This window comes from Shewanella marisflavi, from assembly GCF_002215585.1.
Taxonomy (GTDB): domain Bacteria; phylum Pseudomonadota; class Gammaproteobacteria; order Enterobacterales; family Shewanellaceae; genus Shewanella; species Shewanella marisflavi.
Map to the genome: position 1 here is coordinate 1,843,213 of NZ_CP022272.1, position 57,671 is coordinate 1,900,883.

General features: G+C 49.8%; 44 protein-coding genes and 1 other annotated feature (1 of these 45 running past the window's edge). Of the genes, 23 read left to right on the top strand and 21 right to left on the bottom strand.

Features of this window, described 5'->3' with window-relative positions:
• The 4 genes from CFF01_RS08070 to CFF01_RS08085 form a co-directional block, all read left to right on the top strand.
• Positions 1-90: the final stretch of a co-chaperone YbbN gene (locus tag CFF01_RS08070; protein WP_088904449.1), read on the top strand. The gene continues 750 nt to the left of window position 1, outside the view; 90 of the gene's 840 nt are visible here — the last part of the coding sequence; the start codon falls outside the window, past its left edge; it ends in the stop codon at positions 88-90.
• Between the two features lie 196 nt (positions 91-286).
• Positions 287-931 (top strand): adenylate kinase, encoded by a 645-nt coding sequence (gene adk, locus CFF01_RS08075; protein ID WP_033539229.1) that lies wholly within the window; start codon positions 287-289, stop codon positions 929-931.
• A gap of 137 nt (positions 932-1,068) precedes the next feature.
• Positions 1,069-2,082: a ferrochelatase gene (gene hemH / locus CFF01_RS08080; RefSeq protein ID WP_088904450.1), complete on the top strand. Its 1,014-nt coding sequence runs from the start codon at positions 1,069-1,071 to the stop codon at positions 2,080-2,082.
• Between the two features lie 200 nt (positions 2,083-2,282).
• The gene (locus tag CFF01_RS08085) at positions 2,283-3,587 is read left to right on the top strand and encodes an inosine/guanosine kinase (protein ID WP_088904451.1); all 1,305 of its coding nucleotides are present in this window, start codon (positions 2,283-2,285) and stop codon (positions 3,585-3,587) included.
• Positions 3,588-3,664: 77 nt separating this feature from the next.
• On the opposite strand, the gene CFF01_RS08090 is transcribed toward CFF01_RS08085, so the two are convergent.
• Positions 3,665-4,984: a dicarboxylate/amino acid:cation symporter gene (locus CFF01_RS08090; protein WP_088904452.1), complete on the bottom strand. Its 1,320-nt coding sequence runs from the start codon at positions 4,982-4,984 to the stop codon at positions 3,665-3,667.
• Positions 4,985-5,200: 216 nt separating this feature from the next.
• Here CFF01_RS08090 and CFF01_RS08095 point away from each other — a divergent pair, with 216 nt between their 5' ends.
• Positions 5,201-7,660, top strand: a complete 2,460-nt coding sequence (locus CFF01_RS08095; protein ID WP_088904453.1) for an invasin domain 3-containing protein — start codon at positions 5,201-5,203, stop codon at positions 7,658-7,660.
• Between the two features lie 270 nt (positions 7,661-7,930).
• Here the strand turns inward: CFF01_RS08095 and astB are convergent, their stop codons facing one another.
• Positions 7,931-9,268, bottom strand: coding sequence for an N-succinylarginine dihydrolase (astB, locus tag CFF01_RS08100; RefSeq protein ID WP_088904454.1), 1,338 nt, complete (start codon positions 9,266-9,268; stop codon positions 7,931-7,933).
• Between the two features lie 359 nt (positions 9,269-9,627).
• Between astB and topA the strand changes: the two genes are divergently transcribed.
• The 6 genes from topA (at position 9,628) to CFF01_RS08130 (ending at position 15,223) form a co-directional block, all read left to right on the top strand.
• Positions 9,628-12,282 carry a type I DNA topoisomerase gene (gene topA / locus CFF01_RS08105; RefSeq protein ID WP_088904455.1) on the top strand — a complete coding sequence of 885 codons (2,655 nt, stop codon included), beginning with the start codon at positions 9,628-9,630 and terminating at the stop codon, positions 12,280-12,282.
• A gap of 178 nt (positions 12,283-12,460) precedes the next feature.
• Positions 12,461-13,036 carry a YceI family protein gene (locus tag CFF01_RS08110; RefSeq protein WP_232479524.1) on the top strand — a complete coding sequence of 192 codons (576 nt, stop codon included), beginning with the start codon at positions 12,461-12,463 and terminating at the stop codon, positions 13,034-13,036.
• 117 nt (positions 13,037-13,153) lie between these two features.
• Entirely contained in the window at positions 13,154-13,507 is a 354-nt protein-coding gene (locus CFF01_RS08115) for a DUF3802 family protein (protein ID WP_033539237.1), read from the top strand.
• A 98-nt stretch (positions 13,508-13,605) separates the two neighbouring features.
• Positions 13,606-13,893, top strand: a complete 288-nt coding sequence (locus tag CFF01_RS08120) for a hypothetical protein (protein WP_232479525.1) — start codon at positions 13,606-13,608, stop codon at positions 13,891-13,893.
• Positions 13,894-13,916: 23 nt separating this feature from the next.
• Positions 13,917-14,279 carry a SpoIIAA family protein gene (locus CFF01_RS08125; protein WP_088904458.1) on the top strand — a complete coding sequence of 121 codons (363 nt, stop codon included), beginning with the start codon at positions 13,917-13,919 and terminating at the stop codon, positions 14,277-14,279.
• Between the two features lie 83 nt (positions 14,280-14,362).
• Positions 14,363-15,223 (top strand): putative ATP-dependent zinc protease, encoded by an 861-nt coding sequence (locus CFF01_RS08130; RefSeq protein WP_408640514.1) that lies wholly within the window; start codon positions 14,363-14,365, stop codon positions 15,221-15,223.
• Positions 15,224-15,287: 64 nt separating this feature from the next.
• Here the strand turns inward: CFF01_RS08130 and CFF01_RS08135 are convergent, their stop codons facing one another.
• Together CFF01_RS08135 and CFF01_RS08140 are read right to left on the bottom strand one after the other, a co-directional pair.
• Positions 15,288-17,885, bottom strand: a complete 2,598-nt coding sequence (locus CFF01_RS08135) for a PAS domain-containing protein (protein ID WP_198387143.1) — start codon at positions 17,883-17,885, stop codon at positions 15,288-15,290.
• 121 nt (positions 17,886-18,006) lie between these two features.
• Entirely contained in the window at positions 18,007-19,509 is a 1,503-nt protein-coding gene (locus tag CFF01_RS08140; RefSeq protein WP_088904461.1) for a methyl-accepting chemotaxis protein, read from the bottom strand.
• Between the two features lie 395 nt (positions 19,510-19,904).
• On the opposite strand from CFF01_RS08140, the gene pheS reads away from it, so the two are divergent.
• The 4 genes from pheS to lpxM all read left to right on the top strand — a co-directional run bounded on the left by pheS (position 19,905) and on the right by lpxM (position 24,680).
• On the top strand, positions 19,905-20,888 hold the full coding sequence (pheS, locus tag CFF01_RS08145) for a phenylalanine--tRNA ligase subunit alpha (RefSeq protein ID WP_088904462.1): 984 nt from the start codon (positions 19,905-19,907) through the stop codon (positions 20,886-20,888).
• Positions 20,889-20,902: 14 nt separating this feature from the next.
• On the top strand, positions 20,903-23,290 hold the full coding sequence (gene pheT / locus CFF01_RS08150) for a phenylalanine--tRNA ligase subunit beta (RefSeq protein ID WP_088904463.1): 2,388 nt from the start codon (positions 20,903-20,905) through the stop codon (positions 23,288-23,290).
• Positions 23,291-23,294: 4 nt separating this feature from the next.
• Positions 23,295-23,591, top strand: coding sequence for an integration host factor subunit alpha (gene ihfA, locus CFF01_RS08155; RefSeq protein ID WP_011866012.1), 297 nt, complete (start codon positions 23,295-23,297; stop codon positions 23,589-23,591).
• A 153-nt stretch (positions 23,592-23,744) separates the two neighbouring features.
• Positions 23,745-24,680, top strand: a complete 936-nt coding sequence (gene lpxM, locus CFF01_RS08160; protein WP_088904464.1) for a lauroyl-Kdo(2)-lipid IV(A) myristoyltransferase — start codon at positions 23,745-23,747, stop codon at positions 24,678-24,680.
• Positions 24,681-24,784: 104 nt separating this feature from the next.
• Here the strand turns inward: lpxM and CFF01_RS08165 are convergent, their stop codons facing one another.
• The 15 genes from CFF01_RS08165 to hisG form a co-directional block, all read right to left on the bottom strand.
• On the bottom strand, positions 24,785-25,891 hold the full coding sequence (locus CFF01_RS08165; RefSeq protein ID WP_088904465.1) for a phosphoribosylaminoimidazolesuccinocarboxamide synthase: 1,107 nt from the start codon (positions 25,889-25,891) through the stop codon (positions 24,785-24,787).
• A gap of 157 nt (positions 25,892-26,048) precedes the next feature.
• Positions 26,049-27,098: a proprotein convertase P-domain-containing protein gene (locus tag CFF01_RS08170; protein WP_088904466.1), complete on the bottom strand. Its 1,050-nt coding sequence runs from the start codon at positions 27,096-27,098 to the stop codon at positions 26,049-26,051.
• A 78-nt stretch (positions 27,099-27,176) separates the two neighbouring features.
• Entirely contained in the window at positions 27,177-30,665 is a 3,489-nt protein-coding gene (locus tag CFF01_RS08175; RefSeq protein WP_088904467.1) for a S8 family serine peptidase, read from the bottom strand.
• A 454-nt stretch (positions 30,666-31,119) separates the two neighbouring features.
• A complete protein-coding gene (locus tag CFF01_RS08180) occupies positions 31,120-32,937 on the bottom strand; it encodes a S8 family serine peptidase (protein ID WP_088904468.1) in 1,818 nt (605 codons plus the stop codon).
• A 574-nt stretch (positions 32,938-33,511) separates the two neighbouring features.
• Positions 33,512-35,776: a tetratricopeptide repeat protein gene (locus CFF01_RS08185; RefSeq protein WP_088904469.1), complete on the bottom strand. Its 2,265-nt coding sequence runs from the start codon at positions 35,774-35,776 to the stop codon at positions 33,512-33,514.
• Positions 35,777-35,782: 6 nt separating this feature from the next.
• Positions 35,783-36,523, bottom strand: a complete 741-nt coding sequence (locus CFF01_RS08190; protein WP_088904470.1) for a response regulator transcription factor — start codon at positions 36,521-36,523, stop codon at positions 35,783-35,785.
• Positions 36,524-36,744: 221 nt separating this feature from the next.
• Positions 36,745-37,755 (bottom strand): GGDEF domain-containing protein, encoded by a 1,011-nt coding sequence (locus CFF01_RS08195; RefSeq protein WP_157704969.1) that lies wholly within the window; start codon positions 37,753-37,755, stop codon positions 36,745-36,747.
• A gap of 618 nt (positions 37,756-38,373) precedes the next feature.
• Complete coding sequence (hisIE, locus tag CFF01_RS08200; RefSeq protein ID WP_088904472.1) at positions 38,374-38,994, bottom strand: bifunctional phosphoribosyl-AMP cyclohydrolase/phosphoribosyl-ATP diphosphatase HisIE; 621 nt, start codon at positions 38,992-38,994, stop codon at positions 38,374-38,376.
• Positions 38,995-39,021: 27 nt separating this feature from the next.
• Positions 39,022-39,795, bottom strand: coding sequence for an imidazole glycerol phosphate synthase subunit HisF (hisF, locus tag CFF01_RS08205; RefSeq protein ID WP_088904473.1), 774 nt, complete (start codon positions 39,793-39,795; stop codon positions 39,022-39,024).
• Positions 39,777-40,514 carry a 1-(5-phosphoribosyl)-5-[(5-phosphoribosylamino)methylideneamino]imidazole-4-carboxamide isomerase gene (gene hisA, locus CFF01_RS08210; RefSeq protein WP_088904474.1) on the bottom strand — a complete coding sequence of 246 codons (738 nt, stop codon included), beginning with the start codon at positions 40,512-40,514 and terminating at the stop codon, positions 39,777-39,779. The genes hisF and hisA overlap by 19 nt, the downstream gene beginning before the upstream one ends.
• Positions 40,511-41,191: an imidazole glycerol phosphate synthase subunit HisH gene (hisH, locus tag CFF01_RS08215; RefSeq protein ID WP_088904475.1), complete on the bottom strand. Its 681-nt coding sequence runs from the start codon at positions 41,189-41,191 to the stop codon at positions 40,511-40,513. Before hisH ends, hisA begins: the two co-directional genes overlap by 4 nt.
• A gap of 2 nt (positions 41,192-41,193) precedes the next feature.
• Complete coding sequence (hisB, locus tag CFF01_RS08220) at positions 41,194-42,261, bottom strand: bifunctional histidinol-phosphatase/imidazoleglycerol-phosphate dehydratase HisB (protein ID WP_088904476.1); 1,068 nt, start codon at positions 42,259-42,261, stop codon at positions 41,194-41,196.
• Between the two features lie 37 nt (positions 42,262-42,298).
• Complete coding sequence (gene hisC, locus CFF01_RS08225) at positions 42,299-43,381, bottom strand: histidinol-phosphate transaminase (RefSeq protein ID WP_232479526.1); 1,083 nt, start codon at positions 43,379-43,381, stop codon at positions 42,299-42,301.
• A 1-nt stretch (position 43,382) separates the two neighbouring features.
• Positions 43,383-44,684 (bottom strand): histidinol dehydrogenase, encoded by a 1,302-nt coding sequence (gene hisD / locus CFF01_RS08230; protein WP_088904478.1) that lies wholly within the window; start codon positions 44,682-44,684, stop codon positions 43,383-43,385.
• Positions 44,685-44,706: 22 nt separating this feature from the next.
• Positions 44,707-45,606 (bottom strand): ATP phosphoribosyltransferase, encoded by a 900-nt coding sequence (gene hisG / locus CFF01_RS08235; protein WP_033539254.1) that lies wholly within the window; start codon positions 45,604-45,606, stop codon positions 44,707-44,709.
• 68 nt (positions 45,607-45,674) lie between these two features.
• Positions 45,675-45,795 (bottom strand) — a sequence feature (His leader region).
• A gap of 261 nt (positions 45,796-46,056) precedes the next feature.
• Between hisG and CFF01_RS08240 the strand changes: the two genes are divergently transcribed.
• On the top strand, positions 46,057-47,982 hold the full coding sequence (locus tag CFF01_RS08240; protein WP_088904479.1) for an ATP-dependent DNA helicase: 1,926 nt from the start codon (positions 46,057-46,059) through the stop codon (positions 47,980-47,982).
• A gap of 35 nt (positions 47,983-48,017) precedes the next feature.
• On the opposite strand, the gene CFF01_RS08245 is transcribed toward CFF01_RS08240, so the two are convergent.
• Together CFF01_RS08245 and CFF01_RS08250 are read right to left on the bottom strand one after the other, a co-directional pair.
• On the bottom strand, positions 48,018-49,319 hold the full coding sequence (locus tag CFF01_RS08245; protein WP_088904480.1) for an NAD(P)/FAD-dependent oxidoreductase: 1,302 nt from the start codon (positions 49,317-49,319) through the stop codon (positions 48,018-48,020).
• Positions 49,316-50,308 (bottom strand): DMT family transporter, encoded by a 993-nt coding sequence (locus CFF01_RS08250; RefSeq protein WP_232479527.1) that lies wholly within the window; start codon positions 50,306-50,308, stop codon positions 49,316-49,318. Before CFF01_RS08250 ends, CFF01_RS08245 begins: the two co-directional genes overlap by 4 nt.
• A 438-nt stretch (positions 50,309-50,746) precedes the next feature.
• Here CFF01_RS08250 and tsaB point away from each other — a divergent pair, with 438 nt between their 5' ends.
• The 7 genes from tsaB (at position 50,747) to rnd (ending at position 57,588) form a co-directional block, all read left to right on the top strand.
• Positions 50,747-51,460 (top strand): tRNA (adenosine(37)-N6)-threonylcarbamoyltransferase complex dimerization subunit type 1 TsaB, encoded by a 714-nt coding sequence (gene tsaB / locus CFF01_RS08255; RefSeq protein WP_088904481.1) that lies wholly within the window; start codon positions 50,747-50,749, stop codon positions 51,458-51,460.
• A gap of 63 nt (positions 51,461-51,523) precedes the next feature.
• Positions 51,524-51,895 (top strand): hypothetical protein, encoded by a 372-nt coding sequence (locus tag CFF01_RS08260; protein WP_088904482.1) that lies wholly within the window; start codon positions 51,524-51,526, stop codon positions 51,893-51,895.
• Between the two features lie 93 nt (positions 51,896-51,988).
• Positions 51,989-52,690, top strand: coding sequence for a M50 family metallopeptidase (locus tag CFF01_RS08265; protein WP_088904483.1), 702 nt, complete (start codon positions 51,989-51,991; stop codon positions 52,688-52,690).
• A gap of 82 nt (positions 52,691-52,772) precedes the next feature.
• Positions 52,773-53,633 (top strand): class I SAM-dependent methyltransferase, encoded by an 861-nt coding sequence (locus tag CFF01_RS08270; RefSeq protein WP_088904484.1) that lies wholly within the window; start codon positions 52,773-52,775, stop codon positions 53,631-53,633.
• Positions 53,633-54,520, top strand: a complete 888-nt coding sequence (locus CFF01_RS08275; RefSeq protein WP_088904485.1) for an alpha/beta fold hydrolase — start codon at positions 53,633-53,635, stop codon at positions 54,518-54,520. Before CFF01_RS08270 ends, CFF01_RS08275 begins: the two co-directional genes overlap by 1 nt.
• Positions 54,521-54,718: 198 nt before the next feature.
• On the top strand, positions 54,719-56,392 hold the full coding sequence (fadD, locus tag CFF01_RS08280; RefSeq protein ID WP_033539259.1) for a long-chain-fatty-acid--CoA ligase FadD: 1,674 nt from the start codon (positions 54,719-54,721) through the stop codon (positions 56,390-56,392).
• Between the two features lie 89 nt (positions 56,393-56,481).
• Complete coding sequence (gene rnd, locus CFF01_RS08285) at positions 56,482-57,588, top strand: ribonuclease D (protein WP_088904486.1); 1,107 nt, start codon at positions 56,482-56,484, stop codon at positions 57,586-57,588.
• Positions 57,589-57,671 lie beyond the last annotated feature (83 nt).

A 57,671-nucleotide genomic window follows, 5' to 3' on the forward strand; every position in this document is an offset into this window, starting at 1 on the left:
CAACTTTATATGGAGATCCTTACCGCTTTAGGTCAAGGACATACGCTGGCTAATCAATATCGTCGCAAATTATACACCTTGCTCTATTAAGCAGGAATGTCATTAGGCTGATGGCGCAGTTGTTCATGCTGGCATTTAAATTTGCTGTAGTGGATTGTGTGGTATCAGCCTAAAGTCGAATTAAAACTGGCGCTACAGCCCTTCAAATGGGCGGTCTTTTATGCGAAGATCGCCGCCCAATGATAAAACTAATAATCAAATCTATGCGAAATAAGAGGACTCTCAGATGCGCATTATGCTATTAGGTGCCCCTGGTGCCGGTAAAGGTACTCAAGCCCAATTCATCATGGAAAAATACGGTGTGCCACAAATTTCTACGGGCGATATGCTCCGTGCAGCCGTTAAAGCGGGTACGCCTCTTGGATTAGAAGCAAAGAAAGTGATGGATGCAGGACAGCTGGTTTCTGATGAGCTGATTATTGGCTTGGTCAAAGAGCGCGTCGCACAAGATGATTGTGCTAAAGGTTTCCTACTTGATGGTTTCCCCCGTACTATTCCACAGGCCGATGCGATGGCGGCTAGCGGCATCGAGATCGATCATGTAATTGAAATCGATGTGCCTGACGAAGAGATCGTTAAGCGCATGAGCGGACGTCGTGTACACCCTGGTTCAGGTCGTGTTTATCATATCGTTTACAACCCACCAAAAGTGGAAGGTAAAGATGATGTGACGGGTGAAGATCTGGCTATTCGTCCTGATGACGAAGAGAGCACAGTGCGTAAGCGTCTGGGGATCTACCATGAGCAGACTAAGCCGCTGGTTGAGTATTACGGTAAAGTGGCTGCCCAGGGCAAGCTTACCTACAACAAGTTCGACGGTACTCAAAGTGTTGGTGATGTAAGTGCAGCAATCGTTAAGACGATTGGGTAATTTAAGCGCTTTAAACTTAAGCACTTTATGAACTGCTTCTCATATTTAAAAAAGCCCACCTAGGTGGGCTTTTTTTATGGTAGGGCCGATGCTAGCCTATCGCTATCCTTGCCAGACGAATATGAGCAGAGTCACTCTTGAACAACGTCGACAACTTATCTCCCGCTAAGCTTGGTGTCTTGTTGGTTAACCTCGGCACGCCCGATACACCAACCCCTAAAGACGTTAAGCAGTTCTTAAAACAGTTTCTTAGCGACCCTCGTGTGGTCGATCTGAATCCCTGGATTTGGAAACCGATACTCAATGGCATCATTCTCAATACCCGTCCCAAGGCGGTAGCCAAGCTATATGAGTCTATCTGGTGGCCTGAAGGCTCACCCTTGATGGTGATCAGCGAGCGTCAGCGTAGCGCCTTGAGTGAGCTGCTAAGCGTAAGACACGGGGTTGATATCCCAGTTGAGTTGGGCATGAGTTATGGCAATCCTTCACTGTCAGCAGGTATTGATAACTTGCTGGCCAAGGGGGTTGAACGCCTTGTGGTATTACCCCTGTATCCCCAATATTCCTGCTCGACGGTAGCGCCCGTGTTTGATGCGATTGCCAGCGACTACAAGGGTAGACGTAACTATCCAGAAACCCGTTTTAGTAAAGAATACTATCAACATCCCGCTTATATAGCGGCGCTGGCCGATTCGGTGCGTCGTCATTGGCAAGCTAACGGGCAGGGTGATTGTCTGTTAATGTCCTTTCATGGGGTTCCGCTGCGCTACGTGACTGAGGGCGATCCTTATCAGGCGCAATGCCAGCAAACCGCCGAACTGCTAGCCGAGGCATTAGGCCTGTCTGCATCCCAGTGGCGCCTCTGTTTTCAGTCTAAGTTTGGCAAGGAGGAGTGGTTGACGCCTGCCACCGATACACTGCTGGAAAGCTTGCCTGAGCAAGGTGTGAAGCGGATTGATATTCTCTGCCCTGCGTTTGCGGTGGATTGTCTCGAAACCCTGGAAGAGATATCGATAGGGGGGAAAGAGAGCTTTATGGAGGCAGGCGGCGAGGCTTATCATTTTATTCCCTGTTTGAACGATGATAAGGCTCATATTCACCTGCTTGCGGAGTTGGTTGCCGAACAGGCGGCTGGTTGGCTTAAATCTTAAGCAGTGATGCGCAATAGAAAGGCATAAATCACTGCCCAATGCTATTTTATATGGTACGATCTGCCGCCGATTTTTGAAGGCGATGGTGCCCGCGTCAATTTGTTCAATTAACGCGGCATGGTAAGCAGTGCGCTAAGGGGGTCTAGCGTGCTGTTTATGCGAATTTGATTTTGCATGGATGCGATAAGAGTGAGTTCTGTATGAAATTTCCTGGTCAGCGTAAGTCGAAACATTACTTTCCAGTTAAGAATCGTGATCCATTAATGGCTCAGTTAACGCTGCAGCCACAGCATGTTTCCACTCACATCAGTGGGATAGACCAGACGTTGGTCGATATAGAGGCGAAAGTTGGCGATGAACTACTAAGCCGTTATGCCTTGCCTAAGGGCAATTCCACACTGATAGATGACGAGAAAGCACATCAGCTCTACAACGAGCTTAAAGCCTCTGATCTGATCAGCGATGAGTTTGCTGGCGGCACCATAGGTAATACAGTGCACAACTACTCGATATTAGCAGATGACCGCTCAGTGCTGTTTGGCGTGATGAGCAATCATATAGAAGTCGGCAGCTATGCCTATCGTTATCTGTGCAACACCTCTTCTAAGGTGGATCTCAACTATCTACAACCGGTTGATGGGCCTATTGGCCGTTGTTTTACGCTGATTTCAGAGTGCGGCGAGCGCACTTTCGCTATCAGTAAGGGCTCGATGGATAAGCTCACGCCTGAATATATCGATCAAGAGATTGTGCAGTCATCGTCTGCATTGGTTTTAACCGCGTACCTGATGCGCGCCAGCGGTGGCGATAAGATCACCGATGCGGCGATGAAAGCAATTGAGTATGCCAAGGCGGCGGATGTTCCTGTGGTGTTGACCTTAGGCACACGCTTTTTGATCGAGGAAGACCCTAAGTGGTGGATAGAGTTTATCAAAGAAAATGTCACCATATTGGCGATGAACGAAGATGAAGGCGAAGCCCTGACAGGTTTTAGAGACCCGCTAAGTGCTAGCAATGCCGCACTTGAGTGGTGTGATATGGTGCTAAGTACTGCCGGACCACTGGGACTTTATACTGCAGGTTATACCGAAGATTCAGAAAAGCGTGAAACCAGCCATACACTGCTACCAGGTGCGATACCTGAATTCAATCGTTATGAGTTTTCACGGCCTAAGTTAAAGAGTGATTGTCAGACGCCAATCAAGGTGTTTGCACATATCTCTCCTTATATGGGCGGGCCAGAGATCATTCGCAACACTAATGGCGCTGGCGATGGTGCCTTGGCTGCCTTATTGCACGATCTTGCCTCTAATACATATCACAAGGCGAATGTACCCGGTTCGAGCAAACATAAGCGTGATGGCTTGTGTTACTCCTCTTTCTCGCAAATTTGTAAGTACGCGAATCGCGTGGCTTATGAGGTGTTGGCTCAGCATAGCCCAAGGTTATCTCGCGGTCTGCCTGAGCGTGAAGATAGCCTAGAAGAAGCTTACTGGGAAAGATAAGTTAGCGTTTTAATCAGTGCTGATTAAATACAAAAAAGGCGTCCAATGGACGCCTTTTTAATGGGAAATATTCGGCCTTACTCTTTAAGTTCGGCGTTAACCTGATCGATGAAGCTACCGGCAGTTTTACCTGCTTGAGGGTCATCAAAGGTCTCTTGATTAAAGGCATTTTCCGATTTGGCAATGATAAGCGTTGCAACCGAGTCACCGGTGACGTTGACTGCGGTGCGAACCATATCCAGCAGTCGGTCAACACCCATGATAAGCGCGATACCTTCGACCGGAAGTCCAACTTGGTTAAGTACCATAGCTAGCATGATAAGGCCTACTCCAGGGACACCCGCGGTGCCGATAGAGGCGAGGGTAGCTGTTACCACGACCATAGCATAATCGGTAATAGTCAGATCGATACCAAATACCTGGGCGATAAAGACAGTCGCGACACCTTGCATAATGGCGGTACCGTCCATATTAATGGTGGCGCCCAGAGGCAAGGTGAATGAAGCCACCTTATTGTCGACCCCCAGACGATGCTCAGACGTTTCTAAGGTGACCGGTAGGGTAGCGTTAGAGCTGGCGGTGCTAAAAGCAAACAGCTGCACATCACGCATCTTGCGAATAAAGGTAAATGGGCTTAACCCTGAGAAGAGTTTTAATAGCACTGGATAGCTGACAAAGGCGTGTACTAATAAAACCGCTAGCACCACCATGAAATATTTCACTACGCTTTCAAAAGTCTCAAGACCTAAGGTTAAGGCCAGTTTACCCATAAGGGCAAATATACCGTAAGGTGCCAGTTGCATGATTAGGGTGACCACGCGCATGATCACTTCATTTAAATCGTTAAATAGTGCCGCAACGCGTTTACCGCGCTCACCAATATGGGAGATAGCGAAACCGAAAATCACCGCAAAAATGATGATCTGCAGCATATTCCCTTCTGTCATCGCCTGTATTGGGTTACGGGGAACGAGATTGATCAATACATTCGATAGGCTAGGGGCTTCTTTGACGCTGTATTGCATGTTTTCGGCGGCCAGAGAGGCATTGCCTGGATGAACTAAGAGGGCGACCAAAATGGCCATAGAGAGAGCAATCGCTGTGGTAAATAGATAAAAAGCGATGGTTTTTCCGCCTAGTCTACCTAAGGATGAGGGGTCACTGAGTGAACAGGTACCACATACCAAGGAGATAAAGACCAGAGGGACGACCAACATCTGTAAACTGGAGATAAAAATACTGCCGACCACGTTTAACAGGCCGTTAGTAATATACTCTTCGATAAACTCGCTACCGGGAAAGAAACTGCGAAGAAGCAGCCCGGTTAAAATGCCTCCACCCATACCAATGAGTATTTTTCCGGTGAGGCCAATCTTCTTGTTTTGCGTGCCAGACATAGTGCTTCCTGTATTATTTTTATGCTTTTCAATTTGCCCCTAAAGCCTAGCAAGAAACCTAAGGTGATGAAATGGGAAAATAGTTAAAGTTTTTACCGCTTTTACGTCTTTAATCGCGATTAGTGATGGAAAAGTTATGGGAAAATTGTGTAATGTTAGCCTATAAGTAATAAGCAGATGCTTTTAATGATAATCTGAGTAACAGGGAGTCTGACAATGAAGTCAGCGTTTAAAGTTTTTACCTCATATTTATTTTTACTTTTTATTGTTGCCTGTAGTGGCGGGGGAAGTGTCACAGATGATGGTTCTGGAGGATCTCCGACACCAGGCGAGGATGTTTATACTCTAACGCTTGCATTGGTGAATGGAAGTGGTGAGCCCACTACAGACATATCTAATGCTCAACCGGGAAAATTGCATGCAACACTCACCAAAAACAGTTCTCCTTTACCAGGAGCTCGTATTGTGTTTGCTCTGGAAGGTGAAGGGGGACTGACCCCTGACAGTGGTGTTACTGATTCAGCGGGTAAGGTGGTTATTGATGTTCTGCCTGGTGATAAGCTAGGATCGGGAAAGATAACCGCCTCTGTTGAAATTGAAAGTGGTAAGTCGGTAGAAGCATCAATTTCTTTCAATACTCAGGGAGATGGTGGAGCGCCTACAGGTGGTGCGCAAGTTGCTCTGATTTTGGTTGATGATTTAACTTCAATGACGCCAATCAGTACTATTTCGTCTTTATCTCCGGGTTATTTGGTCGCTACAGTTTCTGGTATTACAAAAGCGACTATCGTAAAGTTTTCGAGTGACATTGGCGAATTGCCGATTGAGACTGCCGCTACTGAAGATGGTAAAGCTTATGTGCAAATATTAGCAGGAACTCAGCCAGGAGCTGGTATTGCAACAGCGACACTAGTGACAGGCGAAAAGGCAGAATTAGTCTTTAAAGTGGGTGCCACGAATGTATTGATGGGGAGTGGCGATCCTTTCCAATCAGAAATCGCCGCTGTTTCGCCATCAGTAGTTTCCGCAGGTGGTACAGCTAGCATATCTGTTACACTTCAAGATGATGCTGGTAATTCTTTTACCGAGCCCGTCGAAGTCAAGTTTTCGTCTGTTTGTGCCAACAAAACACCTGCTGAAGCTGAGATAAGTACGCCGGTCGTTGCTGTTAATGGTGTTGCAACCACGACTTACCTTGCTAAAGGTTGTGTGGGTGATGACGCTATAAATGTCAATGCAGTCGTTGGCAGTAAATCATTATCAGCTAAGGCAACAGTCAATGTTTTGCCTGCAAGTGTTGGCAGTATCAAGTTTGTTGAAGCTGTACCTGAACTTATTCGTTTGAAAGGAACCGGCGGTGCGGAATCATCAACCGTTAAGTTCCAGGTGATGGACAACAATGGTAATCCCGTAAGTAACCAAAGGGTTAACTTTTCGCTAAACTCTGATACGGGAGATATTGTCTTAGATCCTCTGACTGCAACGACTAACAGCCAAGGTATAGTACAAACTGTTGTTAACTCTGGCACTGTTGCGACTTCTGTTCGAGTGACAGCGGTTGTTGACGGCAGTTCTCCAGAAATTTCCAGTCAATCAAATTTGCTGGTTATTTCGACCGGCTTACCTGATCAGGATAGTTTTTCTCTTTCTGCAAATATTCTTAACCCTGAAGGTTGGGATTATGATGGCGTAGCAGTGAGCATTACGGCACGTTTGGCTGATGCATTTAATAACCCTGTACCGGATGGCACGGCAGTTTCCTTTACAACAGAAGGTGGCGTTATCGATTCATCTTGTACAACGCAAGGAGGCGTCTGTTCGGTGACGTGGTCAAGTCAGAACCCAAGGCCTACCGGTAAGACATTGTTTGATCTTGGCCAAGAACCCTCGTTAGGAGCCGATATCGGGCAGCCATATGGTGGACGAGTGACTATTCTGGCAAGGGCTATCGGTGAAGAGTCTTTTCCTGATCTCAATGGTAATGGACGTTTCGATTTAGCAGAGTTTGAAGATTTTAAAACTAAGCAAGATGTATCGGGAAACCCTTATGATTTAGACGAAGCCTTTGTAGATCACAATGAAGATGGATTATTTAATCCAAAGGACGATGGTGAAGCAGGTGGTGATGCCGAAACCTTTGTAGATTTTAACAATAATAAGGAATTTGATGTCGCTGATGGTGTATATAATGGCAGTCTTTGCTCTTTAGACGCTAATAACACGCCACATGCAGGTTGTTCAGCAGCGAATAAATCATTGGATGTAAGAGCCTCTTTGGTACTTGTTATGTCAGGAAGCAGTGCGGTTGCTTCGACGCCAGTCATTGTTGATAGTTGTATTGAAGATGGCACAGATACGGATCCATGTAAGGGACTTAATGGTAATCAAACACTTGATATTCTAGGAAAGTCTACTGGTGGCGTATCAATTATAATCGGAGACTTGCATAATCAACCATTGCCTGCGGGAACTGTGATCACATTTACTCCATCGGCAGGTAGTTTAGCGAGTAAGGGAAGCTACACTGTTGAGTCGACTAACGTTAACAGCTCTATTCCCTATAGTGTTACTATTAAAGGTGCAGAACAACCAGATGCAGGAACACTCATTATCGAAGCGACAACTCCTAAAGGTGATGTTACCGAGTTAGCTAAGATACCTATTGTTATTCAATAGGTTGATGTTGGAATGTATAGAAAGCGCACTGAAAACAGTGCGCTTTTTTTGGGGTGAAAGAAATGGCTATGATAGGGGACTCCTGAATTTATCTACTATTAATTCACTGAGTAATAATAGTAATCCTTCCGTATTAGAGGTGATCACGTAGAGTAAAGATCGTTACTAGTTTAATGAAACTAGCGAAAGATGATGACTTTAAGTTGACAGTTGTTAAGTACAAAAAAGCCATCTTAAAGATGGCTTTTGCTTTTGTAACTCGTATACCGTTTATTTCTGGAACTGATAGACGCTGCCTAGCTTCATGATCTGCGTCAGCTCATCGAGTGCCGTGCGTGACTCAATGATGAGCTGTGGATCGGCGAGGTCATTGATGGCGAGCTCATCACGGTAATGCTTGTCCACCCAAAGGTTGAGCCTGTTAAACAATTCATCATTCATCAGCGTATTAGGGTTAACCGCTGCGAGTTCTGTTTCATTCATGGCGACACGTAGGCGCAGACAGGCTGGTCCGCCACCGTTTTGCATACTCTGCTTCACATCGAAATAGTGTACCTGCTTAATTGGCGTACCAAAGGTCACTAACTCGTTAAGGTAGGCATAGACGGCTTCATTTTCCTGACAGTTAGTTGGTGCAATAATTGCCATCTCACCGTTTGGTAGGGTGACGATCTGGGTGTTGAACAGATAGCTCTTCACCGCATCTTGGATGCCCACTTTCGCGGTCGGCACTTCAATGAAATGCAGCGCTTTACCGTTAAATTTATCTTGGATCTCGGCCAGCTTCTTTTGGGTGTCAACAAATGCTTGCTCATGATAGAAAAGCACATTCTGGTTACCCACGGCGATCACATCGTTATGGAACACGCCTTGGTCGATGACATCGGGATTTTGCTGGATAAAGACACTGCTCTCGTCATCGAGCTGATGAAGACGAGCGATAGCTTGTGAGGCTTCTAGCGTCTGTCTTGCCGGATATTTCTTTGGTTTGGGCGCACTTGGATTGGTTGCTTCCTGGCCATAGACAAATAGCTCGATACCGGCATGGCCATATTCACTGCATAGACGAGTGTGGTTGGCCGCGCCTTCATCGCCGAAGCTCACGTGCTCTGGCAGGTGCTGATGATGGTGGAAGTAGCGAGAGTTGTTAAAGGTGGCCGCTAAAATATTGCCAGTGGTAACAGGTTCGATACTGCGATGGAGCTTGTCTACTAGGTTTGCCGGCGTGAAATGAATTTTACCGTCATGGGTATCGGCGCTTGGAGATACCGTTGCGGCATTGGCGGTCCACATGCTCGATGCGCTACAACAGGCTCTAAGGAGCGCAGGCGCCTGCTTAGCGGCTTTATTGAGTACTTCGGCATCTGTGCCTGAAAAACCAATTCGACGCAAGGTGTGGAGGTCTGGGCGCTCCTGAGGCGCAAGCATCCCTTGGGCTAAGCCTAAGTCAGCTAATGCTTTAGCTTTTTTAAGTCCTTGCTTCGCGGCTGCCTTAGGGCTGGAGACAGCGGCAGCATTATTTAAAGAAGCCACATTGCCATAAGACAGTCCCGCATAATTATGTGTCGGTCCGACGAGTCCATCAAAATTTGCTTCGTAATGCTTCATTGCACATCCTTCAAGTTATTATTGCTTTAATTTTCCATCTCAACACAGCTGGAGATGGCGGAGTAATTCGTTGAATTTGTGGACCAGTATACTTGAGCTTTAGGGCTTAACAAGCTAGGGGAAATCGGCCTTATCTGTGATATCGGCTCAGAAATGCATAAGTATTGCTTGCTAGATAGGGAATAATGAAATATTAGTTTTTAATTACGCAATATTATTTTTCACATTTTTTTCAAAAACGGTTAAAAATTGGCTCGCCGTAACAAATAAAGTAGGGATTAGCTTGAAACTATTGATACAACCCTCTATATATGGAGCCAATTTACAGAATTTTGAGACTTTTTGGCGCAGATCATTCTATGGGTAAATCGCTAGTTATTGTCGAATCACCGGCCAAAGCCAAGACTATTAATAAATATCTCGGCAAAGATTACATCGTAAAATCGAGTGTAGGTCACATCCGTGATCTCCCTACATCTTCGAGCAGTGACGCGAGTTCGGCAACGAAAACGCCCGCTGAAGTGCGCAAGATGTCCCCCGAAGAAAAGGCAAAATATAAGGCAGACAAAGCGAAAAAAGCACTGGTCGCGCGTATGGGTGTCGACCCAGAGCGAGGTTGGAAGGCAAAGTATCAAACCTTGCCGGGTAAAGAAAAAGTCGTTAAAGAATTACAGTCACTTGCTGAAAATGCAGATCATATCTTTCTCGCAACCGATTTGGATAGAGAGGGGGAGGCAATTGCATGGCATCTTCAAGAAGTGATTGGTGGGGATCCAGAGCGCTATCAGCGCGTGGTCTTTAACGAGATCACTAAGAGTGCGATTCAAGAAGCCTTTAGTCATCCGTCGCAGCTTAATACCAATATGGTCAATGCGCAGCAGGCGAGGCGTTTTCTCGATCGTGTGGTGGGCTTCATGGTATCACCGCTGCTGTGGAAAAAGGTGGCACGCGGCCTTTCAGCGGGTCGTGTGCAGTCGGTGGCGACTCGTCTGGTGGTTGAGCGTGAAGGTGAAATTAAGGCCTTTGTGCCCGAAGAGTTTTGGGATATTCATGCCCAGCTAACCACCTTAGGTAATGAACCGCTTAAGATGCAGGTGGCTAAGTTCCAAGGTGAGAGCTTTAATCCGGTTAACCAAGCCCAGGCTATGGTGGCCGTCGAGGCGTTAACTGATAGCCAGTATCAGGTGACCAGTCGTGAGGTCAAAGGGACCTCAAGCAAGCCTTCGGCACCTTTTATTACGTCGACGCTTCAGCAGGCGGCCAGTACGCGTCTTGGTTTTGGTGTGAAGAAAACCATGATGATGGCGCAGCGGCTGTATGAAGCGGGTCACATCACCTATATGCGTACCGACTCGACCAACTTAAGTCAGGAAGCGCTCGATAGTGTGCGTGAGATGATAGGCAAAGAGTTTGGTGATAAGTATCTACCCGATGCGCCAATTCGATATGGTAGCAAAGAGGGCGCTCAAGAGGCTCACGAAGCGATTCGTCCTTCTAATGTGAGTGTGACCGCCAGCAGTCTGACCGATATGGAGCGTGATGCTCAGCGCCTTTATGAGCTGATTTGGCGTCAATTCGTGGCCTGTCAGATGACGCCTGCGAAATATGATGCAACACGCCTTACGGTGACGGCTGGAGATTATGAGCTTAAAGCCAGCGGACGAACGCTTAAGTTTGACGGTTGGACGCGCGTACAGACCGCGATTAAGAAGAAAAACGAAGAAGATAGCACTTTACCTCTAGTCGCAGAAGGTGATGTGTTGGCTTTGAACGAGCTTCTGCCTAAACAGCACTTTACTAAGCCGCCAGCACGTTATAGTGAAGCGTCTTTGGTCAAAGAGCTTGAAAAGCGAGGAATTGGGCGACCTTCGACCTATGCCACCATCATCTCAACGATTCAAGATCGCGGTTATGTGAAAGTGGAGAATCGTCGCTTCTATGCCGAGAAGATGGGCGAAATCGTCAGTGAAAGTCTCATTGGTAGCTTTGAAGATCTGATGAGCTACGACTTTACCGCTGGCATGGAGCAAACACTGGATAACGTTGCCCAGGGCCAGCTCGAATGGAAGAAGGTACTCGACAACTTCTATAAAGATCTCACCGCTCAGCTTGAGAAAGCCGAATTGCCGCCGGAAGAAGGTGGCATGCGTCCTAACGAGATGGTGCTGACGGATATTGCTTGCCCGACTTGCGGACGTCCTATGGGGATTCGTACCGGTACCACAGGCGTATTCCTTGGGTGTTCGGGTTATGCTTTGCCGCCGAAAGAGCGTTGTAAGACAACCATGAACCTGACGCCGGGTGAAGAAGCGGTCAGTGAAAACAGCGAAGATGCCGAAACCGATGCGCTGCGTGCAAAACACAGATGTGGCGTGTGTGGCACGGCTATGGACAGTTATCTCATCGATGAAAAGCGTAAGCTGCACGTTTGTGGTAACAACCCTATGTGTGGTGGCTATGAGGTTGAGCAGGGTCAGTTTAAGATCAAAGGCTATGAAGGCCCAATCATTGAATGTGATCGCTGCGGCAATGATATGGAGCTGAAGAACGGTCGCTTTGGTAAGTATTTCGGTTGTACCAATAGTGAGTGTAAAAATACTCGCAAGCTGTTAAAAAATGGCGAAGTTGCACCACCGAAGGAAGATCCTATCCATCTACCTGAGCTCAACTGCACCAAGTCAGACGGTTATTTCGTCTTACGTGATGGGGCGGCTGGCATCTTTATGGCGGCCAGTACTTTCCCTAAATCTCGTGAAACCCGAGCACCTCTGGTACAGGAGTTGGTCAAATACCGAGATCTGCTTTGGCCGAAATACCAGTATTTAGCCGATGCACCAGTGACCGATGATGAAGGTAACAAGGCCTTTGTGCGCTTTAGCCGCAAGACCAAGGAGCAGTATGTTGCCACTGAGGTCGATGGCAAGGCGACAGGTTGGATAGCCAAATATATTGATGGAAAGTGGGTCAGCGAGACGAAAACCAAGGCCAAGCCTAAGGCGAAGAAGAAAGCCTAATCCACAAATAAATAAAAGCCCTAACATTGTTAGGGCTTTTTAGTTGCGACTAATTTAGTGATTCATAATCTGTTGTATTAGGCTAATATAGTTAAGATCATCTTGTTAATCATTAAACTAGGTGATTTTTTATTCACGCGAGTTTCAATGGACACTTGTCAATCAGATGGAGAGAAAAATGAAGACATTAATCATGGCAGTCGGTTTGGGGATGTTAAGCTTAAATGCCTATTCGGCTAGTTGGCAGGTGAGTAATGAGGGATCACGGGTTAATTTCATTTCGATAAAGAAAGGTGATATTGCTGAAGTGCATCATTTTTCCGAAGTCTCGGGTGAGCTAAGTGATGCGGGGGCTTTCTCTTTGTCTATTCCGCTGAGCAGTGTAGTGACCAATGTCGATATCCGCGACCAACGTATGAAAGAGATCTTATTTGAGACGGCGCAGTATCCGGCATTGAAATTGAGTGCAAAAGTTGATGGCAGCCAGATAGAGCAGGCCAGCGTGGGAAGCATAATGTCGATGACCATTGAGGCAAGCATTAGTCTGCATGGAGAAAGCCAGACAATACCTGTGATGGTTAGCGTTGCCAAGTTGGCTAAGGATAAGCTGATGGTGGCCAGTGAAGCCCCTCTGGTGGTGAATGCCGCCGACTTTGGTTTTACATCCGGGGTTGAAAAGCTGAGAGAACTGGCAGGCTTATCTTCTATTAGTCTGGCCGTGCCTGTTTCATTTGTATTAACACTAAAGCGTTAAAAACGTGCACTGACAACAAGATTAGCAACAGGATTTATACCATAATGGCGGTATAAACTGGATATTGAGCATGGGCTATACCATGCTCTTAGTTAAGTCGTGTGTTTAGGGCTAAAAATGGTTACTGATAAAGACGGGTACATACATTTAATACAATATCTTACTGAGCATTTAGGACTTTTCGAAGCCTCTGAAGCCGGCGAGATGGGTGGTGAGACTGTGATGGAGTTGTTTGAAGAACAACTTGCGGCGCAGATCATCATGGTGTGTGGTCAAAATCCCTCTTTAACGTTTGCTGAACGTAATATGGTGATCAGAGAGGTCGATGCTATCGTCTATGATTTAGAAGAGATTTTAGCTAAGGTCGCTAACCATAACGCCACGACAGACCAAACTCTGTTTATCACAGAATTTTCTGGCTTGATCAAAAACTTATTCGATCAGGAAATCGCCAAGATGCAGCAAGCGTAAATTTGTAATCAGTAACAGGTGTTTACAACTCATCGCTTGAGAAGATCTCGCTTTATACCTACTGTTAGATTAAATGCCGGGTTCGGAAAATTTTGTTGATGTCAGCAGCCTCAATCAGTAAACAACATTTTATTATTTACGCTATTCTCGTGCTGTTTTGGTTCGCGTTTCAACTTTTCAGTGCCAATGCGTTAGCCTTTGGCTGGGGCTTTATTCCTTTTGTTGTCTCTTTGCCTTTTGTGCCCTTTATCTTGGTTTGGCTTGGGGTACAATTTATGCGTCATTACAGATATGTCAGAGTAGGCCCTAATATCAGCGAGCACCTGACCCATTGCATCTGTACCAGTACTCTATTTTGTCTGTTTGTTTATCATTTTGTCTATTAGCGGCATTGAGTGGGGAGAGGACGATGATCCAATTATTATCAGGATTTAATGACGATATCGTTGCGGTTAAAGCACAAGGAGTGCTGACCCGAGCCGATTATCAAGATAAATTGGTGCCAGCTATTGAGACTAAGTTACAAGATCACTCAAGCATTAAGCTCTGGTATGAATTTAGTGAAGCATTTGAAGGCTTTTCTGTTGAGACGCTGTGGGATGACGCCAAATTAGGATTCTTTCATTTGACGGATTTTACTCGAGTCGCCATCATCACAGACAAAGAATGGGTTGCTAATACCGCCAAAGTCATGGCCTATATGGCGCCTTGTCCTGTAAAGGTTTTTGCCCGCCAAGATGTCACAGAGGCAATGCAGTGGATAACGGCTTGATTTTCAAGCTTTAGGATTACCAATTAAGCCGACGCAGAGTCGGCTTTTGTTTCATCGAATTTAGGAACTTGTATATGTTGAGAATGTTGACCTTAATTGCGCTACTCATGTTGGCGCCGGCTCATGCAGAGCAAAAAGCTGTGATTGGACAAACAGCCAAGATGACGGTTAATGAAGCCGGGCTTGTTTATCAAGCGCGGATCGACACTGGTGCAGGTAACACCTCTTTGCATGCCTATGATCTTGAGATCCAAGGCGGTAGCGCTAAGAAGATGAAAGATAATGTCGGCAAACTGATCTGGTTTACGACTGAAAATGCTGCCGGAGAGCGTAAACGCCTGAGCGCCAAGATAGTGAAAACCTCGACGGTCAGTAATTCGCAAGGCACTGAAACCCGCTATATGGTGGAGATGCATATTGGCTTTGGCGGCGATATTCGCAAGGTTAAGGTTAACCTTAGAGATCGCGGCCACATGGATTATAAACTGCTGATCGGCCGGAACTGGTTAAAAGGTAAATATGTGGTTGATGTGGCTGAGAAGCGCGTAATTGGCGCCATGGCTCCCATTAGTATTCTAGAGACGGGCTTAATCTTTGATACGCGAATCGATACCGGCGCCGTTGAAAACTCACTCCATGCGGTCGACCTTAAGGTAGAGAATGGCGTTGAGGATATGGAGCAGAATGTTGGTAAGATGCTCTATTTTACGACTGCGAATGAGAAAGGCGAGTCTAAACGACTTCATGCTCGCATCGTTGAAACCTCGCTTATTCGTAATGCCCAAGGTAGCGAGGTGCGTTACATGGTCGAATTAAATGTGGGTGAGCCGGGCCGAGAGTATAAGGTTAAAGTTAACCTCAGGGATCGCTCTAAGATGACGAATAAGCTACTCATTGGCCGTAACTGGTTGCAGGGCCACTACCTGGTTGATGTCGCCTTGTAGGGCAATTTAATTAAGCGAAAATTCCCGATGAGTTTTATTGTCTCATCGGGGATTTTTTATTTTCCTAAAGGCGTAAGCGGCAGGTGATCTCTGTGAACTGCTCAGCCTGAGCCTGTATCGTGAGGTCGCCGGAAAAGTGAGCCTTCAGCCAGCGATTGATATTCTCTAAGGTGCCATGCCCTTGGCCTTGATTGGTAAGGGCATGGGTTAATTTTTCAAGTTCAATGGGGCTGATACCCACACCATTGTCCCTCAAAATGAGAGTGAGCCTTCCTTCTTGGTAGCAGACACGAATAGATAACTGCTTAGGTCTTTGTATCGATTGATGCTCGGGAAAAGCATGCTGAAGGCTGTTATTGATTAATTGATGGCAAAGCACCAAAAAATGCCAGGGTGAAATGGGCACTGTCAGATGATGGGGGCAATCAATAAGTACCTCTACCTCCAGAGACTGTAGCTGAGGCTGCAGCATGGCGATGAGATCGTGTAAGAAGAGATCGGCCACCGTTGAGCGGATATCGGTAATATCGGCGCTAATCAAAGATTGCCCGTGACGTATGATATCTATTTGGGTTGTTAACACTTCGGCAAATTGTGCTAGGTGAGCTTCATCAGCGGCATTGCTATCTAATTGGCGCAGCATGATGAAGATTTGCTCGAGTGCCTGTAGCTCCTGACGCAGTAGTTGATGCAATACTCGAGGTAAGATCTTCTGCTGGGCCAACTCGATCTGTTTTAGCTGCGCTAAGTCTTGGCGCTCCAATCCTTCCGGCACTGCTGTGTGCAGTTTTGCATCTAGCGCCTGTTTCAATTGGGCATTTTGGGATGCTTGCGCCTTAATGGTATCTTCCATCTCCTGTTGTTTGGCTTTTAGGCTGCTGATGTCGACCGCCATGGCGCCCAGCGCAATGACATTACTGTCTTGATCTTTTATCGGATATTTGGTGAGTAGGAAGATGCGCTCACCCTGTACCGTTGGCATAGGTTGTTCAAAGCATTGGGCCTGATCGCTTTCTAAAATAATACGGTCATGGTTGCCGATGATGGCTGCAATATCCTGGGGGTAAAGATCGCTATCGCGGGCACCAATGACCCGGCTGCGCTCTATGCCCATCACTTCACAAAACTTATCATTGACCAGTGAGTAACAGCCGTTGGTGTCCTTGATGCAGATGAGATTTTGCGAGGCGTTGAGCAGGGAGTTGATCAACTCCTTCTTGTTTTCCAGCTCTTGCTGCGCCAGTTGTTGCATGGCTAGTTGTTGCTCAAGTGCGAGATTACTGGCATCGAGACTAGCGTATGCGATCTCCAGCTGATTGCTGCGGGCAATGAAGGCTTTTGCCAGTTGACTGAGCTCATCCCGACGTTTGTTGGCGTCTAGCTCCAGGCGTCCCAAATCGCCGCTTTTCAGCGCCGAAACGATCTGAAAGATGGGACGGATGAAGAGTTTGTGTTGGAAAATGAAGAGGATTAATAGCGCAAGTAGCTGCGACAGTAACAAAAATGCACCTATCTTAAGCGCGATGGCATTGGCTTGAGAAGAGAGACTTGATAGTGGGGTGACCAAGATGATCTTCCACTGAGTTTGAGCCATGGTCAGAATTGACACCAGCACAGGCTCGTTAAACAGGGGATCGCTGTCAAGCTCCAAGGTGACGATTGGCTCCTTATTGTGATTAGCCTGTATCGCGCCATTGATCAGGGTGCTCAGGCGTGTTCTTTCCTCCCTTGGGGTAAGGGCCAGTAATTTTTCCAGCTGATCGGGTCGGTAGGCCGGATTGTCCTTCATCTGCGTGGCAAAGGCTTGATCCATCTGTTCAATGCTTGTCTGTACAGCCTTTAGCTGAGGATATCGCTGCACGAGTTTGCTGAGGGGCTGTCCCAGCATGTCTCCTTGATTATCCGCACTGTCATCGAATGGATCGGCCAGGAGATTGTTATAACTGTCTAAAGCGAGAATGTAGCCCTTAGAGAGGGGATTCTGATCAGAAAAATGAAAACGTTTGTCTAAACCGCTCAAGGCGATATCCACAGTGGCGACACCGATAAAGCTATGAGCTGCTCGCATTGGCACGGAAGCTGTGAGCATGACTTCTTGGGTATAGGGGTCTACATAGGATTTTGACCAGTGGATATGTTCATCTTGAAAATATTTGGCAGGTAAGTACCAGAAGGCTTGATGGTAACCAGGATCCTCGTCATTGTTGTAACTGTCCAGAAATTGAAATTCATTGTGTTCATTTCTCGCCCAGAAGAAGCTATTGCGCGCTTGCTCTTTGCCAAACATACCTGGCTCTGGCCAGATCCCTCCACCGGCGATCAGTTGATGACGCTGGCCAATATCCAGCAGTGAGGGAACAATCTGCCTGATGATCTCATCTTGTCCACGGTAGGTTTCGCCGACAATGGCAATAGAGTTGGCCAGGGTCTCAATTTTCGAGGTAACTTGCTGCAGCTGTTCTATGACTGCCAGGCCATAGTTTTGACTTAAGGAGAGTTGAGTATCCATATGGTGTTTCTTCTCAGTAGAGAAGATTAACCAGATGCTGGATATGATGATCAGCGCTGCGACCACAAATTGGATGATGGTGAATTTAAAGGTAAGGCTATTTTTCCATTGGGTATTTAATGAGCTGGCCTTGTCTTTGTTATTGTCGACCATATGGTGGCGCGATCCGTTCATTAACGAGTGATAGCTCAAGATTAAATCAAAACAAGGCAGGTTTAAACTCTTGTGAGTGCTGCTTAGGGCAGATAACTACTACCCTAAGCAGTTAAGACGACTAGATTTTTAATCCAACGAGCAGTTGGTCGAGCTGTTCCGCCGTGGCGTGCAGTTCATCACAGCCAGAGACTGACTGATTCGCTGACTGCTCGACGTCGTGAGACTGGTTGCGGATCTCCATCAGATTTGTCGCTATCTCGTTGGCGACCGCCGATTGCTCTTCGGCTGAGGTGGCGATGAGTACGCTCATCTCGTAGACCCGTTCGCTGTGATGGGCGATGGCTTTAAGATCTTCTCCTGTCTCAAGTACGTGTTGTTTACCATCTTGCGCCTTTTCAACCGTGCGCTTCATCACTTGGGTAAGGGCTTGAGAACCGCTTTGCAGCGCTTCAATCATGGCTTTAATCTCGACGGTAGCGGCCTGGGTACGACCCGCTAAGGTTCTCACTTCATCTGCGACTACGGCAAAGCCACGGCCTTGCTCGCCCGCGCGGGCTGCCTCGATAGCGGCGTTGAGGGCCAAAAGGTTAGTTTGCTCAGAGATGGCATTGATGGTGGTCACCACCTCATCGATCTTGGCGGCGTTGTCGTTAAGGGTGTTGACCGCTGATGATGCCTCACCAATCTCGTGGGTGAGATCGCCAATCGCTTCTACCGTGGTGGCGATATCTTTCGAGCCTGCCTCGACCTGTTGATTGGCTTCTAGGGTCTCGCTAGAAGATTGCTCGGCGTTGCGGGCCACCTCTTTCACCGCGGCGGTCATCTCTTCCATAGCCGTGGCTAAGGAGTCCAGATGTTGACGTTGCTCGGCTGCCAGACTCTGTCCCTCTTGGGCTGTTTGCCTAAATGCCTGTACAACGGTGCGTATTTGACTGCTGGCCTGAGTCATGCGGGTCACCAGCTGATGTTGGCGCTCGACTAAGGTATCTATGCTTACCGCCAAAATACTGAACTCGTCTTTAACCTCGAAGAAATTTAGCCGACCGGTGAGATCGCCATCGGCAGCGCGCTTTAATGCCATCACATTGGTATACAGGGCGCCACCAACAAACGTAGAGATATAATAGCTGCTGATGAGGATAACCAAGATCAGGGTCACCAGGCTGATGATCACTATGTTTTGTGCCGAGCTCAGCACCTTGTCGAGCTCGTTGACTTGAGTCTTGGCGACCAAGCCAGTGTTTGACGCTTGGCTAAAAGCTTGTATCGCCTCGCCATTTACCATGGTGCCGCCACCATTATCAACTAGGCGGGCAGCGTCTTGGCGCAGTGATTGTTTGGATTCGGCAAAACCGGCATTTATGAGTGCCTGTTGGTAGCTGTCAGCCTGGGTTTTGGGGACATACTGCTGACTGAGGTCAATTAATGCCACCATCTTTTGGGCGTCGGCCAGGGCGCTTTGTTGATGGCTCTGTTTAAGCTGGTTGTTGAATTGGCCGTAAAGGATATAGGAAAGCCCCATGAGGGTGATGATGGGGATAATGGCAAGTATGGTGAACTTGGTTTTCAGGGTCATATGGATAAGATATTGATCTATCCATCGAAATTTCACTTCTCTCATAGCTATTCTCTGTCGCCTTAGGGATATGATCACCTTATCGGATGCTGGACAGCATTTCTGAATGACAAAATGTCGTTAAGGCGCTTGTTTGTTGTTTATTTGTACTGAGGTGTTGTCGTTATTGCTAAATAAGTTACCGCTCAAGTTTACATCCTCAACCCTGTGGCGGCGAATCAAAATTACATTTTGGGCTGGCTTTTTAATCGATATTAGATTGCCTAGCCGATGGGTGAGTCTTTTCTCACGGATTTCGTTAGAAAAATACCAAATAAGCCCTAGTCAAATCCCTTGTGGTCACGTAAAATTTGTCTCTTTTTCTATTTTCGTAAAGATAAATAGTCAGCATATAGAAAGTCTTGGCTTCCACCTTGGGAGCAGGCGTACTGGAAGAGATGATGTCAGAGTTAACAGAAATCGTAGAACAGGCCTTGCAGGCGATCGAAGGGACAGATGATCTGAAAACCCTCGATGAGCTTCGTGTCGATTACCTGGGTAAGAAGGGTAAGATCACCGACATGATGAAGATGATGGGTAAGCTTAGCGCAGAAGAGAAGCCTGCTTTTGGCCAGGCGGTTAACCAGGCTAAGCAAGCGGTACAACAAAAGCTGTCAGAGCGTATTGAGGGACTCAAAGCCCTCGAGCTGGAAGCGAAATTGAGCGCGGAAAGCATAGACGTTACTCTGCCGGGACGTCGTATCGACAATGGTGGCCTGCACCCGGTGACCCGCACCATCGAACGTATTGAAACCTTCTTTGGTGAGCTCGGATTTAGCGTAAAGCAGGGGCCAGAGATCGAGGACGATTTCCATAATTTCGATGCGCTGAATATTTCTGAGCATCACCCAGCTCGTGCCGATCACGATACTTTTTATTTTAATCCTAAGTTGATGCTGCGTACCCAGACCTCGGGCGTGCAGATCCGCACCATGGAAACGGAAAAGCCGCCGCTGCGTATCATCTCTCCGGGCCGCGTTTACCGTAATGATTATGATCAGACTCATACCCCTATGTTCCACCAGGTGGAAGGGTTGTTTGTCGATGAAAATGTTAACTTCGCCGAGTTAAAAGGGATCTTGCACGATTTCCTGCGTAACTTCTTCGAAGAAGATCTAGAAGTTCGCTTCCGTCCCTCTTATTTCCCGTTCACTGAGCCTTCAGCGGAAGTGGATGTGATGGGTAAAAACGGCAAGTGGTTAGAAGTCTTGGGTTGCGGCATGGTTCATCCTAATGTGCTGCGCAGCGTCGGTATCGATCCTGAAAAGTATCAAGGCTTTGCCTTCGGTATGGGGGTTGAGCGTCTCTCAATGCTGCGTTATGGGGTGAATGACTTGCGTTCATTCTTCGAAAACGACCTACGTTTTCTTAAGCAATTCAAATAACGGAGCGAGTAAAAATGAAATTTAGTGAATCTTGGCTTCGTGAGTGGGTCAATCCAAGTATTAGCCGTGATGAGTTATCGCATCAGATCACCATGGCGGGTTTAGAAGTCGATGGTGTTGATGCTGTCGCAGGTGAATTTTCCGGCGTCATCGTCGGTGAAGTGGTCGAGTGTGGTCAGCACCCAGATGCTGACAAATTACGAGTGACCAAAATCAATGTGGGTCAAGATGAGTTGATCGATATTGTCTGCGGTGCACCAAATTGCCGTCAAGGCCTGAAAGTGGCTGTGGCCATGGTAGGCGCCGTGTTACCGGGCGACTTTAAGATTAAGAAAGCCAAGTTACGTGGTCAGCCCTCATTTGGTATGTTGTGTTCATATGGTGAGCTGGGAATCGATATCGAGAGCGATGGCATCATTGAGCTGCCACTCGATGCACCTATTGGTCAGGATGTGCGTGAATATCTGGATCTTGATGATGCGGTGATTGACGTCGACCTGACGGCCAACCGCGCCGATTGTCTCGGCATGGTGGGCCTGGCCCGTGAAGTGGGTGTACTTAACCGTCAAACGGTTGTTGCGCCGACTTGGGATGCGGTAACGCCTAGCATTGATGCTGCTATCGAGATTGATAACCAGGCGCCAAGTGCTTGTCCACGCTACCTGGGCCGAGTCGTTAAGAATGTTAACGTCAAGGCGCAGTCACCACTTTGGATGCAGGAAAAACTGCGTCGCAGCGGTATTCGCTCAATCGATCCTATTGTCGATATTACTAACTATGTGTTGATCGAGTTTGGCCAGCCGATGCACGCCTTCGACTTGGCTAAAATTGACGGTCAAATCAAGATTCGTCTGGGTGATGGTGAGGAGAAGCTGACACTGCTTGACGGCAATGAAGTAACAGTGCCAGCAGATACCCTAGTGATTGCCGATAACAGCCAGCCATTGGCCTTAGCGGGCGTATTTGGCGGTGAATACTCAGGCGTCACCAGCGAGACACAAGATATCCTGCTTGAGTGTGCTTTCTTTGCACCTTTGGCCATTATGGGTAAATCTCGCCGTTTAGGTCTGCACACAGACTCATCACACCGTTTTGAGCGCGGCGTCGATCCTGAACTACAGCATAAGGTGATGGACAGAGCCACACGTCTTGTGCTGCAGATCTGCGGTGGTGAAGCAGGCCCCGTTGTTGAGTCTAAGTCTGATGAGCATCTGCCAAAGCCTGCTAATATTCTGCTGCGTCGCAGCAAGCTGGATCGCGTACTCGGTCATCATATTGCTGATGCCGATGTTACCGAGATCCTGGAACGCCTGGGCTTTAGCGTATCTCGCGTCGACGATAACTGGCAGGTGACGACCGCGACTTATCGTTTCGATATGGCGATCGAAGAAGATCTAATCGAAGAAGTTGCCCGCATCTATGGTTACAACAATATTCCTAATGTAGCGCCAGTAGCAGCTCTTAGCATGCCGCTGCACAACGAGGCCGATATCGACCTTAAGCGTGTGCGCGCCATGATGGTCGCTCGTGGTTTCCAAGAGGCTGTTACTTATAGCTTTGTCGATCCTAAGCTGCAACAACTGGTTCATCCGGGCGTTGATGCCATGATATTGCCAAATCCTATCTCGGTTGAGATGTCGGCAATGCGCTTGTCTATGTTCACAGGTCTGTTGACTGCAGTAGGTTACAACCAGAGTCGTCAGCAGGGGCGTGTGCGTCTGTTTGAAACGGGTCTGCGTTTTGTACCTGATGAGAAAGCAGAATCTGGTGTGCGTCAACAAGCCATGCTAGGTGCGGTCATTTCGGGTAACCAAAATGACGAACATTGGTCGATGGAATCAAAAACGGTTGACTTTTTTGACCTTAAGGGCGATCTGGAAGCCATTATCGGCTTGACAGTTTCTGAGGATGAATTTACTTTTAAAAAAGCATCTCATCCGGCGCTTCATCCGGGGCAATGTGCTGAAATCTTAAGAAATGATCGTGTAATTGGTGTCATTGGTGCCGTTCATCCGAGCCTTGAAAAGCCCTTTGGCTTAAATGGTAAAACGATTGTGTTTGAGCTCGAATTAGACGCCTTATTGCACGCAAGTTTGCCGCAAGCCCAGACTGTGTCTAAGTTTCCAGCAAACCGACGTGACATAGCCATCTTAGTTGATGAAGATGTCTCGGCAGGAAAAGTTGTAAATTTGATAAGAAAAGTTGGCGAAAATCAGTTGGTTGGCTTAAACTTGTTCGATGTATACCAAGGTAAAGGTGTTGAACCAGGTAAAAAGAGTCTGGCGATAGCACTTACACTACAAGACAACACTCGTACACTTGAAGAGAAAGAAATTGCTGAGATGGTTGAAAAGGTAGTTTCTGAACTCAAGACCGAGTTCAACGCATTGTTGAGGGATTAAAAGTATGGCACTTACCAAAGCCGAAATGGCAGAACATCTTTTTGAAACGCTTGGTATTAACAAGCGAGTTGCTAAAGAGATGGTTGAGGCGTTTTTCGAAGAAATTCGTCAAGCTCTCGAGAACGGTGAGCAGGTCAAGTTATCTGGCTTTGGCAACTTTGACCTAAGGGACAAAAATCAAAGACCGGGTCGTAACCCTAAAACAGGCGAGGATATCCCAATTTCGGCTCGCCGCGTGGTGACTTTCCGCCCGGGACAAAAGCTAAAGAGTCGTGTTGAAGAGGCTAACGCCGGTAAGTAATCCGACTCGATAAGATTGAGAAGGCCACTCCTTGAGTGGCTTTTTCTGTTTCTTTTGAATTGATTATTTGTTGTTAAGGCCTATGTGCCGTCACAGGCACTGGATGAGTAAGAGGTTGTACTCTTGTCTAGAGAATCCATATCTAAAAAAACCATGTCTAAAAAGCCGAAGTATTTCGATCGCCGCTTTCGCGCGGAACTATTGCACCCCAAGTATTGGCTAACCTGGTTTGCCATCGGCATTTTAGTGGTGTTTGGCTTAATGCCGGCTTGGCTTAGAGATCCCATTGCACGTTTGTTGGCGCGTTTAGTTAAAAAGATAGCCAAGAAGCCGCTAAAGGTGGCCAGGGCCAATCTTAACGCCTGTTTTCCGAAGATGTCTGAGGTTGAGGTTAATAAACTGCTCGATGAAAATATCGAGAATTTTGTGATGATCTTGCTCGCTCAGTCGGAACTCCTGCTGCGATCTAACGCCCATCTGCGCCGCCGCGTAGAGCTTGAGGGGTTTGAGCATGTGCAGCGCGCCCGAGATGCGGGGCAACCGGTGATTTTTATTATGCCTCACGTGTGGGGCATAGAGTATGCTGGGCTGCGTTTAAATATTGAACTGCCTATGGTTTCAATGGCCAAGGCGCATCGCAATAAGTTGTTCGATTGGTTTAACAACCGCATGCGCAGCTCTAAGGGTGGCAACATCTACATGCGAGAGGCGGGCATTCGTGCGCTGCTGTCTGAGTTGAAAAACGATAACAGCTTCTTCTACCTACCCGATGAAGACTTAGGGCCAGAAAAAAGCGTCTTCGCGCCGTTTCTCGGAACGGTTAAGGCCACTTTACCTGTCGTGGGGCGTCTAGCCTCGGCGGGAAATGCCCAAGTGATGCCGGTGAAGATTGGCTATGATCAGAATAAACGCAAGTATCTGTTAACCGTATTGCCGCCTATTTCACCCGATGAGATGCAGGGTAAGGAGAATGAGGCGTTAGCTCTTAATCGCGCCGTTGAGCAAGTGATCAACGCCTATCCAGAGCAGTACATGTGGTTCCTGAAACTGCTGCGGACCCGCCCTCCGGGTGAGCCATCTATCTATTGATGCTATAAAGAAAGGCCACATCCTTTAGGGGATGTGGCCTTTTAATCTTTCTGGTAAGCGCTAATCCAACAAGTCGATTGACCAGCGCTCGTCACTAAATTTTATCAGTCTTGGATCAGCTGATATTCATTGCGCAGAATATCGATGATCTCCTGGCGAGGATTGTCGCTTAAGTTTAGCTTCTTACCAATAATGGTCTCGGCGATACCCACATAGGTGTTAGAGATATCCATCATCACTTCGGTCGGCAGCTTGTTATCTTTGGCCAGGGCAATACGCTCAGGCATACGCTCTTTGTTCAGCAGGATATCGGGATCCGGGAAGTGGTTTAGCAGCCACTGTCTGAAACCTTCTTTCGATTTTTCGATGATCTTGCCGTTACGACGAGCTTCGCCGTCCCAGATGCGTGATGAGTCAGGGGTACCCACTTCATCCATGTAGATCAGTTTTTCATTGCCATCGGCGCCTTTGACATAACCAAATTCAAACTTGGTGTCGACAAAGATCTGATCTTGCTCGGCCAGAGCCTCGCTAATCACGGCAAAGCCTTCTTTTAACAGCTTTTCGTACAGGTCGATATCGTCTTTGCTGTGGAAGTTAAAGCCTTCGAGGTGACGTTCAAGATCGGCGCGAGAGACGTTCACATCATCGGCTTCGGGTACGCCTTCAAGACCTGTCAGTACGCCCTTAGTGGATGGGGTGATCAGCACTTCTTCAAGCTTCTGATCTTTCTCTAAGCCTTCAGGTAGTGTGATACCGCAAAAATCGCGCTCGCCTTTGCTGTAGGCGCGCCACATAGAGCCAGTAATATATTGTCTGGCGATCGCTTCAACCATTACAGGCTGCGCTTTTTGAACAATCCACACAAATGGATGTGGCACATCCAGAATATGGCTGTCAGCGAGACCTTTTTCCTTAAATAACTTGAACCAATGGTTTGAAATGGCATTAAGCGCCGCGCCTTTGCCTGGCACGCCATTGAGGCCATTTTCACCTTGCCAGATGCAGTCAAAGGCTGAGATACGGTCACTGATCACCATGATGGCCAGTGGTGTATCGGCAGGAACATCATAACCCTTCTGCTGGATAAGACGTGCACTGTCTTCTGCGGTTAACCAATATACGCTGCGGACTTTACCTGAATGTACCGGCTTATCGGTACGGATAGGCAGGTCGTCATTAACGGCTAAAACTTTGTTTGATTGATTCATAGGGTATTATTTTTTATGTGTAATGTTAGAGGAAGAAATTACCGCGAAATTGTAGCAGAACTGCCAATGGACAACAGCTATTTCCGTTTAATTCTTTTCGTGAAAACAGAGTGTTCTTATGAGCAGATGATTAGTGGCGTAGTAGGGGCGAGACTGCCTACTTAGGCATGTTAAGTAAGGTATCTGGTTTAGCGTTTGCTTGCTCTGAGGCCGAGGGGGAGTAGCTATCTATCTTAAGATGCCAACCCTGCAAGGTGCCTGTATCGCCAGCAGCCAGATCCACGATCGTCAAGGTCCAGTTACCTTGAGTCGGTTCATGACTAAAAGCTTCTGTGTAGTTGTTTTGATATTGCTGGCTGACAAAGGCGTCGCCATTATTTACTAACTTGTGCACTGTGCCTGAAGGTGAGGTCAATGTGAGTTGCAGATCGGCTCGCCAGGGATGGGCTATCTTAGCCAATACCTTTACGCCAAAGGCAAGACGCTGCTCAGAAATATAGATAATGCTCTGTACCCCGTCCGGTGAGTTATCGGTAATCGGCAGCCAATTGCCGTTTGAGCCTCTGAGATACTGTAAGTCACTAGGTAGCAGCTCAAGATTAGCACTTTGCTGTTCAACCATAGCGCCATTGTCGGCACTTGCCGTCACGGTAAAGATATATTTACCCCATTGCATTCCCTTATGGGTAGGTACAGTAAGGCTGAAGGGCTCGCCTGGTAATATCGAGGTTTTCGATAGGGTAGCGCCGGGAAGAGAGGAGGCTAAGCTAAGGCAGATATTACCTTGCCAACCCTTTGTGGCCTTTGTGCTGAAGCGATAGATTGCCGACTCTCCAGCGGGGCGGCGCTGAGTGTTGGTTGAAGTCGGGATAAGAAAAGTAGGCTGATCAGTGCCGAATCGGGTTTGCTCCTTTGTGAAGCGAGTTGTTGCTTGGCTATTGGATGGCGTGGCTGGCTCGATATCTGGATGGGTTAAGCTAGGTTTGAGGTCCTCTAAGGCGATGGATGAGCTGCGCTCTGCGTTAAAGTGGTCAAGGAGAGCACTGTCTTCCTCTATCATATTGACCAAAGGATCAGCGAATCTCTCTTGGTAGTTTTGAAACTCATTGCCGCCCTGTGTAGGGGGAGTTTGTAGGGTAAGCAAGAGTAAGGATACCAGGTATTTTTTCACCTCTTTAGCCTCGAATTGTCGTTTAGCCTGGGTCAAGTCGACCTCACTGCGGCGTATATTTATCTTGGTTTAGGTTGTAGAGGAGGGCGCTATGAAGCGCCCTCCGAGTCGGTCTTAGTTTTTCTTACCTTTGACCTTAATTGTTGGCTCTACGTTTAGTTCGTATGAACAATTGCTGGTGCCAGTTTCACATACCTGGTAAGTGAAACTAGTCGCGGTAGAGTTAAAGCGATCTGTGTAGCTGGCTTTTCTTACACCTGAGCTAACTAGAGTGCCATCGCGGTATACGTCAACGGTCACTTTGGTTACTGAAGTCCAAGCTAAGCTGGTCACTACGCGGTTGCCGTCAGTTACTGCAGAACCCTCTAGAGAGATAGTTGGCTCTACTACAGGCTCAGTCACTGTGATCTCTTTAGTGACTGAGTGCAGGGCACCGTCGTCATCGCTTACCGTTAGGGTAACTGTGTAAGTTCCTGCAGCGCCATAGCTGTGACCTGGATTCGCTAGCGCAGAGCTTGCACCATCACCGAACTCCCAAGACCAAGTCGTTACTGCGCCGTCGCTGTCGCCAGAAAGGTCGCTGAATTGCACGTCAAGGTCTGTAGCGGTGAAGCTGAAATCGGCTACAGGTGCCAGGTTTGCTGGTGCATCGACAATAGAGAAGCTTACCTGAGCCTGGTCGAACGCGTCTTGCGAGTCAGTCGCTACAGCTGTCACTATGTGGTCACCAGCACTTAGCGAGTTAGTGCTGAACAGGGCACCTTCACCGATTAGGCCGTTGAAGTTATCGTACCACTTGATGCCAGCGCTTAGGTTACCGTCTTCGGCGTCAGTTGCCGTGCCGTCGAAGGTGATGCTGTCGCCTAGGTTGAAGCTAGAACCACCCATAGGTGCATTGATTGTCATCACTGGGGCTTGGTTTTCAGCCGGAGGCGGAAGTACCGCGTCGCCGTTTGATACCGAGATGCTCCAGTTGTTCAGTACGCCGTTCATGGTATAGCTTGACGTATCTTCAACAAACAGACGCCATGTACCCATGCTCGACTCACCTGCGAACTCAACTGGGTTAAAGGTCTTAACCAGATCTTTGTTCCAGAATTGACGCCAGGTGACCAGTTTAACCATGGTCCCAGTTGGAGACTGCAGCCATACGTTCAGGTATTGAACCGATTCGAACGAGATATCAACATTGACTTCAATCGCATCGATAGCAACGCCGGTAGGCAGGTCGATTTCAGTGAATACCTTACCGCCCATCTCAGGCATAGCGATTGCCGTGTTGTTTGCACCGCTTACCGTAGTGTTAGCATCAGCAACAGACAGTTCAACAGTTTCTGTGCTTGCCTGGCCTGCTGAATCAGTCGACGTCACCGTGATGACGTGGTCGCCTACAGACAGGTTAGACTTAGTGAAGGTCGCGCCGTTACCGATCACGCCGTCGATGCTAGATGTCCAAACGATGTTAGAAGTCAGGTCGCCGTCTTCTGTGTCGTTTGCGCTTGCGCTGAAGCTGACAGTTTCACCGCTTAGGTAGGCGCCCTGGTTAGCAGGTGTCACTATCTGTACGTTTGGTGCGAAATCTGTACCGGCAGAAGGTGCGCCAGTCAGTTTCAGTGACCAGTTGTTGATAGCGCCTGTATCGCCTGCAACTTCGTCAATGACTTTCAGTTTCCACTCACCAAAAGCGTTGTCCAACTCGTATTCGGTAGGAACAAAGTTACCAGTAAGGCCTGTGCCGTTGCCGCCCGCGCGGTCATGCAGAATGACCTCTTCGCCAGCTGGCGAAATGACAGACACAAGCATGTCAGATGCCCAAGCGTGAGTGATGTCAACAAACACTTCTACCTGAGTCAGCGTCATGTCGTAAGGAACATTGATGCTGCTTGTTGCAGGGTTTGAAGGATCATCATCGCTGATAGGTACGATTTCGTTGCTGGTCAGCACAGTAGAAACAGTCCCTTGAGGCCATACTTTCAGCTCCAGGTTGATGTTCTTAGAAACGCTGCCGTCGGTGGCGTTGACTGTCATGTTGTACGTACCAGGCGCAGTTTGCTCGGTCGTATTGATAGTCATGGTGTTAGTGGTGTCGCCCGCAACCGGGTTTTGTGCGAACAGGACTTCTGCGTTGAGCTCAGGAACGCTGGTTAGGCTCATCGTCGCTGTGCCGCTGAAACCGCCTGCAGCAACCAGATCGATAGCATAAGCTTGGCTGTTGCCTTGGTTGATGGTTGACTTAGTTGGCGTTGCTTCCATGAAGAAAGAAGGGCCCGCGCCGCCAGAATCGATCAGGGCGTTGGCAAGGTTTAGACGCTTACCAGAGATGGTTTTACCTTCCAAAGCCGCAAGCGTATCACCTGTATTCATAAGCACACTTTTTAGCTGTGACGTGGTCAGGTTGGGGTTACCCGCCAGGATCAGCGCTGCGGCGCCGGCTACGTGAGGTGTCGCCATTGAGGTGCCGCTGAAAGTGTCATAGCTGTTGTTAGGCGTCGTTGACAGGATGAATGAACCCGGCGCAGCCAGGTGAACCAGTTGGTCGCCGTAGTTAGAGAAACCAGACAGGTTGTCGCTACTGTCGGTAGAGGCTACTGCTACGACGTTAGGCACATCGTAACCTGCTGGATAGAAACCGCCGTTGTCGATGTCGGCCGAGTCATTACCCGCAGCCGCCACGAATAGCATATCGGCATTGTTTGCCGCAGTGATGGCGTCTTTTAGCGTCTGAGTGAAACCACCGCCGCCCCAGCTGTTGTTAAGTACGCGGATGTTGTTGCCAGCATTTTTAAGACCGATCATATAGTCGATACACTGCACACCATCGGCAAGGGTACCGCCGCCTGAACCCAGGAAGCTACAACCGACCATGTTGGTTTGCCAGTTAACGCCGGCAACACCCATGGCGTTGTTACCTTTGGCACCGATAGTGCCGGAAACGTGAGTACCGTGAGCACCAGTGTCAGACGGGTTACCGTTATCTAGGATGGCTGAGATGCCGTGGATATCATCGATATAGCCGTTACCGTCGTCATCGATACCGTTACCCGCGATCTCATTTGGGTTGGTCCAGATGTTGTCAGCCAGATCTGGGTGGTTGAAGTCGAAACCCGTATCGATAACACCTACAACGACAGAAGAATCACCGATCACATAGTCCCAAGCCGTTTCAGCTTGGATCTTCTGCATGCCGTACAGGCTTGGGTATGAAGTATCGTTAGGCACCGCAGTCGTATGTACTAGGTAGTTTGGCTCTGCATATTCGATTAGCGGGTGGTTTTTAAGGCTTGCTAATACCGCATCAACTTTACGGCCTTGGCCCAGTTCTAGTACCGCCAGACGACCGTTAGCTATGTTGCGTAGGCGGTCATCCACGCCGTCGTTATTCTTATCTTTGAAAGAGACGCCCAGGTTACGGGTAAGTTCTTTACGATCTTTTTTAGCTACTTTTTGTTTGAACTTAACGATAACTGATTGTTGATCGTATTCAGGCATAGCTTTGAGCGGCGCTTTTGATACGGCCAGCGCTACAGGGCTTAGTCCGGTTAAAAGCGAGGCACCTAATAGTGTTGTGAGCAGCTTGGAAGATGATTTCTTGGGTGTAGTCATCAACTGTTCTCCTGTTGTTATAAAATTTATAAGTACTCAGTGTTGTCGCACCCAGTTACTTGATGAGGTCTTCAATAGGGCTATATCGCATATGAATGTATGTGATATGTATGCATTTATATACCTTGACGTGAGATTGATCAACAAATGTTTATCAAAAAATTCACATAAATATACATTTGCTGTCTTATGTATCTGTTTTGAATGGGATCCAGGTGCTCATTCCTGGTCAAAATACTTGCTGTCCAAAGGCGCCGTGAGCGGAAAAGGCGGACGAAAGAATCAGAAAAGGAACCTGAAAATGGCTGGGGAGGAAAATCGCGTGGCGCCGTTGGAGCCTAATTCTGTTGCTAGAGTCTAAGGGAGAGAAGGGGCCGAAAGCTTAAGGTAAAGCTGGCAGAGGAAGGGGACCTCTGCCATATAGGTAGGAGTTATATAGACAAAAGCGATGCCTTTAGAAACTAATCGTCTGTGTCTGAGTGCAGATCTGAGATCCCTCCTCACAGGCCTTATAGACGAAGCTGCCACTACTCTTACGTCCGAAACTATCTATGTAGTGGGTGTCAGCCGCTACGGTGGCAATTTTTTGTTCATTGCGATAGAGATCAACTTTGGCAGTTGAGGCCGCCGTCGTTGTTAAGGTCACAGTGTGCTTGCCACGTGCAAATTGATACTCTGCCGCCAGGCTAAAGGTTCCTGGCGAGCTGTCGCCACCCTGACAGCCATGAAGTTGCAGATAATCATAGGCCGCCTTGGCATTGACGATACCGTAACCAAAGTAATCATCATGGCCTGGAGCTCCCTGGTCTTGGGCACTCGCTTTTAGCGCATCACGGATCTCGCTACCAGTACATTCAGGGTAGTTTGACCAAACCAGCGCCGCCACGCCCGATACTGCAGGAGTCGCCATCGACGTGCCACTCATATAGCCATAGTCGGATTGATCGATGGCAATAGTCGCGTTTGTGGCGCCTATGATAGCGGCTCGATCCGCTAAGTCCGCACCCACCGCGGGGATCTGAGTCGTATTGGCATCTCCCAGAGTACCGTAGAGCATACCGTCGACATTATTGATGATGATGGCGCCTAAACCCCCTGAGGCCTCACAGTTCGCTACCTTGTCATGAAAGGAGATGTTACCGCGGTCGATAACGCATACACGACCTTGGGCGCCAGTATCTATGGCTTCGGCAGTGCCCATGAAATAGGTATTGCCAGAAGCCGAACCGGCATTCTCCATTGCGGCAGATTCGTAATAAGTGCCATCGGCACTCATCGATGCCATGGTCGACATGCTAGCCGGATAGGTCGACAGCGTCTGAACGCCACCAGCGGTGACTTCGACGCAGATGTTTTCATCGAGTGTTGCACGCTTGCCTCGGCCACTGCTGCAACTTGGGAACTGCGAAAAGCTGGCAATCTTGTTGTCGGCATCATTGGCACCCACCATCATCACAGAGGGGTATCCCGCAGGGTAAGAACGTACATTGTTGCCATCGTTACCAGCCGCCGCAACTACCAAGCCGCCAGCCTGAGTAAAGGCCTCAAATGCATTAGATTCAATGCTGTTAGCACCACCGCCACCCAGGCTCATACTGATGATGTTGGCACCAGCTTGGCTACACAGATCCGTAGCATGGGCTAGATCCGATGAGTAGGCCCAGCCGCTTGCGGTGAAGACTTTTATGATGTGCATTTCAACACCGGGTGCCATGCCCACGACGCCTATCTCATTGTCTGCTGCGCCTATCGTACCGGCAACATGGGTGCCGTGTGGCCCGCCATTGACGTCCCATGCGCCGGTGCCGGGATCGTAGTCGCCAGTGATCGCTCCCCAATTAAAGTCTGGGTTTGTTCTGTCTAGTCCCGAGTCGATAACACAGACTTTCATGCCTGCACCAGCTACGAAGTTCACTTGGTCGGCTTGAGATTGGTAAACAGCATAAGGGGTGAGCTGAGTGACCATAGGATCGCCGGCGTCATCTTGATAGAGGGCTTGGAGTGTGCGGCGCAGATCTTCCTCGACCAGCTTCACATGGGGGTTGTTTAACAGGCCTTTGACCTGTGCCAGGTCTTGCTCGGGAAAGCTGGCGGCGAAGAAACCATTGCCGTCGAGGTTAATTTCGGCGCCGGATTTGATAGCCAAGGCTTTCACAAGCCCTTTGTGTTGATTGTCGACTTGGATAACATAGCGTTGATCTTCTGCCTGGCTAGCGCTGGTAACACCCAGGGTGAGCATGGCTATTGCACTGGCTAATTTACTGATTTTCATATTATATACTCCACTTGAACCCCTGGTGTTGACTTAGCGTCGGGCCGTAATAGCTTGCCTTTGGCCGCGTGCTCGCCGAGATAAACATCAGCGTATTTCCAGTTGTCCCGTTGCTGGTTGAGAGATGTAGGGTTGAGCTAAACGCATCCATTAGCTGCTTAGTGCGATCTATCTCGCTACACCACAGTCAACAGATTGGTGTATACACTTATATACAATAATATTCATTTGATCAAACAAATTTAACAATTAAAGAACAATTGGGGCAATTGTGCTTGCTTGGGGCTTTTGGTTCAGCTTGGACAAGGGAGTGACTTTAGGGATAGTTTTTAGGGATAGTTTTTAGTGATAGTTTTTAGGGATAGTTTTTAGCGGCAGGGAGCTGGTATCTAATTTGTGTACATGTCTTGAGTATCAATCTTGTGAGAGGATGCTTTGCGTGAGATTACTTTGCATGAGAGTGTTTTACGTGAGGGTGCTTTACCTGAAAGTGCTCTGTGAGAGAAAACTTGGTAAGAGATCATTACGGCGAAATTGGCGTTCAATAATAGCGCGGTGTGTTTGGAGAGAAAGGTTAAGAGGCGTCTTGTTGGGGGGAGGATTTAGCCGCACTCGGGCAGTGCAGAGATAATTTAGCGCCGCCCAGATGAGAAGATGAAACAGTCAGGGTGCCGCCATGGGCTTCACAGATCTTTTTTGCCAGCGCCAAACCAAGTCCTATGCCGCCTGAATCACGACAGCGGCTCTGATCCAGTCTGACGAAGGGCTCGAACACCCGCTCTCTCTGCTCGCTGGGGATCCCTGGGCCATCATCTTCGATACTCACAGTGATGGCGGTTTTATCTTGATGTAGGCTTATTACTACCTGTGACGCCGCAAAACGTGCTGCATTACGAATGATATTGGAAAACGCCCGCGTTATCTGGGTACTATCGGCGCTAACGATACAGGTGTTATTTGGGCGAGTCACCAGCTTAAAGCCTTTGTCAGGATAGAGGGCGTTGTTGGCGTCTATGACCTCCTCGAGTACCTTATTCAGATTTACCTGAGACAGGTGTAAGGGCCGCGAGTGATTTTCTAGCTGGATAAAATCGAGCGCCTCTTTAATCAAGTTTTCAAGTTCAGCCAACCCCTTATTGATGGTGCCGATTAATCGGGTTTCCTTATCTTGACTCAGTTGTTCTTCAAGCATGTCAAAGGCCAGCTGGACTCGGGCAAGAGGCGATCTGAATTCGTGGGCAACCGCCTGAATCAACTCACGTTGAGATTGAATATTTTGATTCAGTGACGCATTGATTTTCCGTTGATGATGGCGGTTAACAAGCAAGAGTATAATGACAAACAGTACGCTAAGGCCGCCAAGCCATACATTTCGCTGATAAGTATGTTGCGCCAGTTGTGTCTTCTGTAGTGCCTGATCGGCTTGCAATAATTTTATCTGTTGCTCCTGCTGTTCGGTCTCAAAGTGGCTAAGGAGAAACGCTAATCTTTGGTCGCTTTCTGAGTTAAACATCTCATCATTGACCCGCTTGAACTCTTCTAAATTCGCTAACGCCTGGTCTGTCTCTCCTAAGGATTTAAAGAGCAGATAGCGAAACTCGTAGGCGTCGCGAACGATATGTTTATCCTGAACTTGTTGTGAGGTGTTTAAGGCTGCCTCGCTAAGGGTTAGCGCGCGTTGATGATTGCCGCGCATCTTCTCCACTTTGGCGAGTGTTAGCAGACCGTAAGCACTGACTGAAAGGATGCCGAGCCTGTTTGCCTGGTCTAGCCCAGTTGTGATCTGTTGGTAGGCCTGTTCTGGGTTGTCGAGTGCGATATAGGCATTGGCTAATTCTATGTATATTCGAGCTTCCAGCGCCGTATCAGAGATCTGCTGCGCCAGGGCTAAGGCCTGCTGATACTGATGTAATGCCGAGTCGAGTTGCTGCTTCTGAAGATGAACCATGCCAAGGTTGCTGTGGATCTCGGCAATGCCTTGCTGATCTTTGAGTGACTCGTAGTAGCCCAGCGAGCGCTGCAGATAGGAGAGTGCCTGCTCATAATCTTTCAGATAAAAATAGGTGAGGCCGATATTACCCAATATTTGGGCTAAACCTGGGAGATCGTTGAGTTTTTCTCTAATTTTCCTCGATTGCAATTGATAGTCTAACGCCAGGCTGTAGTTGCCGCTGGTGCCGTACATGTTGGCGATGTTATTGAGCGAAACGGCAATGCTCTTCTCGTCGCCTAACTGCTTTTGTATGTTAAAGGCCCGAATGAAAAAGTTTAGCGCCTTTTCTGGTTGGCCTATGGTTTGATAGATGATCGCCATGTAGTTTGTCGTATTGGCGATGCCCCTGAGGTCTTGCTCCTGCTTGGCTATCTCCTGGGCCTGCTCGAAGGTCTTGAGTGCGGTCTGATAATCGGCTTTACGCCAGTAGATGATACCTTGCATGGTTTGCGCCGCATAAAGGCCGCGCAGATCTTGATTGGCTTTTGCTAACAGCTTACTTTCATCGGTCCGTTGTTGGGCCTTTGCATATTGACTGAGCGAGACATGTACCCAGGCCATGTTGTTGAGCACTGTGACTTTGCGATTATCGTCTGGCCAGCGTGAGAAGACTTCAAGTGCCTGCTCCCCATATGCCAGACTTTTCAGGGGATCATTGTCGCGATAATGTTTAACCAGTGCCGTAAGGAGTTCGCCCTTTTGCTCTTGAGGTAGGTTTGCCAGCTGCTCTTCACGTTGAAGTAGATCTGCCGATGCCTCGGGGGAATCGATACTCGCCGCAATACCTGCCAGCGTGAGCATGATCAGGATTGCGAGTATCAATAGAGCAATTGGCTTTAGTCGCATTCGGTCTTAATCTCCGACAAACAGATAACCTTTGCCGTGTATTGTCTTAATGCGTGTTGCATGACTGGGGTCATCCCCTAGCTTGCGGCGAATACGCGATACGCGTAAATCTATGGTTCTGTGTGAGCTCTCGTATCCTAAGTCACTGAAGTAATCAGAGATAGAGTCTCTATCGCAAATCTCGCCGGGTCTACTGGCTAGGAGCCAAAGCAGCTCAAATTCGGCAGTGGTGAGCTCAATATCTTGTCCATGCTGTTGGATACGTTGATATTTCTTATCTATGCTGAGCCCATCAAACTCGATAAGGCTATCATTATGACTGTGCAGTTTGCTGAGTTTCGCTTCAACAATAGGCTCGGGTTTACGTCTTAGTAGTGCTCTGACTCTGGCGAGTAACACCCGCGAACGGACGGGTTTGGCTAAGTAATCGTCGGCGCCAGTCTCTAGTCCAGCCACTTCATCAATATCATTGTTGAGTGCGGTCAACATCAGGATAGGCCCGTTATAGCTGCCCTCGATACCAGGGTGACCATGGCGTACGGCGCGGCAGATGGATAAGCCATCCATATCCGGTAGCATCACATCTAAGATCACTAACATGGGTTGCTCGTTAATGATACATTCAACAGCTTTAGCGCCGTTGTGCTCAATTTGAGTTTTGTAACCGTTCATCTCGAGAAAATCGGCGACTAGATGTGCCAGGTCAGCATCGTCATCGACGATCAGTATCCAGTTATTGTCCTTCACGATAGCCCTCTATGTGTTGCAATACTGTAAAAGATATATTGCGGGTTATTATATATCACTTTTGTATTCTAATGTATGTTTATGTATCTAAAAGATCATACATGAGTGGGGTTTAGCGCAAAAAATTAAACAAGAAAGGGAAAAATGCAGGCTCAATCAGATGTGTTGTTTGGTAATAAAAAAGGCGTCCCTGCCGAAAATGGTAAAGCGGTATAGGTCAGTTAGGCTATGTGACGGCAGAGGGGCTTGCTCGAAACATCTGCCAGCTGATGGATAGTATCTTGATCAAGTTGCCAATTATCGGGCAGGGTCTGTGAATCTTTCCCCATATAGCTAAACCAGGTGTTACGAGAGGTGGTTTTAGCCGCGTACAGGGCCATGTCGGCTAAGTGAACGACCTGTTGCCAACCAATCTTGTCTGGTTGATTGGCCGAAAAGGGGTAGGGCGCAGCACCAACGGACGCTGTGATTTTGAAAGGCGCTTGGTTATCCAGCCGGAACTCCATGGCTTCTATCCCTTGGCGAACCTTTTCAGCCAACTTATCGATCTGATGGCGATCCACAAAACGCGCAACCACGAGAAACTCTTCGCCGCCCCATCGCACTACATAATCATAATTCCGAAACAGGCTATTTAAGCGCTGAGCCACCTGGGTAAGCACTTGATCGCCAATCAGATGCCCATAGGTATCATTAATGGGTTTGAAATGGTCGATGTCGATGATGAAAGCTAGCATATCTGCTTTAGTCGGTAGGTCGCCATTTTGCTTTGCCGCTTGATAGCTGCGATCGACTCGATTTAAATCCTGGGCGATCATCTCCTCGATGAAATGGCGATTTTTTACGCCAGTCAATGGATCGGTATGGCTCATCTCTTGTAGGCGTCTGTTTTCCTGTTTTAACGCTAGAGTGCGCTCATCTATCTTCTGCTCCAGCCGAGCACTGGAAAATAGAATGACTTGTTTATAAAGACGTTGCATGACCAGAGCGATAGCAACTAGTGGTACCAGGTAGTGCAGCAGCCCGCCAGGAGTGACCTCTTGGATGCGGCTTAGCCAAGAGCCTGAGGATATCCTGACTTGTGGCTCTGGCGTGATCAGCTTAGGGGGAGATGCTAACTGGTCAGTGGACGATGCTTTGCTGTTGCCATAAAGTGAACCCGAGTCAGGAGGGGAAAAATATTGGGACATTTGCGGCTTCAATCCGTAGGGCGCGGCTATGCTATAGGGCATTAGTGCTTCTTGAAGCGGATTTAAACTGCTTCTCGCCGCTAACTCGCCAGATGGCAAGATAAGTATGCTGCAGGCCAAATATAAACTTTGCCTGAAATGATTTTGTCGTGAGCGCCTAGTCATAACCGGATACCTCTTGTTTAAACGCTTATACCTGTGGGCATTTAATCGGCGTAGTTGTTACGAGCTTGTTGGTTTATCAGTCCCTTGTTACATTGTGTATTCTTATGTATACAAATGTATATTATGTTGTAGATTTAGATTTTGCAATAGTGATCTTGCTGAATAGCCGTTAATTGTGGGTAAAAGCATCACTCTCCATCTGGATTAACACGCTGAACTTAGCTTTTTAAAATTAGCTCTTTGGTTTAGCGAGCTGTATGAGCGGTATGAACAGATGACCTAGCTTAGTGGCTGACCTTATTGGCTGAGATTAGTGGCTGAGATTAGTGGCTGAGATTAGCGAAATAAATAAGTGGAATAGATTAGCAGCGTGCCTGAGATGGCACTGAGCTAATGTAAGCAAGGACACTGCACCATTGAATGAGCCGTTTGGAGAAAGGGCGCCCTTTATTCCGGCGCCCTTTTGAGTGACTCGTTTTGCATGCACCTATTGGCTCATTTACCCGCTGCGCTGTGGCGCTCTTGTAAATTGGCGGTGATCGCTTCAAGGCTGAGGTCTTGATCTTCCAGCAGTACCAAGAGGTGATAGAGGAGATCTGATGCCTCGTTAACCAATTCCTCTTTGTCATGGGTGGCTGCGGCCAGAGCTGTTTCCAGCCCCTCTTCGCCAACTTTTTGGGCGATGCGTTTTGTGCCGCGCTCGAATAGGTGAGCCGTGTAGCTGCTCTTGGCATCTTGCCCCTTGCGGGATTTGATGAGTTTCGCCAAGTTGTCGATAAAGGGGTGGGCTTCGCCATCTGGCCAGCAGCTTTCCCGTTCGAGGTGACAAGTGGGACCATTGGGGATCACCTGTACCAGCAGGCTGTCGTTGTCGCAGTCGCTGTCGATGGCGACCAAGTCTAAGGTGTTGCCTGAAGTCTCGCCCTTAGTCCACAGGCGCTGTTTGCTGCGGCTGAAAAAGGTAACTTTGCCGCTTGCCAGGGTGTGAGCCAGTGCGGCCTTGTCCATATAACCCAGCATCAAGACTTTTCCGCTGAGGTGGTTCTGCACCACGGCGGGCACTAATCCCTGTTGCTTTTCCCAATCTAAACTGTCGAAATCTTCTAAGTTTTTCATCTTTAATCCTTGAGCACGATGGCACCCCTACAGGCGCATCTGAATACCCTTATCTTGTAGATAACGCTTAAGCGCCTGAATGTCTATGATGCCTTTATGAAACACGCTTGCCGCCAGGGCCGCATCGACCTTTGCCGCCGCAAACACCTCATAAAAGTGTTCCATGGTACCGGCACCGCCCGAAGCGATAAGCGGTACGTCGCAGATGGCGCGCACCATGCTGAGCTGCTTGATGTCGTAGCCTTGTCTCACACCATCTTGGTTCATCACATTGAGCACGATTTCGCCGCAGCCGCGTTTTTGTACCTCTTCCACCCAGTCCTGGGTGTACCATTGGGTATCTTTAGTGGCGGCTTCGTCACCGGTAAACTGTTTGACCTTGTAGCTGTTGGTGTCAGCATCATAGTAAGAGTCTATGCCTATCACGATACATTGGCGGCCAAACTCATCTTGTAGGCGGTCGATCAGGCTGGGATCGCTGAGCGCCGGTGAGTTGATGGAGATCTTATCGGCGCCAAAGGCCAGCTTCTCCCGCGCCTGCTCAATACTCTTGATGCCACCGGCGACGCAGAAAGGGATATCTATCTGCTCGGCGACGCGGCTGACCCAGCTTTTATCGACAACTCTGTCGTGGGCACTGGCAGTGATGTCGTAAAACACCAGCTCATCGGCGCCCTCTAAGGCGTATCTGGCGGCAAGTGGCACGATATCACCGACGACCTCATGGTTACGAAACTGCACGCCCTTAACGACCTTGCCGTCGCGAACATCCAGACAGGGGACTATGCGTTTGGCCAGCATGCGATCGCCTCCTTCACGTTAAAGTTATTGATCAGTAGCGCTTTGCCTATGATGATGCCACTGGCGCCGCTATCGCGCACCGCGGCCACATCTTCTAAGGTGGCAATGCCGCCCGAGGCCTGCCAGGCGATATCGGGGTAACGCTGGGCAATCTCTTGATATAAATCGGTATTGCTGCCCTGAAGTGTGCCGTCACGGCTAATGTCGGTCACCAGAGCATGCTTAAGACCATAGGGGGCAAAGGCGGCCACCAGAGATTCCAGCGTCTTACCGCCGCCGCTTTGCCAACCCGATACGGCCACTATCTTCTCACCCGCCTCGTTGATGTTGACATCCAGCGCCAGACAGATGGCGTCGCTGCCGTAGGTCTTGAGCCAGCCCTGTACTAACTCGGGCTGTTTCACGGCCAGAGATCCAATCACCACCCGCTTGACACCGAGCTCTAACAGCTCTTTGACCTGGGCTTCGCTGCGAATACCGCCGCCAACCTGAATGTTGGCCTCCAATCCGTTCACCAGATCACCAATCAGCTGAGTCTGACGCTTATCGGGATCTTTGGCGCCGGTCAGATCGACAATGTGTAGCCAGGTCGCACCCTGTGCTTGATAGGATTGCAGCTGCGCCAGGGGACTGTGGTCGAAGGTGGTCTGCTGGGCATAATCGCCCTGATAGAGACGCACCACCTGGCCGTCAATAAGATCGATTGCTGGGATGATCATTGGGCCTTCTCCTTAGCAAAGGTGTTTTTGTCCATCTTCATAAAGTTCTTCAAGATAGTGGCGCCAACGGCAGCACTCTTTTCAGGGTGGAACTGCACCCCCATAAAGTTGTCTTGGGCGATGGCGGCGCTAAAAGACTCACCATAGTCACAGCTGGCGATGGTGAAGTCGCCAAGGGGCGCGCGGTAGCTGTGGACAAAATAGACATAACTACCAGCTGCAACACCCTCAAAAAGCGGGTGCTCGCTCGGGGTTATCTGATTCCAGCCCATATGGGGCAGGGGCAGTCCTTTAGCATCGAGTTGTTCGATATGGGTGTCGATCAGGCCAAGGCATCGGCAGTCTTGACGCTTATTCTCGTTATTCTTGTTGTTTCCATCTTCGGCAATATAGCCGCCGCGCTCCTGTGAGCTTAGCGTCAGCATCTGCATGCCAAGACAGACGCCCAATACAGGTTGAGTGAGCGACACTAAGGTGTCGATCAGCTGTTTGTCGCTCAGTGCCGCCATCGCCGCCTTGGCGGTGCCGACGCCGGGCAGTACCACTCGAGTCGCCGCCTTGATCTTGTCGATATCGTCACTGACTTCCACCTCGGCGCCAATCCGCTCGAAGGCGTAGCGCACCGAGCTTAAGTTAGCGCAGCCGGTATCGACTATGATGGTCGTATCTTGTGCCATGGTTATAACACCCCTTTACTGGATGGCAGGGCATCGCCCTCAATCTTCACCGCTTGGCGCAATGTACGGCCCAGGACCTTAAACAGGCTTTCCACCTTGTGATGATCATTGTCTCCCTGCGTCGAGAGGTGCAGGGTGCAGCGTAGCCCATCGGCGAAGGAGCGGAAGAAGTGTGGCACCATTTCGGTGGCCATCTCGCCGACCATCTCGCGCTCAAATTGGCCTTCAAATTTAATGAAGGGGCGACCTGATAGGTCCAGTAAACAACTGGCGCTGGCTTCATCCATAGGGATGTTAAAGCCAAAGCGGGCGATGCCGCGCTTGTCGCCCAGCGCCTGTCTGAGAGCGTCACCTATGGCCAGCGCCGTATCTTCGACGCTGTGATGATCGTCTATCTCAAGATCGCCATCGACCTTCACATCCATCTTGAAATTACCGTGGGTAGCAATTTGATCTAACATGTGGTCGAAGAAACCTATGCCGGTATTGATGGCGCTTTTCTGCTGACTGTCGAGATCCACTGTCACCTTAATATCGGTTTCCTTGGTGGTGCGCACGACGGTCGCGATGCGGTTGCCCCCAAGCAGTTGTTCGGCAATGGCATCCCAATTCAAGGATTCGCGATTGTACTGTATACCCGTTATGCCCATGGCTTCGGCGAGGCCAAGATCTGTCTCTCTGTCACCAATGACTGCCGATTGAGTAAAGTCGACCCGTCCCTCGGTGAGGTAGGATTTGACCAGGCCAAGTTTGGGCTTGCGGCAGCTGCAGTTTTCGTCGTCGAAGTGCGGGCAGATGAGCACCTCATCAAACTTTACGCCCTGACTGTTGAAGATCTGCATCATCATATCTTGCGGCGCATCGAAATCATCCTTGGGAAATGAGGGGGTGCCCAGGCCATCTTGATTACTGACCATCACCAGTCGATAGCCTGCAGCTTGCAACTTGAGTAGCGCCGGGATCACCTGAGGTTCAAACACCAACTTGGCCAGGCTGTCTACTTGCTTGTCGGTAACCGGCTCTTCGATCAGTGTGCCATCGCGGTCGATAAAGAGGATTTTCTGTTTCATCGTTGTTCTACCTTAAATGCTATTTATTCTTTTCTGGTTACACTGCAGGCGCGAGTAGGGCGATTAGCGTGTCGGTTTGGGCGTCGCTGGTAAAGCTAAAGCGGATCGCATCGGCCAGGGCCGGGTCTTTGTAAGCGCGGGCTACCACGCCAGCCTGTTTAAGCCGCGCTTGTACCTCACTGACCTGAGTCTCGTTTCCTTGACAGCTGCCTTGGTCACCAAAGTAGGCCAGCACAAAGTTGCCATAGGCGGGCAGGACGCGCGCGCCGGCGGCGGTTAAGGCATTAGCGAGTCGTTGACCATTGGCTTTGAGCTGCGCCACCTGGGTTTGCATCTTTGCGATCCCTTGCTCGCTTAGTGCGTCAATGGCGAGTTTGGCGACCGGCAGCGGCACTGGGTAGGGGGCAATTACCCGCATCACCATCTCAATGACCTTAGGGTTTGCCAGCATAAAGCCGCAGCGGGCGCCAGCCAGAGCAAAGGCTTTTGACAGGGTGCGCAGCACCACCAGGTTGTCATACTTATCGAGCAGACTTGCCATGCTGTAGTTGGGACAAAACTCGATATAGGCCTCATCGACGACCACCAGAGTTTCGGGCAGCGCCGCTACAACAGTCTCTATTATTTGCGGGGCTATGACTGTGCCGGTTGGGTTATTGGGATTGCAGATAAACACCAGCTTGGCGTCGCCGACCTGACTGCCAAGCTCTGTTGGCAGCTGATATTCACTGTTTAAGCGCAGCGCCTTGACGCCGACGTTAAAGGTCTGGGCACTGATGGCATACATGCCATAGGTGGGGCCAAAGCAGGCGATACTGTCGCGCCCAGGGATACAAAAGGTGCGGATCAGCAACTCTATCGCTTCATCGGCGCCGCGACTGCTGAGCACCTGTTGATTACTTACGCCCGCATACTCTGCGTAGCGCTGAATAAGCTCAGGTGGCTGGCACTCTGGGTAACGATTCAAGCCCTCTATGTCGCTGTTATTAAAAGGCGACTCGTTGGCATTGATCCAAATTTGTCCCTCTCCGCCGATGCGGCGGGCCGATTGGTAGGGCTCGAGGGTCAACAGCTCGGGTCTCGCGAGGCGCTCGGCAAGAGACAGATTTTTTATACTCATCTTATTTCTCCTCGCTAGCCAGCGACGCAAGGCGCACGGCAATGGCATTTCTGTGGGCGTCGAGCTGCTCAGCACTGGCCAGTGTCATCACACATTGGCCTAAGCCCAGTAAGCCTTCGGCGCTGAGTTCCTGCACCGTGAAGCGGCGACAAAAATCAGCTAATGACAAACTTGAGACGGCGCGGCTGTAGCCATAGGTCGGCAGCACATGGTTGGTACCGCTGGCGTAATCGCCAACAGACTCTGGCGTGTAGGCGCCGAGAAACACAGAGCCGGCGGCGCGAATATTGTTAAGTATCTGCCGTGGGGCGTGGGTTTGAATGATCAAGTGTTCAGGGCCATAGAGGTTGGAAACCTCGGCGGCCTGGGCCATATCCTTAACCAGCAGAGTGCGACTGGCGCTGAGGGCCTGGGTGGCAATATCAACCCTTGGTAACTTGGCCAGCTGCTCAACAAGGCTTAGGTTGACGGCGTCTGCCAATGCTTGGCTGTCGGTCACCAGCATCACCTGAGAATCTGGGCCGTGCTCGGCCTGGGAGAGCAGATCGGCGGCGATAAAGTCGGGGTTCGCGGCGCTGTCTGCGATCACCAACACCTCTGAGGGGCCGGCGGGCATGTCGATGCTGACCACGGTGCGACTGTCCTGGGCCACCAGGCGTTTAGCTTCGGTAACATAACGATTACCGGGACCGAAGATCTTATCTACGGCAGGCACTGACTCTGTGCCAAGCGCCAGAGCAGCGATCGCCTGTGCACCACCAATTTGATAGATGTCAGTAATGCCACAGGTTTTGGCGGCGTAGACGATGGCATCATCGATTGGCGGTGGGCTGACCAATACCCGCTGCTGACAACCGGCTATCTTGGCGGGTAGGGCCAGCATTAGCACGGTAGAGATCAGCGGCGCGCTGCCACCAGGGATATAGAGGCCGACCTTTTCAATAGGCTCGCTTCGCAGCTCACAGCGCACCCCGCCTTGGGTCTCAAGATCGATGGCTTTAAACGCCTGGGCTTGGTGAAAGGTTTCTATGTTCGCCTTGGCCTGTTCGATGGCAGCCTTTATCTGCTCATCGACTTTAGCGGCAGCGGCTTCAATCGCCTCATCGCTAAGGCGCAGGGTGTCGAGGGTCACCTTATCGAACTGCTCAGAGAAAGCTTTTAGCGCAGTGTCGCCCTGACTTGCCACCTGATCGATGATCCCCTTGACCTGCAGCTCAAGATTGGTATCGCCAATCAGGGGCGAGCGGGACAGGGCTTGGCGTTTGGCGTCGTTATCGAGTGCCTGCCAGTCGAGGCACTGCATTACGGTTTGTGTCGTCATAAGATCAACCCATCATCTTTTCGATTGGCATCACCAGAATCGAGCTGGCACCCAGTTGTGTTAAGGCCTCCATGGTATCCCAGAAGAGGTCTTCACTGCTGACGGCGTGAATCGCTACGCGGTTGGTGTCATCGTTCAGTGGCAGTACGGTCGGGTTCTCGGCGCCGGGCAGTAGGGCGACTATTTGATCCAGTGTTTCGGTTGGGGCGTGTAGCAGGATATATTTGCTCTCCTTGGCACGTACCACACCGTTGATGCGAGAGAGAATTTTATCGATGAGCGCCTGTTTGGCCTCGCTCTGCTCCTGAGTCGATTGGATGATGCAGGCCATGGAGCGATAGATCACTTCGGTTTCATACAGACCATTGGCTTCCAGTGTCGCGCCGGTGGAGACCAGATCGCAGATGCCGTCAGCCAGACCCGCACGAGGAGCGACTTCGACCGATCCTTTGAGCATACAGTCACGATAGCTGATCCCTTTCTCCTGCATGTAACGGCGCAGCAGGTTAGGGTAGGAGGTGGCGATGCGCAGTCCCTCGAGTGAACCTGCGTCCTGGTAAGCAAATTCGGTCGGTACGGCCAGTGACAGACGGCAGGCACCGAAGTCCAGCTGGCGTAGCTTGAGGCACTCGCTGGGTTTGTTCAGGGTTTGACGCTCGATCTGTTCCTCTTCGAGCACGTTCTCGCCTATGATGCCAAGGTCAACTACGCCATCCATCACCAGGCCAGGAATGTCGTCGTCACGGACCCTTAAAAGGTCGATAGGCATGTTGTCAGAGTGGGCGATGAGGCGCTGTTCGTTGACGTTAAACTTGATACCGCAGCTCTTGAGTAGTTTCTGCGATTCTTTTGACAGGCGGCCGGATTTTTGAATGGCGATGCGTAATCGGTTTGACTCTGACATTGGATGATTCCTCATTTGTTGATTCAGTAAAATTGTTTAAATCTTTTTAAAACAAAATCTTAAGCTAGAAACTAAAAACCCCCGGAATTCCTTCCAGGGGTTTTAGATCGCTATTGAATCAACCGCCAGAAGGAAATAGTCCTCCGGCAGTAAGCATCCGAAGGCTACCGCATATGATGGTGATGATGGATAGTATTCAAACGCTGTGTCATGTTCTGTCTTCTCTCGCTGTGTGCGTATCTGCTTGGCAGCTTGTCTGCCCTAAGTTGTATTTAAACTAATCAAGTTTGCCTGGGTATGCAAGCGCTAATTTGTGTGGGTTGAAAATTATTCAACTAAGCCTATGCCGTCGCACTGAGAATCTCTGCTAATGCCTAAACATTTTGTGGCTTGTGCTGGTTACGAAAATACGCATAATGCCTGAATGAATTTACAAAGCGTATCCCTTCGTTGAACAAGCAACTGACTCAGGACGTACAGCAGGTATTTGCCCAAGATGGTAGCCTAAGCCGTCATATCGGCGGCTACAGTTGTCGTGTCCAACAGCAAACGATGGCCACTCAGGTCAGCGAGGCGCTGTTAAAGGGAGAGAACCTGGTGGTCGAGGCTGGCACAGGGGTGGGTAAGACCTATGCCTATCTGGTGCCGGCGCTGCTCAGTGGCAAGCAGATCATCGTCAGTACCGGCAGTAAAAACCTGCAGGAGCAGCTGTTTTTTAAAGATCTGCCCGCATTGCTGAATATCCTGGGGATCCGTCCTAAGGTGGCGCTGCTTAAGGGGCGCAGTAACTATCTTTGTCAGCACTTGATGGAGAAGCAGCTGGGTGGTGTCGAGGTCAACGACGGTAAGATCCTCGACGATCTGCTGCGTATCAATCAGTGGGCCGGGCAAACCGTCGATGGTGATATCGGCAGTCTCTATTCGGTGACCGAAAATTCCCCCGCCATTCCTTTGGTGGTGAGCAGTAAAGAATCCTGTATTGGCAAGGCCTGCGGCCATTATGAGGCCTGCTTTACCCGCAAGGCCCGCGCCAAGGCGTTGGATGCCAAGATCATAGTAGTAAACCATCACCTGTTTTTTGCCGACCGTATCTTAAAAGAGACAGGCTTTGCCGAGCTGTTGCCAGACAGCGATGTCGTTGTCTTCGATGAGGCGCATCTCTTACCCGATATTGCGGTGACCTACTTTGGTCAGCAGCTGAGCTGCAAGAGCCTGATGAAGTTGCTGGAGCGCTTTGGCGACTTGTATCGCACCGAGATGGCCGACTCGCCGCAGATCGGCGTCATGAGCAGTCGTTGCCAGGTGATGCTATCGAGTTGGCAGCAGCAGATGTTTGCCAGCGAGCAGAGCGACTGGCGCATGCTACTCGGTGACAAAGCTTTGATGCAGTCCTCCTGGGCCTTAGTGGCTGAGCTAAGCGCCTATCGCACTTTGCTGCTGGGCTATCTTGGCCGTAACGAGGCCTTTGACGATGGCGTCGAAAAATTCGATGCGCTGCTCAGCAAGTTAACCGTGTTTATTCAATGCGATAACCCTAATAGTGCCTATAGCGTCGATTATGGCTATCAGCACCTGACGCTGCGGATCTCGCCCATTAAGGTCGCCAAAGAGTGCCAGTCACTGTTCAGCCCTGATGTCAGCTGGATCTTTACCTCGGCCACCTTGCAGATCAACCGTGATCTATCACTGTTTACAAACTCCCTGGGACTGGGGTCGGCTAAGACCGCGATCCTCGACAGTCCGTTCGATTATGCCCATCAGTCGCTGTTTTGTGTGCCGCGCCATCTGGCGGCGGTGGCCAGCCAGGAGCGGGCGGCTAAGCAGCTGGTAGAGGTAGCCGTTAAGGCGATTAACGCGGCCAAGGGTCGCACCTTTATGCTGTTTACCAGCCACCGTATGCTTAATCTGGTGGCAAGCATGTTAAGTACCAGAGTCGACTATCCCTTGTTGGTGCAGGGGCAGGCGGGCAAGCAAACCCTGCTGAAAAAATACCGCCAACTGGGCAATGCCGTGCTACTCGGCACTGGTGCCTTCTGGGAGGGCGTGGATGTGCGCGGTAAGCTATTGAGCTGCGTTATCATAGACAAGCTGCCCTTCGTGTCGCCGGACGACAACCTCTATAAGGCCAGAGCCGATGGGGTGCAGCGTGAGGGCAAAGATCCCTTTATGGCCTTGGCGCTGCCCCAGGCGGTGATTTCGCTCAATCAGGGCGTTGGCCGCCTCATTCGCGATGAGAAAGACAGGGGCGTATTGATTTTGTGCGACAACCGCATCGTCAATCGCCCCTATGGTCAGGCCTTTATCAACTCCTTGCCGCCCATGCATCGCACCCGGGATCTCGACCGGGCGGTGAACTTTCTTCAAACGATTGACTAGCCAAAGACTAGCCATAGATTAGCGCCAGGCACTGTTTAGTGCAGCTTCATGCGTGGGCGCACCACCCGCATCATCTTCTCTACCAACCAGAGCGCCATGGTTTTAGGCAGGCCGTGAATGGCTTTCTGATGCATGCGATAGAGGGAGATATACATAAAGCGGGCAATTTTACCCTCGACAAACATGCTGTCTTTGGTGAGGTTGCCCATCAGGCTGCCGACGGTACTAAAACGTGACAGATTGACCAGGGAGCCGTGGTCGACATACTCGTAATCGCTAAGGGGGAGCCCTTTGAACCGATTGAGAATATTGCGCTCGACACACTGGGCCATCTGATGGGCCGACTGTGCCCTGGGCGGCACGAAGCTGCCATCGGCCTGCTCACAGGCGCAGCAATCACCGATAACAAAGAGATCCTCATGCCCTTGGGCCTGCAAGGTCGGGCGGACCTGCACCTGATTGGCGCGGTTGAGGTTAAGTCCATCTATTTGCTTGATAAAATCAGGCGCCTTCACACCAGCGGCCCACAGCATCAAGTTAGCCTCGATAAGCTCACCCTCTGAGGTGACAAATCCCTTTGCATTGGCCTGTTCGATACGGGTATTTTGCCGCACAGACACGCCAAGTTTAGTCAGTTCCCGTGTCGCCGAGGCGGCGATACGCTCCGGCAGGGCTGGCAAGATCCGCGGGCCAGCCTCAATCAAGGTGATGGCCAGCCTATCGGCGGTCATCTTATTCAGACCATAGGTTTTAAGCAGATCCGTGACATGGTAGAGCTCCGCCGAGAGTTCCACGCCGGTTGCGCCGCCGCCAACGATGGCGATATTGAGCTTTTGCTGCTCCTCGGATTGATGCATGCGGGTGAAGCTGTCGAGCAGGGCATTATGAAAACGATTTGCCTGATTGTGGGAGTCGAGAAAGAAGCAGTGCTCTTTGACGCCCGGTGTACCAAAGTCGTTGCTGACGCTGCCCACGGCCAAGACCAGGGTGTCATAACGGAGCTGGCGCGCCGGTAGCAAGGCTTCTCCCTTATCATTAGTGATGGCGCTGAGCATCAACTGTTTGTTGTCGAGATCCAAATCTGTCAGTTCGCCCAGTTGAAACTGGTAACCATGTTTTACCGCATGGGCAGAGTAGACCACACCGTCAAGATCGGCATCGAGTGAACCTGTAGCGACTTCATGGAGCAGCGGCTTCCAGATATGAGTGCGGTTTTTATCGATCAGCAGGATCTCGGCTTTCTGCTTCTTGCCCAGCTTTTGCCCTAGTTGGGTGGCCAGACCGAGTCCGCCGGCGCCACCGCCGACTATCACTATCCTAGGTATTGGGGTACTCATTTTGCTGTCCTTTTAAATGAAGTGAGTTGGGTTGGCCTCTGCCGAGTCTGGAGCAGACCTGCGATGATGATGAGGCCGCAACCGATTAATTGGCTCATTGATAGATGCTCGGCAAACAGGCTCCAGCCTAATATGACCACAGTGACGGGCTCGATATAGGCCAAGGTGCCAAAAGTGGCTGCCGGCAGAAGTCTGAGGGCTTTTACGGCGAATAAGATGGCGAGAAATCCGGGGAAGATACCGATAAGCGCGAGCCAAAACCACTGGTTAGCCGTCGGCACTACAGCCTGATGCAGGGCGAAGGGCAGTAGACAGAGGGCACCAAAGATCAATTGAATCAGCGTGCTCTGGTAAGGGCTTGCGCTGGCAGGGCGGCGGTTAATCAGCATAAAACCGCTGTAACTCAGCAGGGCCAGCAGGGCAAAACCATAGCCCTTGAGCTCTTCTGGCTGACCTGAAAGACTGTCGATACTTGGCAAGATCGCCATCACGCCGATAAGAGCCAGGCCAATAGCCAACAAAGCTTGCTGATGCAGGCGTTCGTGAAAGTAAAAGTGGGCGCCGATGGCGCTGACTAAGGGGGCGAGGTAGATCACCATCACCGCATTGGCCATATTGATATAGCCGATTGATTGGACATAGAACACCATGAAACCGGCCAATAGGGCGCCGTTTAAAAGATGTCGCTTGCTTGGTTTGTGCCATATTTGCCCGCCTTTACCTGTAACAAGCATATAAAGCAGCAGGCAGAGGGCGCCAATTAAGAGGCGATAAAAGGTGATGACGCTGGCATCGAGGGCCGTCTGTCTCGCTAGCGCGCCAATGGTGCCCATTAAGATGGCCGAGCCAAGGGCCATCATAATCGCTTGAGATGGTAACTGGCTCGCGGGCTGGCTTGTCGAATGTGTCCGTGCCTGAGTGTGCAATTCAAAGATCCTTGGTTTAGGTGCCATCGCCTGTAGGTTATTAGGTAAAGCGCCCTTAAGCACTAGCACTCCTTAAGCACTAGAACCCTTAAGCACTAGCACCCGTGAAACATTGCCATCTGTTTGAAAGACGGCCTAAAAATTGCCTCGAAATTAGGCTCGGCAACTGGCTCAGAATGAGCCCTATGGTATAGGGTTTAGTTAAAAGAGAAAACGGCTTTTTCAGTTAATGGCCGATTGACTGATTGAGGTGTAAGTCGCCGGTTTAGTGGCTGGCTTAGTGGCAGGCTTAGTGGCTTGCTTAGTGGTTTGAGGCGCCGAGTCACCCCTGGCAAAATTCGCTGGAATATCCGCTCATTGGCCGGGAATTAAGGCTATACCTTAGTGGGTTTTACGCTATAATCGGCGCCATTCATCTTATATATTTGTTGGCTTAGCCCGTGATCTTGTTTTTTAACGATCATGCTGGTCTCCAGCCACTATTGATTTGGTTAGATTTGCATGCCTGAAATTAACGATATTTCCGCCCCCATGAGCATACTTGCCCTGGATACCTGCACCGAGTCTTGTTCGGTTGCGCTTGCGTATCAGGGAAGCATCTTTGCCCGTCAGGCCGACGCGCCCCGGGAGCATAGCCAGCGTTTGCTGCCTATGGTGCAAGAGGTGCTGGAAGAAGCGGGTATAGGTTTGAGTGAGGTGGATGTGATCGCCTATGGTCGTGGTCCAGGCAGCTTTACCGGTATTCGTATCTGTACCTCCATGACCCAAGGTTTGGCCCTGGGACAAGACCTGCCGGTGGTGGGGATCTCGACCTTGGCAGCCATGGCCCAAGCTGCTATTGAAGTGAAAGGGGCTACGCAAGTCGCCACCGCTATCGATGCGCGCATGGGGGAGATCTATTGGGGCGAATATCAGGCGGTAGATGGTCTGGCATGCTTGGTGGGTGAAGAGCGCGTTTGCCCGCCAACTGAGCTTGAGAGTCAGTTAGATCTGAGCTTGTCGGTGTCGGCCTGCGGCACAGGTTTTGATGCGTATCCTGAACTGCTTAAGCAAGAGATGACCTTGGTTGAGGAAGCTAAGTTTCCAATCGCGCGCTATATGTTGCCACTGGCTGAAGCCGCGGTGAAAGCCGGACAGGCGACAGATGTCGATCAGCTGCAACCTGTTTATCTGCGCGATACCGTAACCTGGAAAAAACTTCCCGGCCGCGAGTGATCTGGTATAGGCTAAATAAGAAGATGTGTGCGCTGATCCTATGAGGCTAAAGGGAGATAATTGATGCAACTGCCGCCAGCTAGTCTGTTACCTGGGCTCTCTTCGAGCGCGTCAGCCATTAGCGATGCCATCGCGGTGCAAACTCGTGTGGGCTCAACCCGACCCAGCGCAGATGTCATCGACGTTACACCTGTTCAATCAAGTCAGTCATCAGCCTCACAAGCAGGCCCGCGGGCAAACCTTGTCGATGATGCAACAGAGCGAAGCAGTAGCGCTCTGATGGCCAACGAGTTAAGCGACCGGCTCAGCGCCAAGCTTGAATATGATCAAAACACCCAGACCAGCCGCGGCGCCATAGGTCAATATCTTATGCACCAGCACGCCGCGCAGCGTGACGCCATCTCTCAGATGGTGGGTATCGATACCTACGTATGATCTGTGAGCTTGGCGGAGATCGCCAGGCGCTGTTTCTCGCCACGTTGCAGAGTGACGTGACACGCGACCAACCAAAAGGACGGGTTATCCACTATGGGTTTTTCTATTAGCTCCCCAGCATCCAAGGCCGGAGTGCCCAGCCGTAGTCTGTTTATGATTGAGCTGTTGCTCGCATTGGCGTTGACGCGAATTCCCTATTTGAGTGTGCCTTTTAAATGGCTCGAGAGCTATTTTCATGAGGCGTCCCATGCACTGGCTACGCTTTTGTCTGGCGGCTTGGTGAGTCATATTGAGCTCTATCCCAATGGCGCGGGCTTATGTGTCAGCCAAGGGGGTTGGCCTGTGCTGATCGGCTTTGCCGGTTATTTCGGCGCCTCGCTTTGGGGCTTGCTTATCTTTCATCTGGCGACCTGGGCCCGTGGCATACGTCTCAGCTTTAGTTTTCTCGGTTTAATGGTGGCGCTCAGCATACTCTTTTGGGGGCGAGATCTGTTAACCATCTTTATATTGTTTGTGCTGTCGCTACTGTTTTTCTTGCCACTCAAACTGAGCCAAAGTCCGATTCTCACCTTTAGCTTACGTGTGATGGCCTTGATGATCATGCTCAATGCATTGGCCAGCCCCACCGTCTTGCTGGGTATGCCGGGTCGCGGCGATGCGGCCATGTTGGCCCAGCAAACCTGGATCCCCGCTTGGATCTGGGTGGGGATCTGGTTGTTATCGAGTTTGGCTATGTTGTGGATCTGTTGGCGCCGAGTCGAACAGGCTAATGCTAAGCGCGAACAAAAAGTGTAACTGACTGTATATTAGGTTTTATTTTAGTGGCTTGGCTGATAGCTTAGGTGCTTTAGCCTTACCTTATTCAGGAAGAGAGAAGATGAAAACCTTTACCTTAGCCGTATCTATCGCCTTAGCCATAGGCCTGCCTGCAACCAGCCTGGCGCACACAGAACAGCCTCAGCAATCACAGCCTACTCAGTCTCATCTGGTGAATCAGCAGATCACCGATGCCTTGAGTAATCCGCTACGAGAGCCCGCAAATCTTGAGCGTGACAAGTATCGTCACCCAGCAGAGACCTTAAGTTTCTTTGGCATTAAGCCGACTGATACTGTGGTTGAACTTTGGCCCGGCGGACGTTGGTATGCCGAGATCTTGGCACCTTATCTTGCCAAAGAGGGGCATTATGTTGCCGCCAATTTTGATGCGAACCCGCCTGCCGAGGTTGAAAGCCCCGCCTATCGTATTCGTCTTGGCAAAGCCCTGGATGCCTGGCTGCAAACTCACAGTGACACTTTGGGCAAGGCGTCAAGCTTGAGCTTTGAACCGCCGCGTTTAAGCGAGTTGGGTGCTGCTAATAGCGCCGATGCCGTGTTGACCTTCAGAAACCTGCATAACTGGGCCAAGGCTGGCGTGCTGGAACAGGTGTTCGATTCGGCTTACCAGGTCTTGAAGCCAGGTGGTACCTTTGGCGTGGTGGAGCACAGAGCAAACCCTGGTATGGATTTAAGTTCTGGGTACATGGTGCAGGATGAGGTGATCGCACTCGCCGAAAAGGCAGGCTTTACCCTGGTGGCCGCGAGTGAAATCAATGCCAATGCCAAGGACACCAAAGATCATCCTAAGGGCGTCTGGACCCTGCCGCCGAGTCTACGTCTGGGCGAGCAGGATAAAGATAAATATCTGGCGATGGGCGAGAGCGATCGCATGACGCTGAAATTTATTAAAAAGCCAAAATAATGAATGATAGCTTAGCCGCGTTATGCAGACCCTGTGGTCAGGGCAATGAGGTGAGTCTTCAGCTGCCCCATATTCGCCTGGGTGGGCGATTATGGGGCGAGCCAGACAAGCCCTTGTTGTTGGCCCTTCATGGCTGGCTTGATAACGCCAACAGCTTCGTGCCCTTAGCCGAGAAGCTGAGCGAGTATCGCTTGCTGGCAATCGATTGGCCCGGGCATGGAACCTCGCAGCACAGACCCGGCGGCTATCCGCTGCACTGGATAGATTACCTTTATGATCTCGAGCAGCTTATCGACGCTATTAGTCGTCATCAGCCTCTGCATGGGGTGATAGGGCACTCCTTGGGGGGCATAGTGGCGTCGGCCTATAGCGCTGCTTTCGGTGAGAAGGCGGCACATTGGGTATTTATTGAGGCCCTGGCACCCCTTTATGAAAGTTCAGATAAAAGCCGTTTACGCTTAAGGCGCAGCTTTGCGGCCCATCAAAGAGCATCGACCATAGCCTCTGCGCCTAAACCCGTTATTTTTGAGGCGGCCGTTAGGGCCAGAGAGAAATTAACCGGGCTTGATTCGTCTTGGTGCCAGCTGATCCTTGAGCGCAACTTACAAAGCCTAGGGGGCAAGTATTTTTGGCGTAGCGATCCCAGGTTAAAACTTGATTCCCCCATGCGGCTCAATTTCGATCATGTCAGCGGTTTGATGCAAGGGCATAACGCTAAGGCACTGGCGATACGCGCCAGTAAAGGCTATCCCCTGGGGGATGGCGTGGCTGAAGCGGCTCATTCTTGGTATCAAAATCTCACTCTGGTGGAACTCGAAGGTGACCACCATCTCCATATGGGCAACAGCACAGAGGTTGCAGCCGAAATTAAGGCATTTTTAGGGTGACAGCCCCTTAGCAATAGATGGTAAAATTACACTAGGATTTTTACTCTAATTGTGTGATGATGTTCAAAATTAAAACGCCCGTATGATTTTTTGGGCGTACCAACAATATTTATAAGTCAGTGTTTAGTTTCTATATTTGAAACCTTAGGTGAATGAATTCATTCACCCTAACTCTGCCTGGGGATTTAGGAGAGACTCGTGGAACAGCTTTGGACGAAAAATTTACCCGATGATGTGCCCGCCATTATAGATGCGCAGCAATATAGCTCGCTTATCGACCTGTTTGAGCGCTCGGTCGCTCAGTATGCCGATCAGCCCGCCTTTGTGAACATGGGAGCAACGCTGACCTATCGTAAACTTGAAGAACGTAGTCGCGCCTTTGCCGCCTATCTGCAAAATGAACTTAAGCTGGAGAAGGGCGATCGCGTGGCGATCATGATGCCTAATCTGCTGCAGTATCCTATCGCACTGTTTGGTGTGTTGCGTGCAGGCTTGGTGGTGGTTAACGTAAACCCTCTTTATACCCCGCGTGAGCTAAAGCATCAGTTGAATGACTCGGGTGCAAAGGCCATCGTTGTGGTCTCTAATTTTGCCAATACCCTTGAGCAGGTGGTAGACCAAACGCCGGTTAAGAGTGTTATTTTGACCGGTCTTGGGGATCTCTTGAGCGCGCCAAAACGCACCTTGGTGAACTTTGTGGTGAAGTACATCAAGAAGATGGTACCTAAATATCATCTGCCCCATGCTATCTCTATGCGCCAATCACTCTCTAAAGGACGCCGTTTGCAGTATGTCAAACCGACCACTAAGAGTGATGATATTGCATTTTTACAATACACAGGCGGTACCACAGGAGTCTCTAAGGGCGCTATGTTGACCCACGGCAATATTGTCAGCAACCTGCTTCAGGCCGATGCGTCCTATTCACCTTTGCTGGAAAACGGCAAAGAGTTTGTGGTGACTGCGCTGCCGCTCTATCACATCTTCGCGTTGACGGTGAACTGTTTGCTCTTCCTTCATAAAGGTGCCAACAACCTGCTGATCACTAACCCTAGGGATATCCCTGCGTTTGTGTCTGAGCTGAAGAAACATCCTTTTACTGCACTGACAGGGGTTAATACCCTGTTTAACGCCTTGGTGAGTTCGGAAGAGTTTAAGACTCTGGATTTCTCCAATCTGAAATTGTCTATCGGTGGTGGCATGGCGGTGCAGCGCGCCGTAGCCGATAAGTGGCAAGGGATCACTAAGACGCGTCTGCTGGAAGGTTATGGCCTGACTGAGGCGTCGCCGCTGCTGACCTGCTGCCCTTATAACTTGGAAGGCTATAACGGTTCAATCGGCTTCCCGGTAGCCAACACAGATATGCAGGTTCGCGACGAGGAGGGCAATGTGCTGCCTCAAGGTGAGACTGGCGAGCTCTTTGCCAAGGGGCCGCAGGTGATGAAAGGTTACTGGCAGCGCCCTGAAGAGACCGCCAAGGTGATCGACAAGGATGGCTACCTGGCTACTGGCGATATTGGCTATATGGATGAGCAGGGCTTTTTCTATATTGTCGATCGCAAGAAAGATATGATCTTGGTATCGGGCTTTAATGTCTTCCCTAATGAGGTTGAAGAGGTTGTCGCCCTGCATCCCAAGGTGGTCGAAGTGGCTGCTGTGGGTGTGCCTCACGAGGTCAGCGGTGAGTTGGTGAAGGTATTTGTGGTTGCTAACGATAAATCTTTGACCGAAGAGCAGGTGATCAAGCACTGTCGTCATCATTTGACGGGATATAAAATTCCTAAGCTGGTAGAATTTAGGGATGAGCTACCTAAGAGTAATGTGGGTAAGATCTTGCGTCGCGAGTTACGCGACGAAGCAAAATCCGCGTAAGTTATTAGGTAATACCCCGCGTAGGGTGACTCAAAGCCGGCATTATGCCGGCTTTTGTGTTCACCGAGACACCGCATTGGAGATGAGATTTGACGTTTCAATATGTAGAGGATGATGCCAGCCTAAGTGAGCTGGTGGCCAAGTATCGTCAGGCCAAGGTCCTGATGCTAGATACCGAATTTGTACGAACCCGTACCTATTATGCCAAGCTCGGGCTGATCCAAGTATATGATGGGCAAACCCTGGCCTTGATCGATCCGGTAGCAGTTAGCGATCTCTCTGCATTTTGGGCCCTGCTTGAGCGAGACGATATGGTGACCGTATTGCACTCATGCAGCGAAGATCTCGAGGTGCTGGCCCGTTACGGGCGTTGTCAGCCTAAGCGCTTATTTGATAGTCAGATTGCTGCGGCGCTGTGCGGCTTTGGCCATGGCATGGGCTATGCCAAATTGGTGGAGCACTGCCTGGGTGTACAGCTGGATAAGGGCGAGTCGCGCACCGATTGGATGAAGCGTCCGCTGAGTGATGCCCAGCTACATTATGCGGCCAATGATGTGGATTACCTGTATCAGCTCTATCCTCAGCTGTTAGAAAAACTCGAGCAGAGCGGCCGTCTCGAATGGCTATTTGAGGAGGGCGAGCGCATGACCCAGGGGCGTTTGGATAGCCCAGATGGTGACAGCGCCTACCTTAAGGTGAAAAATGCCTTCCAGTTAACGCCAAAGCAACTGGCTTACCTTAAGGTACTTGCCAAGTGGCGCCTGCAAAAGGCCCTCGACAGAGACTTAGCTCTGGGCTTTGTGATTAAAGATCATGCCTTGCTGGCACTGGCAAAGAAACAGCCAAAGAGTAGCGGCGAGATCTTCAGAATGACCGAACTGACCGAGCAGGAAAAGCGTATGCACGCTAAGGCGATAGTTGCCGAGTTGGCAAAAGCGGATCTGGATAACCTGCCCGAAGCGATAGATGTGATCGCCCTTAAGCCTGGTTATAAATCGGCATTTAAGGCGATTAAGAATGCGTTGACGCAAGTGGCAGAAAGCAATGAAGTACCAATGGAGCTGGTGGGATCGAAGCGACACATTCATGAATATCTGCAATGGCGCTGGAATGACGGCCAGGGTGACCTACCGCTGGTGCTTCAGGGATGGCGCGGCGCATTGACACAAGACGTGCTTAGCCAAGTAGATTGCTAAACCAGCTAAGCTAAACCGTCTAAGCTAAACCAGTTAAGCTAAACAAAAAGCCCTCATTAAGAGGGCTTTTTACTGTGCGCTTA

What these genes read in the sequence shown, in the direction of transcription:
- adk (WP_033539229.1), top strand. Translation starts at nt 287, where the DNA reads ATGCGCATTATGCTATTAGGTGCCCCTGGTGCCGGTAAAGGTACTCAA.
- CFF01_RS08085 (WP_088904451.1), top strand. Translation starts at nt 2,283, where the DNA reads ATGAAATTTCCTGGTCAGCGTAAGTCGAAACATTACTTTCCAGTTAAG.
- CFF01_RS08090 (WP_088904452.1), bottom strand. Translation starts at nt 4,984, where the DNA reads ATGTCTGGCACGCAAAACAAGAAGATTGGCCTCACCGGAAAAATACTC.
- CFF01_RS08095 (WP_088904453.1), top strand. Translation starts at nt 5,201, where the DNA reads ATGAAGTCAGCGTTTAAAGTTTTTACCTCATATTTATTTTTACTTTTT.
- astB (WP_088904454.1), bottom strand. Translation starts at nt 9,268, where the DNA reads ATGAAGCATTACGAAGCAAATTTTGATGGACTCGTCGGACCGACACAT.
- topA (WP_088904455.1), top strand. Translation starts at nt 9,628, where the DNA reads ATGGGTAAATCGCTAGTTATTGTCGAATCACCGGCCAAAGCCAAGACT.
- CFF01_RS08110 (WP_232479524.1), top strand. Translation starts at nt 12,461, where the DNA reads ATGAAGACATTAATCATGGCAGTCGGTTTGGGGATGTTAAGCTTAAAT.
- CFF01_RS08115 (WP_033539237.1), top strand. Translation starts at nt 13,154, where the DNA reads ATGGTTACTGATAAAGACGGGTACATACATTTAATACAATATCTTACT.
- CFF01_RS08120 (WP_232479525.1), top strand. Translation starts at nt 13,606, where the DNA reads ATGTCAGCAGCCTCAATCAGTAAACAACATTTTATTATTTACGCTATT.
- CFF01_RS08125 (WP_088904458.1), top strand. Translation starts at nt 13,917, where the DNA reads ATGATCCAATTATTATCAGGATTTAATGACGATATCGTTGCGGTTAAA.
- CFF01_RS08130 (WP_408640514.1), top strand. Translation starts at nt 14,363, where the DNA reads ATGTTGACCTTAATTGCGCTACTCATGTTGGCGCCGGCTCATGCAGAG.
- CFF01_RS08135 (WP_198387143.1), bottom strand. Translation starts at nt 17,885, where the DNA reads ATGGTCGACAATAACAAAGACAAGGCCAGCTCATTAAATACCCAATGG.
- CFF01_RS08140 (WP_088904461.1), bottom strand. Translation starts at nt 19,509, where the DNA reads ATGAGAGAAGTGAAATTTCGATGGATAGATCAATATCTTATCCATATG.
- pheS (WP_088904462.1), top strand. Translation starts at nt 19,905, where the DNA reads ATGTCAGAGTTAACAGAAATCGTAGAACAGGCCTTGCAGGCGATCGAA.
- pheT (WP_088904463.1), top strand. Translation starts at nt 20,903, where the DNA reads ATGAAATTTAGTGAATCTTGGCTTCGTGAGTGGGTCAATCCAAGTATT.
- ihfA (WP_011866012.1), top strand. Translation starts at nt 23,295, where the DNA reads ATGGCACTTACCAAAGCCGAAATGGCAGAACATCTTTTTGAAACGCTT.
- lpxM (WP_088904464.1), top strand. Translation starts at nt 23,745, where the DNA reads ATGTCTAAAAAGCCGAAGTATTTCGATCGCCGCTTTCGCGCGGAACTA.
- CFF01_RS08165 (WP_088904465.1), bottom strand. Translation starts at nt 25,891, where the DNA reads ATGAATCAATCAAACAAAGTTTTAGCCGTTAATGACGACCTGCCTATC.
- CFF01_RS08175 (WP_088904467.1), bottom strand. Translation starts at nt 30,665, where the DNA reads ATGACTACACCCAAGAAATCATCTTCCAAGCTGCTCACAACACTATTA.
- CFF01_RS08180 (WP_088904468.1), bottom strand. Translation starts at nt 32,937, where the DNA reads ATGAAAATCAGTAAATTAGCCAGTGCAATAGCCATGCTCACCCTGGGT.
- CFF01_RS08185 (WP_088904469.1), bottom strand. Translation starts at nt 35,776, where the DNA reads ATGCGACTAAAGCCAATTGCTCTATTGATACTCGCAATCCTGATCATG.
- CFF01_RS08195 (WP_157704969.1), bottom strand. Translation starts at nt 37,755, where the DNA reads ATGCCCTATAGCATAGCCGCGCCCTACGGATTGAAGCCGCAAATGTCC.
- hisIE (WP_088904472.1), bottom strand. Translation starts at nt 38,994, where the DNA reads ATGAAAAACTTAGAAGATTTCGACAGTTTAGATTGGGAAAAGCAACAG.
- hisF (WP_088904473.1), bottom strand. Translation starts at nt 39,795, where the DNA reads ATGCTGGCCAAACGCATAGTCCCCTGTCTGGATGTTCGCGACGGCAAG.
- hisA (WP_088904474.1), bottom strand. Translation starts at nt 40,514, where the DNA reads ATGATCATCCCAGCAATCGATCTTATTGACGGCCAGGTGGTGCGTCTC.
- hisH (WP_088904475.1), bottom strand. Translation starts at nt 41,191, where the DNA reads ATGGCACAAGATACGACCATCATAGTCGATACCGGCTGCGCTAACTTA.
- hisB (WP_088904476.1), bottom strand. Translation starts at nt 42,261, where the DNA reads ATGAAACAGAAAATCCTCTTTATCGACCGCGATGGCACACTGATCGAA.
- hisC (WP_232479526.1), bottom strand. Translation starts at nt 43,381, where the DNA reads ATGAGTATAAAAAATCTGTCTCTTGCCGAGCGCCTCGCGAGACCCGAG.
- hisD (WP_088904478.1), bottom strand. Translation starts at nt 44,684, where the DNA reads ATGCAGTGCCTCGACTGGCAGGCACTCGATAACGACGCCAAACGCCAA.
- hisG (WP_033539254.1), bottom strand. Translation starts at nt 45,606, where the DNA reads ATGTCAGAGTCAAACCGATTACGCATCGCCATTCAAAAATCCGGCCGC.
- CFF01_RS08245 (WP_088904480.1), bottom strand. Translation starts at nt 49,319, where the DNA reads ATGAGTACCCCAATACCTAGGATAGTGATAGTCGGCGGTGGCGCCGGC.
- tsaB (WP_088904481.1), top strand. Translation starts at nt 50,747, where the DNA reads ATGCCTGAAATTAACGATATTTCCGCCCCCATGAGCATACTTGCCCTG.
- CFF01_RS08260 (WP_088904482.1), top strand. Translation starts at nt 51,524, where the DNA reads ATGCAACTGCCGCCAGCTAGTCTGTTACCTGGGCTCTCTTCGAGCGCG.
- CFF01_RS08265 (WP_088904483.1), top strand. Translation starts at nt 51,989, where the DNA reads ATGGGTTTTTCTATTAGCTCCCCAGCATCCAAGGCCGGAGTGCCCAGC.
- CFF01_RS08270 (WP_088904484.1), top strand. Translation starts at nt 52,773, where the DNA reads ATGAAAACCTTTACCTTAGCCGTATCTATCGCCTTAGCCATAGGCCTG.
- CFF01_RS08275 (WP_088904485.1), top strand. Translation starts at nt 53,633, where the DNA reads ATGAATGATAGCTTAGCCGCGTTATGCAGACCCTGTGGTCAGGGCAAT.